The following is a 57,671-nucleotide window of genomic DNA, read 5'->3' as shown; positions in this document are numbered from 1 at the left end:
CCTCCATTTTGGGTGAAAAGAGCCGCTCGGGAATTAGAAGGATCTGATATTCAACTGGTGACCGTAATTGGTTTTCCTTTGGGATACAATCAAACCGAAGTCAAAGAATTCGAGATCAAACGCGCTATTGAGCAAGGTGCCAATGAATTGGATATTGTCATGAACATATCTGCCTTTAAAGAGGGAATGCCCTGGGTAAAGGTAGAACTGGCCAAATGTGCTCATCAGATTCATGAAGCAGGCTGTATGATGAAGGTGATCATCGAGACGGCCTACCTAAGCGATGAGGAAATTGTAAGAGCTACTAAAATCTGTTCTGAAGCCGGAGCCGACTTTGTTAAAACATCGACAGGGTTTGCCGGGGCCGGGGCCAAAGTGGAGCACGTCAGGTTAATGAGGTCTGCCGCACCATCTAATGTAGGAATAAAGGCTTCGGGAGGTATTAAATCTTTGGCAGATGCTCAGGCCATGATTGAAGCCGGTGCTGATCGACTTGGAACTTCTTCAGGATTAATTATCATGGAAGAATATGCCAAAAGCCACTAAGATTACGGTCAAAGGAAAAGTTCAGGGAGTTTACTACCGGGCCTCAACCAGAGAAAAGGCTACGGAGCTCAAAGTCAATGGTTGGTGTAAGAACCTTCCCAATGGTGATGTGCAAATTCATGCCGAAGGAGATTCTGATTCCATTGAAGAACTGATCCAGTGGTGCCATCAAGGTCCAACCTATGCAGTAGTTACAGAAGTTTTAACGGAAGAGGTTAACTCAGAAGGCTTTGAGACCTTCAGTATTCAATGGGGTTAAGCACTCTTGCTTTTGAAGGTTTGGATGCCCTTGTGCTTGTATACCTTCAGTTCAAAATGATCGAAGATGGCCACTTTCATTCGGTTTTGTGCCAGCTCGATTCTATTCTCCATGGTATGGAATACGGTAAGCTCTAAAGCTGCCAGAATAAAGTTCTTCTTCTGGCATAGTGCCCTGACATAGCCTTGAAAAGTTTCCTTCCAGTCGATAAGGTATTTTTCATAGTGACTGCTCCCGTCAAAGAGTAGTTCCAACTGATTATCTCCAATCTGATACCTGTAAATTCCCGCGAGAATATCATATAGATCGTCAAAGAAGGATAGGTGAACGGGGCGAAAGTTTTCTACCTGCTCGCTTACTTCATCAGGCAGGCGCAGTGGATTGAAGCAGTCAAAATAGGCTGCTTTTACCAGGTCAACTAGCTGTGCTTGTAGTTCCAGTCTGAGATCTGACTGGGCCTGTTTGAGTATATAATTCTTATCGAGTAAAAATAAGCGGTTGTCCACCGTCAGGAAATTTTGACAAAAATAACTAAAAAATACGTCCTATGCCGGGCTTTGATTGATATTATCGCGCAGCATAGCCATTTACAATTCTTCCGAAGAATATAGCGTTCATCATCAGCTTGTTAGTTCCGTACCAGAAAGCCCTGAAGTTAGGGTTGTCTACCAGAGAAACTACGCGACCTCTGCCCAGGCTGTTTACTCTAATGGTAGAAGTACCTTTCATGGCTTCCAGATTTGCATCACTAATCCAGCCTGAAACCAAGGGTTCCTCGGTATAAACGCCAACATTGGCAAACTTACTCTCAGAAGGTTCAATCAGTAAAGTGCCCCTTTTGAAGGTTGGTAGGTTCTCCTTATAAAAACCAAAGGCCATCGGATGAGACAGCTCTAGTTTAGACATGTAAACACCTCCGGGTATGTAAAGAGAACGGGAGTAATTATCGATCTGGTCGTAGGCAATTTCTTCCGTACCCGGGTACTCGACTTCTACACTTTTCAGGTTGGTCAGTTTGTTTCTTGACATCCAGCTTACTGCTGATCCAATACCCACTAAGGTGCCTCCATCGCCAATCCATCTTCTAAGATTTTGCATTCCATTTTCAGAAAGATCCAGGCCTCCGGTGATAATGATCGTGTTATATCGATCAATCGCACTTGAGCCAACTCTGTTCTCTGGTAGTTTGGTTACCTGCATGTGCATGCGGGTATCTAATAAATGCCATACTTCCCCCGCATCATAAGAGCTGCCTGCTTCAACCACAAGGGCTACCTCAGGTTTTTCTAACGCCTCAAAGCTGTTGCTGCCTAAAGCCACCCCCTCAGTGAGACCACTGGTCATAGCATGTATCATCAGACCATCTTCCCGGGCAATATTTTGCATTTCGTAGAACAGCTCATTTTCTGAGAGTGACTGACCTGCAACAGGTACTAAGATCGTTCCCCGATCAAATTCTTTTTCACCCGGACCAATAAACTTGTTCGTAGAAACTTTAATTCTGATACCTTTCTCAAGCAGTTTATTGGCGGCCCTGGGAGCATAATACCCATGCCACTCAAAGATGTAGGCATAGGCACTCTGGCCACCTAATACCTGTCCGGCTGGAAACTCCAACTGATCAATTTTAGCCCCAAGCTGATTTCTACTGTAATCGCGACTACTCATTTCTGCATACTCTAGATTGAATGCCATCGGGTAGGTCCATCCTGAAATGTCATAGAAAAGGCTGTCCTGAAACTCCTTCCTTTTTTCAAACATGGCCTTAATAAGCTTGTAGTTGCGCTGCTTTAGAGGAATGATGAAGCTATTGTCTTCCTGATATCTTTCATCGTTCATTCTAATCTCTCGGGAGGGCCTGTAGAAATCTATTTCCTGAGCATCGAGAATTTCAGCCAAATGATAAGCCCTCGCAGGATCTTTTTCTGCTTTAAAGATGTAGGCTTTAACATTGTCATTGTCAGCTTCACGTAAAACTCTTTTATAAAAGTCTCTCTGATAATCGAGCAGTTCTTCTCTCATTTCTACCGCAGCCTTCCAGGTAGAAAGCGCTGTATTGAACTGGTTTTTAATGGTGAATGGAAATTCCAGTACCCCATTGATGCTTTCCTGAGCATGGCCTCTTGAGCTGGCCTGCTCGAAAAGAATACCTATACCTCCATTAATGTCGGGGAAGGTTGAGCCTTTACCATAATAAAAGTCATCATAACCCTCTTCTGTAAAATAGAGTGAGCCTATGCTGTCAAGTGCTGCTGCATGGTAGGTGCCTATCTTTTTGGTGAGTTCCTGATTCAATTCAGGAGTCAAGGGGTGAGTTCGTTGGGGCACTCCGGGCTGGAAAAAGAAAGTGGAGTTGGTACCCATTTCATGATGATCAGTCAGAACGTTGGGTTTCCATTGGTGATATTGAGCTACTCTGTTTTTTGACTCCGGCTGTTGTACAGGGAGCCAGTCTCTGTTCAGATCGAACCAGTAGTGATTGGTCCTTCCTCCCGGCCAAACCTCGCTATACTCTCTGTCTGCAGGGTCTGGGTTAATATATTTGCTCTTGTGGTTATTAGCCCATGTTGAAAAGCGGGTTAGTCCGTCAGGGTTGAAAGAAGGATCAAGTAATACCACAGAGTTTCTGAGCATGTTTTCAATCTCCGGTCCCTGGGCAGCTGCAAGATAATAGGCCACGAGCATGGAAGCATTAGATCCACTGGGCTCATTACCATGAATACTGAAGCCCATATAGGTCACAACAGGCATTTTCTTGATGTCGAATTTGTCGGCTTCGTTCGGGTAGGTCAGCCAGACATGATCACTTCTGATTTTATCTATTCCGGCCAGATTGCTGGGGTGGGTAATGGTCAGTAATAACTGAGGTCTGTCTTCGTGTGTTCTGCCAATTTCTTCGATGCTAATGCGGTCCGAAACCCTTGCCAGTTCACGCATATAATAAACCAGCTTGTCGTGTGTGATGTGCCACTCGCCCACTTCGTGTCCAATGATTGAAGCAGGAGTTGGGATGGCCGGGTTAAACGACACATTCTGAGGCAGATAGTAATTTAAATTAAGCTGACCAAAAGCGAAATGACTAACACACAGAGTTACTGTGAAAATCAGTCCCACCAATCTCTTTCTCATAGTATAGGAGTTCTCGTCAGGCAATATACTGATAACCTTCACTTAATAAAACAGTCATGTTAGTTGTTGAGTCAAGCAAGGTTGACAAAAAAATAAATGAAAGAGTGGTTCGAAAATGATTTCTGGTTAATTTCGCTACTCGAAAGCGAACCGTATAAGGATTGTACAAAATGCCACCCTGAAGGCTCTTTCCAAGTACATCGGAATTTCGCTTCACTCACCAATGGAAAAGCCAAATATGATGAAGTTAACCAATGTTAAGAATAGGTTAATGCATAAGTAGAATCGTAGCGAAATCATAACATTTGTCAAACAGTCGTGACTGAAGACAATGTTAATTTTGCCACCAATAAACGTTGAATATCTGTCTAAATTAACAACTATGAAGCAATTTTTACTCTGTTTGGTGCTGGCATTGGCATCACAAGTATCATTCGCACAAATTACCGGTAAGGTGGTTGATGCGGAAACGAAAGACCCGCTGCCAGGAGCAACGGTTGTGCTGAAAGGAACTACTACAGGAGCCATTACCGGTTTCGATGGTTCTTTCAGAATCCAAGGAGTTTCAGAAGGTCAAACTCTACAAGTATCATTCATCGGTTTTGAAGCTAAAGATGTAGCTGCAAAAGATGGAATGGTAATCGAATTGGTTCCTCAAGCTAATCAACTAGGCGAGATCGTTATTTCTTCTAGTGTAATTGATGTAGCTAAGGAAAGAGAAACACCAGTAGCAATTTCAACTATTGCTCCGGCTGAGATTTCTCTGAAGGTTGGTAACCTCGAGTTCCCTGAAATTATGAACAGAACTCCAGGTGTTTACGCTACTAAGCAAGGTGGTGGTTATGGTGACTCAAGACTTTCATTGAGAGGTTTTGATCAGAGTAACACTTCTTTCCTTATTAACGGTCAGCCTGTTAACGATATGGAAAATGGTTGGGTATACTGGAGTAACTGGCAAGGTTTGACTGACGTTGCTTCTGGTATCCAGATTCAAAGAGGTCTTGGAGCTTCAAGACTGGCTGTACCTTCAGTAGGTGGTACAGTTTCTATCTTCACTAAAGCTGCTGAAATCGATAAGGGTGGAACTTTCACTCAAGGTATTGGTAACGATGGTTATGTGAAAACTGGTGTTTCTTTCAACACTGGTAAAAACGACAAAGGCTGGGCATTCTCTGGCCTGGTTAGCAGATGGTCTGGTAACGGTTATGTCAATGGTACTTCTGGTGAAGGCTGGACATACTTTGCTGCTGTTGGTTATTCTCCGGAAGACTCAAAACACAGCCTGAACCTGTCACTACTTGGTGCTGGTCAGTGGCACCACCAAAGAAGCACATGGGTATCTATCCGTGACTACATCAACTTCGGTGAGTCTGGTGTTGACAGAAGATGGAATACTGATGCTGGTGAGTTGAACGGTGAGGAGTTCAACATGAGAAGAAACTTCTACAACAAGCCTTTGGCTACTTTCAACTGGGATTGGGAGATCAATGAAAACATGAAATTGGCTACTTCACTTTACGGTTCTGCCGGTAGAGGTGGAGGAACAGGTCCAAGAGGTAACAACTTCAGAAATGCCGATATCGACCTTTATCCTTTCAACATTGACTTAACTGAGCATTTGTTGAACAGAGGAAGAGGTGCTGCTTCAAGAAACGCTGATGGTTCTATCAACTTCGACAACGTAGTAGCTGTAAACAGATCAACTACTTCTCCTTATACAGGTTCCATCTCTGGTTTCCAGGGGCAATTGATCGGTTCTAATGGTTTCAGAAATGACGGTGTGAACAGAGCTGTATTGGTAAGAAGAGCTTCTATGAACTCTCACAACTGGGTAGGTGGTATCTCTACTCTTGACATTACCAAAAACAACTGGAGATACTCAGTAGGTATCGATTTGAGAAGCTACACTGGCTTCCACTACAGATCATTGGAGAACCTAATGGGTCTTGATGGTTACTTCTCAACTGGTAACAGAAACTCTGCAGGTCAGATTCAAAATGTTACTATCAATGCTTCTCCATTCAGAAACACTGGTTTGGAAAGAGAGAAAATTGACTACTTCAACACTGGTATTGTTGGATGGCAAGGTTTCAACGGTCTGATTGAGTACAATGACGAAGTAAACTTCACTGCTGTACTTCAGGCTGGTATCTCTAACCAATCATTCACAAGAGAGGATTTCTTCGATCAACCTGCTAACCCAATTTCTGAGAAGAAAAGCATTACAGGTGGATATGTAAAAGGTGGTGCTAACTACAACATCGATGCTAAGTCTAACGTGTTCTTCAACGCTGGATACATCTCAAGACAACCATTGTTCGATGCTGTATTCCCTAATTTCGCAAATAATGTGAACCCTGATCTTCAAAACGAAGAAATTACTTCAATTGAAGTAGGTTACGGTTACGTAAGCAATAACCTGAAAGTAAACTTGAACGCTTACTCTACTAACTGGGGTAACAGATTCATCTCCAGAGGTGTAACTCTTCCAGGTGGTATCAATGGTACTGCTCAGTTCAACGATGTTGATGTACGTCACATGGGTGTTGAAATCGAAGCAGAATACAGATACAACAGCCAATTGAAATTCAGAGGTATGATCTCTGCCGGTGATTGGAAATACACTAAGGATTTCGAAGCTCAGGTATTTGATGATCAAAACCAGCCTGTAGGTACTGCTACCCTTTACGTGGAAGATGCTAAAGTAGGTGATGCTGCTCAGTTCACTTCTTATATCGAAGCTGACTATAGAATCGGTAAATTCAACTTCGATCTATCTTATCGTTTTGTAGACGGTCTTTATGCTGATTACTCAATCAACAACTCTGACTTCTTACAACCAGATAACGATGGCGCATTGAAGCTTCCTTCTTACGGATTGGTTGACCTTGGTGCAACTGTAAGATTCGACCTGATTGGTAACACTTCTTCTTTCAGAGTGAACGTGAACAACCTGTTGAACACATTGTACATTGCTGAGTCTGAGACTAACATCCACAGAGCTGATGAGTCTGCTCCTGCCTGGAATGGTATCGACTACCAAAACTCAGTATGGTTCGGTTTCGGAACTACTTGGAATGCTACATTGAGAATTAACTTCTAAGAAGGAAGTCAGTTTCTGACTAAACCTTTTCAAGAATATAAAGTCTAAAAAAGTCCCGGGTGCTATCCCGGGACTTTTTTTGTGTCACATTAACACTAAGACTTCTACAAACGGTAAAACTTATTCATGTTCCTACAGTTACTTTTGCAGTAATTTCCAATGCTTTATCACAAAACATATAGACACAGTCATTCTAAGGAATGGGTCACCTTCGTCCATGGTGCCGGGGGGAGTTCATCAATATGGTTCAAGCAGATCAAATCTTTTAAGGCAGAGTACAACGTGCTCCTGCTCGATCTGAGAGGACATGGTAAGTCTCAGGAGATGTTTAAGAGATACTTCACTGATGAGTACAACTTTGAAAATATTGTCAAAGACATCATTGAGGTGATGGATCACCTGGAGATTGAAAAGTCGCACTTTGTAGGTATCTCATTGGGAACTATCCTGATGAGACAATTGGGAGAAATGGCTCCCGAAAGAGTGAGCAGTATGATTATGGGTGGAGCAGTGACCCGTCTGAATGTGAGGTCAAGATTCCTGGTGGCGGTAGGAAATGCCACCAAGAGATTCATTCCATATATGTGGTTATATAAACTATTTGCCTGGATTATCATGCCGAGAAAGAGAAATCAGGAATCTCGGGTACTTTTTGCCAACCAGGCTAAAAAGCTGTGTCAGAAGGAGTTTATACGCTGGTTTAACCTTACACATAAGCTAAACCCGCTTTTAAAATATTTCAATGAAAGAGAGATTGGGCTTCCCGTACTCTACTTAATGGGAGACCAGGATTATATGTTTTTGCCCCAGGTTATGGAACTGGCAAGGAAGCATTCTAATTCTACCTTGAGAATAATACCCGATTGCGGTCATGTTTGCAATGTTGAACAAGCCGATACATTCAACACATTCGCAGTCGACTTTATAAAAACTAACTCGGAATACACCTTAAACTAATGAGTAAAACATCCAGATTAATAGTTATAGTAATCATTATACTAGCTGTTGCAGCGTGGGTAATTTATCCTCGCATGGACGAGATTTTCGGAACCGAAAGCCAGGGAGTGGGAGCAGGTCCTGCTGCTGCGAGAGGTCCAAGTACCGTGCCTGTCAGTGGCATTGTGGTTACACCTAAAAGGCTAGAGAATAAGATTAAAGTCACAGGTTCCATTCTACCCAACGAATCGCTGGAACTGAAAAGTGAGGTTTCAGGACTGATTACAAAGATTCACTTCAATGAAGGTGAGACAGTAAAGAAAGGTACCTTGCTGGTGAGCCTGAAAAACGATCAGTTGCAGGCTCAGTTGGAGAAGTTGAAATATAGCAGACAACTCGCTCAGGAAACTGAAAGACGTCAAAAACTACTACTCAACAAAGAAGCTATTAGCCAGGAAGAATACGACATTTCCCTTACTTCCCTCAATACAGTAGAAGCCGATATCAAAGTAGTGGAGGCACAAATTGCCCAAACATCCATTGTGGCACCCTTTGATGGAATTCTTGGTTTGAGAGAAATCAGTGAAGGAGCATATATCACCAACAGTACAGTCATTACTAACCTTTACAGCATCGATCCGGTAAAGCTTGATTTTGCCATTCCGGGTAAGTATGCCGCTGAAGTGAAAAAAGGTGACATTATTTATTTCCAGACCGAAAGTTTGTCGGAGCAGTTTGAAGGGGAGGTTTATGCCATCGAGCCTCAAATTGATCAGACCACAAGAACTCTCAGATTAAGAGCTATTTGCAGCAATGAAGACGGAAAATTATTGCCAGGTCAGTTTGCCAGAATTGAATTGGTAATGTCTGCTATTGATGATGCCCTGATGGTGCCAACCGTTTCAGTAATTCCTGAACTCAACGGACATAAGGTTTTCATAGCACGAGGAGGCAAAGTGTCGTCTAAAGTCGTGCAGATTGGTATGCGTACAGAAGATGCTGTTCAGATTGTTGAAGGCATCAGCCCGCAGGATACGGTAATTACTTCAGGATTACTTGAGATTAGAGAAGGTTCATCCATTTCCATTTCAAACTTAACCAGATAATATGGCTAGTTTATCTACCATCAGTATAAGACGCCCCGTGCTGGCATTGGTGATGAATATCATCATTGTCATCTTCGGTATCATTGGGTTTACTTTCCTGGGAGTAAGGGAATTCCCAAGTGTCGATCCGCCAGTAATTTCTGTTTCTACCAGTTATACCGGTGCTAATGCCGAGATTATTGAGGCTCAGATAACCGAGCCTATTGAAGAAGCCCTTAACAGTATTGCAGGTATTAAAACCCTGACCTCTTCCAGCCGAGATGGAGGTAGCTCCATTAGTGCTGAGTTCGATTTGGGTGTTGATCTTGAAGCCGCTGCGAACGATGTGCGTGATAAAGTATCGGGCGTAGTGAGAAGGCTTCCTCCGGATGTGGAAGCACCGACAGTAAGAAAGGCAGATTCTGATGCCAGTCCGATTATCTTCCTCAATGTATCGAGTAAACAGAGAAGTTTGCTGGAACTGAGTCAGATCACGGAAACTATTCTGAAAGAAAGAGTACAAACCATTCAGGGCGTGAGCTCAGTTCAGGTATGGGGTGAAAAGAGATACTCTATGAGGCTCTGGATGGACCCTGATAAGCTGGCTGCCTATGAATTAACACCGCTCGATGTTCAAAATGCGGTGAATCGCGATAACGTAGAATTGCCATCAGGCTCAGTTGAAGGTTCCAGTACGGAGCTTACAGTGAGAACAGTAGGAAGGATTAACTCTCCGGAGCAATTCAATAACCTGATCGTCAAAGAAGATAACGGAATCATTGTCCGGTTCAGAGATATTGGTAGGGCCGAACTCGCTCCGGAAAACCAAAGAACGGTACTGAAGAGAGACGGAGTACCTATGGTGGGTATTGCCGTAATTAACCAGCCGGGTGCTAACCAGATTGAAATTGCAGATGCTTTCTACAAGCGTATAGAGCAAGTGAAAAAAGACCTTCCTGAAGATATTGAATTGGGAATGGGCTTTGACAATACTGAGTATATCAGAGAGTCAATTACTGAGGTGCAGCAAACCATTATGATTGCCTTCGCCCTGGTGGTGGTGATTATTTTTGCTTTCCTCAGAGACTGGAGAACAACTGTAATTCCGGTAATGACCATTCCTATTTCATTGATAGGAACCTTCTTCATTATGTATGTCTTTGGGTTCTCCATTAACGTATTGACCCTGCTTGGAGTGGTGTTGGCCATTGGTTTGGTGGTGGATGATACGATTGTAGTACTCGAGAATATCTATTCAAAGATTGAAGGTGGCATGAAGCCGATTGATGCAGGTATTACCGGGACGAATGAGATATTCTTTGCCGTTATTTCAACCACCGTTGCCCTGGTGGCGGTATTTATGCCGGTGATCTTCCTTCAGGGATTGACAGGAAGGCTCTTTAGAGAGTTTGGAATTGTAGTGGCAGGAGCCGTAGTTATTTCCTCTTTCGTAGCCTTGACGCTCACACCAATGATGAGCTCCAAGCTTCTGAAGAAGCGCGAGAAGCACAATTGGATCTATAATAAAACAGAGCCATTCTTTGTCATGCTTAACAGAGGTTATAACAATACCCTCGATGCATTTATGAACATCAGATGGATGGCTTTTGTGGTCGTACTTGTTTCCGGAGGTTTAATTGCCCTCTTATTATCCAATAATAACATCACCGAAGAGATTGCTCCGTTAGAAGACAGAAGCTCATTGAGTGGAATGGCAACTGGTCCGGAAGGAGCTACTTTCGAATATATGGATGCCTACGTGGATACCATTATTGGAGCGGTGAGAAAACATATACCGGAAACCGAAGCATTAATTACCGTAACCTCTCCTGGCTTTGGTGCAAGTGCAACTAACTCCGCCAGGATTAATATCAAACTGGTTGACCCGGAATTGAGAGAAAGAAGTCAGCAAGACATTCTGAATGACTTTGGTCCGATACTTTCCAAGTACACAAACGCCAGGGCATTCCTTTCTCAACCACCTACAATCGGTGGTAGAAGTGCCAGAGGTTTCCCTGTTCAGTATGTAATTCAGGCACAAAACCTTGACAAACTGAAGGAGGTACTTCCTGAGTTTATGAGAAGAGCCAAAGAAGCTCCCGAATTTTCATTCGTAGACCTGAACCTGAAATTTACCAAGCCTGAGATCACTATTGAGATTGACAGAGAAAAAGCCAGAACGCTAGGTATCTCTGTAAGAGATGTGGCACAAACCCTTCAATTGGGTCTGGCAGGTCAGCGTTTTGGTTACTTCATCATGGCAGGTAAGCAGTATCAGATCATTGGTCAGGTAGACAGAGAGAACAGGAACGATCCACTCGATTTGAAGACACTTTATGTAAGATCAGCAGATGGTCGATTGATACAGTTAGATAACCTGGTAACCCTGGAAGAGAGAAGTTCTCCACCGCAATTGTATCGATTCAACCGCTTCGCTTCAGCAACAATCTCAGCCAACCTGGCGGGTAAGACTACCACAGGTCAGGGAATTGAGGCGATGGATAAAATAGCTAAGGATGTACTGGACGATACGTTTACCACTGATTTGGCAGGACAGTCGAGAGAATTCAGAGACAGTACCAATAGCTTGTACTTCGCCTTCGCTTTTGCACTCATTCTGATTTACCTCGTACTTTCAGCACAGTTCGAAAGCTTTGTAGATCCGCTCATTATCATGTTCACCGTGCCTTTGGCACTAGCCGGAGCCTTCCTGGTGCTTTGGAGATATGAAGAAACTCTGAATATTTTCAGTCAGATTGGTATCATCATGTTGGTGGGATTGGTGACGAAGAACGGTATCCTTATCGTGGAATTCGCTAACCAGAGAAAAGCACAAGGCTTAACGGTAAGAGAAGCCGCACTGGACGCTGCCAAGTCAAGATTCAGACCTATTCTGATGACATCCCTGTCTACTATTCTCGGTATTCTCCCAATCGCCCTGGCGCTGGGAGCCGGATCCGAAAGTAGAGTTTCTATGGGGGTAGCTATTATTGGAGGTTTGATATTCTCGACCATTCTCACCCTTTATGTCATTCCAGCTATCTATACTTATTTCACCAGTAAAAAGGCCAGATTAGCCAGAACTACAGTTTAGTATGAAAAGAATTATTTCAAGCATATTAATGGTATGCCTTTCGGCAGGTCTGATAGCCCAGGAAGGTCTAACATTAGAGCAGGCTATAACCACAGGTTTAGATAAAAATCTAAACATTAAAATTGTTGAGAAAACAGTAGACCAGACTACGAATGACTACGATAGGAGTATTGGAGCACTATTGCCGCAGGTAACAGTTACCGCTGGCAAAAGCTTTTCAAATACCAACGTAAGTCAGCAGTTCCTCAATGATGATGCCCCCAGAGAAATCAATGGAGCAAAGTCCAATACCTTGGATATTAGCCCTAGTTTGCGCTGGACAATTTTCGATGGTTTGGGTATGTTTTATACCAGAGACAGACTGGCTGAGCAAATGGGTTTGGCTGAAGATGATCTCAAGGTTCAGATTGAAAATACCATAGCTCAAATCTCCACTGCCTATTACGTAATTGTATTGGAGCAGGAAAGACTTAGGGTATTGGAAGATGCCTTAGAACTGTCTGCAGCCCGTGTGGAACTGGCTAAAACGCGCTATGAAGTAGGTAAAACTTCAAAGCTCGAATACCTCCAGGCCCAGGTAGACTACAATACAGACCAGTCCAATGTACTTCAGCAAAAAGAAGTAGTATACAATGCTTTTGTAGACCTGAACAGGCTGATGGGCACCGAGCTGGATACACGTTATCACGTGGAGTCTAACTTTGCTGTATTGGGAAGCCTTGAACTACCGGGCCTGTTGCAAAGTGCCAACCTCAATAATCCAAGCCTGTTAAGAGCACAAAGGAACAGAGAGATTGCCTATTTGCAGACCAAGGAAGTAAAGGCAGAGTTCTTACCACAGATTTCTCTGAACCTCGGGTACAATTACAACAACAGAAACTCCGATGCGGGATTCCTGATTAGCAACCAATCCAGAGGTTTCAATTATGGAGTGAGTGCTTCATGGACTATTCTGAATGGTTTCGATATCAAAAGACGCCAGCAGAATGCCAAGATTCAGGTAGAAAGCAGGGAGCTGGAAGTACAAAACCTGAAGCAACAGCTTGAAGCAGATATTCGAAAGGCCTTTATCAATTATGAGAATAGTATCGCCCTCAGAGAGCTGGAAGAACGTAATTTCGAGATAGCTCAGGAGAACTACGATATCGCTCAGGAAAGATATAATATCGGTAATGCTACTGCCCTTGAAATCCGGGAAGCACAGGTGAGTTTTGTGCAGGCTGAGTTAAGAAAAGTACAGGCCGCATTCAGTGTTCAGGTGCAGGAAATTGAGCTGAACCGACTGGCCGGAAATAATCTTAGATAGTCTACAGGGTTGAATTTTTCAGCCCTGTTTCATATCTTCTGAAATTATCCATTTGAACCTTAAGGCTTTAAATGGGTTTTTAAGGAAGATGATGCTTCAAATCGTTTCAAAACTAAAGCTGCATACTCTCTTTGCTTTCACCCTGTTAGCAATCCTTTCCTGTTCGTCTTCCACCAATGAAGACAAGGGAAAGACAGAGAATTCTAAGGCCATATCCGAACCCATAGATTTCGACATTGATCAAATCATGGAACGCGGTAGCTTAACTGCAGTGGTAGATAACAGCACTACCGGATATTTCATCTATAGAGGTCGCCCGATGGGCTATGAGTACGAACTGCTCAACAGACTGACCAAATCAATGGGGGTAGATCTCAAAGTAGTACTTACTGATAATATTGAAGAGGCTTTTGAGATGCTTAACTCTGGTGAAGCAGATATCATGGCCTACCATCTAACCATCACCAGAGAGAGAAGCCAAAGAGTAGCCTTTTCTGAGCCTCATAATTATGTGCGTCAGGTACTGATACAAAGAAAGCCAGATAACTGGAGAGATTTGAAGCGCCACCAGATTGATGCTTCTCTCATCAGAAACCCAATCGATCTTGGAGGTGAAAAGGTTTATACCCGGAGAGGATCTTCTTTTTCAGAACGACTGCATAATCTTTCCAATGAAATAGGTCAGGATATTGATATTGTTGAACTGGATGCGGATACGGAAACACTCATCAGGCAGGTAGCCAGTGGGGAAATTGATTACACTATTGCCGATGAAGATGTGGCCATGATCAATGCTACCTATTCCCCGATTCTGGATGTCAACACTGATATCAGCTTTCCTCAACAAATTGCCTGGGCCATGAGAAAGAATGCCGATGGCCTGAAAAGTACTGTGGATGAGTGGATTGATGAAATGAAGAAGAAGCCGGACTTTTTCGTCATCTATAATAAGTACTTCAAGAACAGCAAGACCCAAAGAATCAGAGCCCAAAGTGACTATTCATCGATTAGCCAGGGAAAAATTTCTCCTTATGATGACCTCATTTCAGAAGCTGCAGCAGAGCTGGATATTGACTGGCTATTGCTGGCATCAATCATTTTTCAGGAGTCTAAGTTCGATCCGGAAGTAGAATCATGGGCTGGAGCGAAAGGGCTGATGCAATTGACCAGCAATGTGATTAATGAGTATTCGGTAGAAGATGTTTATAATCCCCAGGAAAATATCTGGGCAGGGGTAAAACACCTCAAGTGGCTAATAGACTATTGGCAAGATGATCTGGAAAACCCTGATGAGCTTATGAAATTTACGCTTGGGTCATACAACGTGGGTCAGGGTCATGTAAGGGATGCTATGAGATTGGCTGAAAAGTATGACGAAGACCCTAATAGTTGGGAAGTGGTTTCAAAGTACCTTTTGCTCAAGTCAAAGTCCGAATATTATACAGATCCCGTTGTCAATTTTGGTTATTGTCGAGGGTCTGAACCTGTAAACTATGTGAAGCAGATTATGAATCGGTATGAGCAATACCAATTGTTCTTTTCTAATGAACGCCCGGTTCAGGACTCAACAGTAATTATCGAAGCCTCACTGATTCATTAATTCATCTACCAGTTTAGCAGAAGACAGGCATAGCGGAATGCCACCGCCAGGGTGAACACTGCCTCCACAGAAATACAGTTGCTTGATTCTTTTAGAGAAGTTCGGATGACGCAGAAAGGCTGCGTACTTATTGTTGGAACTGTTGCCATACAGAGCTCCGGCAACGCTACTGGTTTTCTGCTCTATTAATCGAGGGTCCAGAATTTCTTCTACTTCTATCAGCGACTCAATGTTTTCACCCAGGTGCTGAGAGAGCTTTTTGATGATCGCTTTTCTGGCATACTGAATCAGATAATCCCAATCTTGACCCTGATTGTTAGGTACATTAATCATGGTGAACCAGTTCTGGCAGCCCTCGGGAGCATCTGCCGGGTTTTTAACGGATGTGATATTGATATAGACCGTAGGATCTTTGTAAATACTTCCCTTATTGAAAATGTGCTCAAACTCCGTTTTATAATCTTCGCTGAAGAAGATGTTGTGCAGTCCCAGTTGACTAAACTCTTTTTTAATTCCCCAGTAAAATATGAGAGCTGAGCTGGACTTAGGTTGATTGAGCAGCTTCTTGGGTTGATGTTGATCTTTCAGTAATGTCTTGTAGGCCGCTACCATGTCCATGTTGCAGACCACTGTGTCTGCTTTATGAAAGCCCATTTTGGTGTCAATCCCTTTGGCCTTATTATCATGAACCACAATTTTCTCTACAGGAGTGTTGAAGTAGAAATTAACTCCAATGCTTTGAGCCAGTTCATAGAGAGTCTGGGTAATAGAATGCATTCCGCCCTGAGGGAAAAATGCCCCTATTCCGAATTCAAGATGGGGGATGATATTCAGTGTAGCAGGTGTCTGATAAGGGTCGGAGCCATTGTAAGTTGCGTACCTATTGAAAAGCTGTGCAGTCTCAGGTTGCTTGAATCGCTTCTTATTGACTTCATTCATGGTTTTATTGAAGTCAAACCGATTGAGTTTAGAATAGGCCGATACTGCCTTGCCACTCAACCAGGTTTCAGCTTTGTGTAAGCTCTTCTCAATAAAAAGTGGAGCGAGGTGCTCATATAACATAGCACTGTTTTTCAGTGCCTTCGAAATATTCGCTTTCGGTTCACCTAATTGCTTTTCAAATTCACTGGCCAATTTTTCATGATCAGACCAGGCCACCATTTCTTTGCCATCAGGGAAGAAGTATCGGCAGGTTTCATCTAACTGATCGTAATTGAAATACTTTCGTGGATCAATATCGCAGAGCTCGAAAAGTTCATCTACCAGAGAAGGCAAAGTGAATAGAGAGGGACCGGCATCGAATCGATATCCGCCTTTAGTGATTTCGGTGAGTTTACCCCCGGGGTAACTGTTCGTCTCAAAAACAGAGACAGTATATCCTCGTCTGGCCAGGCGAATAGAGGATGCAATACCTGCTATGCCCGAGCCAATTACAATTGCAATTTTGCCCATAAGTAGTCTGTTTGTCTAACGGGTCGAGGGAACGGATTAAAAATGTCAAGTATTAGCGATTAATCCAACTTTTTCAGTGTAATCGCGACCTTTTTTGGTTTGAAAGGTATGGGTAACGACCTGACTGAATGTACAGTTTATGCGTATCGGTCGACACTGATTAATGGCGAGTCGATAGACATCTTTTTTGAAGTAATCTTTTCAGCGATTAATAAACCGGTAGCAGGTCCCAAAGTCCAGCCTAGCATGGCATGTCCCGTACCTACGTAGAGATTTCTGGCCGCTTTGGTATTGCCAATATATGGTAGTCCATCGGGTGTGCAAGGTCTTAAGCCAGCCCAGGGCTTTATGTCAGAAAAGTCTACTTCTCTGAAATCTGGCATGAATTCCCGAATACTCTTGATAATGCCATTCAGTCGGTTTTGATTAATGTCGTGGTTAATGCCTGAAAGCTCCATGGTTCCGGCAAAGCGAAGACCATCAACCATAGGGGTGGTGGCTAATCTTCCTTCAACCAATATGGAAGGGAGCCGGGTCATTTTTGGTGGGTTGGTGAGCATGAAACTATAGCCCTTGCCTCCCTGCAATGGAATTCTCAGACCGATTTGCCTGGCAAGTAATGGAGACCAGGCTCCGGCAGTAATGACAAAATGATCGGCCTGATGTTTACCTTTGGATGTGACTATTTCGGTGATTTGACCTTCTGACTTGATCAGTTCTTCCAGCCTTTCTCCATAACTGATTTTCACACCCACTTCCTGAAGTCTGTTTTGAAATTGCCTCATAAAGATGTGTGGTGTCATCCAGGCATCACAGCCAAAATAGACGGAGCCTTCCATCTCGTACCTGACATGAGGTTCAAGTTGCTCTGTTTCCTCTCGGGTCAGTATTTCTGCATCCAGTCCAAAGCTTTTGGCCATGTTCACCAATTCCTTTTCATGATGAAGCGACTCCTTGGTTTTGCAGATCATCAGGAGCCCGGAGTGGTCATAGCCAGCCTGAATGTTTTCATCACGAATGATCTCTTCGTATAAAGTCTGTGATTTGACCATCAGGTCTTTGAGCACAGGAGCTGCGGCATTGACTCTTGCCGATGTGGAGGCTTTTTTGAAGAGCCAACCCCATCGGATAAGGTCAGCATTTAACCTGGGCTTGATATAGAAGGGGCTTTCAGGATTGAGCATCCAGCGTAGACCCTGACTAATAATTCCGGGAGATGCCAGAGGAATCAGATGACTTGGCGAAATATATCCCGCATTGCCAAATGAGCAATTATTGTTGCCATCACCAGCATCGATGATTTCAACATCTACACCTCTTTGGTGTAGGTAGTAAGCTGTGCTTAGTCCTACTATACCTGCTCCTATAATTATAGCCTTTTCTTTACCCATTTATATGACTGAAAAACCAAATGCATATGGATCAGAATCGTCAATCAGAATGGTGTTGTAACCGGTGATTTTAGCCCATCCTTCAATGCTTGGAATAATTGCCTGTTGATCACCTAAAATAACTTCATCTTCAACACATCCCACAAACTGACTTCCGATAATGCTTTCATGAACAAACTTATCGCCTTTTTTGAGAAGACCTTTCGCATGTAATTGGGCCATTCTTGCCGAAGTGCCGGTGCCACAAGGGGAGCGATCTATGGCTTTTTCTCCATAGAACACGGCATTCCTTGCGTCAGAGTCCTCTTTCACCGGCTTTCCGGTCCACATAACATGTGAAAGCCCACCAATAGTTGGGTCAGTCGGGTGGCTGAATTGATAGTCTTCATTCATTCTGAATCTGATTTCACGACTCCAGCCAATAATATCAAGTGCTGAGTAATCGGCCAAATCAGTATAATTTTCCTGTGGTTCTACTATGGCATAGTAGTTACCTCCATAAGCAACATCTACTTTTAGTTTACCTAAGCCAGCGCACCCCACTTCTAGAGAATTGGCAGCAAGATAAGCCGGTACATTGGTCAATTTCACTGATTTTACCTCCTGGCCTTCCTGCGTGTAGTCTATTTTAACCAGGCCTGCGGGAGTTTCAAGTCTCAATTGGCCTGGGATTTTAGGCGTAACCAGTCCCTCTTCAATCATTATGGTAACGGTGCCAATGGTCCCATGTCCGCACATAGGAAGACATCCACTGGTTTCTATATACAAGACAGCGATGTCATTTTCAGGATTGGAAGGAGGATAAAGTATGGAGCCGGACATCATGTCGTGACCACGGGGTTCAAACATCAGTCCTTTGCGAATCCAGTCGAATTCACGCATAAAGTGCTGGCGCTTTTCGCTCATATTGGCCCCATTGAGCTGTGGTCCACCACCTGCCACCAGTCGCACCGGGTTACCACAAGTATGGGCATCGATGCAGAAAAACCTTTTTTTCAAAGACGTTCAATTAAGGTTGAAAATATACGCAAACCCTTACAAATTAAGGTAATCAGGTAGTTTAGGACGGTTTCTTATTCCTTCCTCGATGATCTCCAGAACTCTGGTTCTTTCTTCACCATACAATGGAAGCCTTGGTGCCCTTACATTTTCTGTACCGATACCCGTGGCCACTTCTGCCAGTTTAATGTTCTGAACCAGTTTGGCATTAATATCCAGTTCCAATAGAGGAAGGAACCAGCGGTATATGGCGCGAGCTTCTTCAATTCTTCCGGCTTTCTGTAGTCTGTATATGGCTACCGTCTCTTCAGGGAAAGCGCAAACCAATCCTGCCACCCAACCATCAGCCCCCATTAACAAGCTTTCAAGCGCTAATGTGTCTACACCGGAAAGTATGTTGAAGCGGTTGCCAAAACGATTTCTCATTCTGGTGGTATTGGAGATATCCCGGGTCGATTCTTTTACTGCCTGAATATTCTCACACTCACTGAGCGACTCGAACATGTCTAGTGTTACTTCGATTTTGTAATCTACCGGATTGTTATAAATCATAATCGGCAGATCAGTGGAGTTGGCTACTGCTTTGAAATAAGTGACAGTCTCCAGGTCATCAGCCTTGTAGCGCATGGGAGGCAGCATCATTAGTCCATTGGCGCCATTGGCTTTGGCTTTTTCAGCAGCTCTGATAGCACCTTTGGTCGTTTGCTCGGCAATGTTCATGACTACCGGAACCTGTCCATTGGCTAATTCGACAGTATATTTAACCAGCTCATCTTTTTCATCTTCCATGAGAGAACTGGCTTCGCCAAGAGTCCCTCCGAGAATAATTCCATCGACCCCAGCCTGAAGCTGGGCTTTGATGTTTTTAGCAAACATTTCATGATCCAGTCGATCGTCTACAGTAAACTTGGTTGTTACTGCCGGGTATACACCTTCCCAATTCACTTTCATAGCAATAAATTTTCACGAAGCTACAGCCGCTTGTCCGGTTGTACTTCTGGGAAATTGATTATTTATGATGAAATATTTGCAGTTTGATTTGTTTAAATGGACACTCTGAGACAATATGTCTTACTTTTCTTGAGTAATGAATTTAAGTGAGGTGTTAGGGTCAAAGGATTCTTTTGCCACTACTCTCTTCGATTCTAGATGGATCAACTGGGGATATATTGAATATACTTCTTGGTGCATGAATAGGTCTGAAGAGTCTATTAATACTTGTCTATTCTGAATAAACTCCTGTCCAACTTGATTTTTAAAAAGCTTATAATCCTTAATACCAGTAAATATTATTGATGTGTTTCTTTCTATCATTCCTGTTATGTTATCCTGAATAAACTGTGTTGCTCCACTGATACATCCGCCACAGCCCTCATTAGGGATGATAATGACGAAGTCGTTTTGTAGTAAGTCTGGATTGATAGTTTTTAGTCTTCTTTCGTAGGATGTGTAGCTACTTGTACAACTCCATAAGGTAATTGGAAGGAGTAAGAGGATGAATTGCTTATTCATTAGGAAGTACTTTAAGGGTGAACAGGTCAAACTTCAAGAAACCTTCATTCTTGTAGTAATAATTCAAATCAGCTAAATAAACCCCCTTGGAAGAAGTAAAAAATAGAGAAGTCATGTATTGTTCTGGTACCAGGTATTCACCGGTTTGATTGAGGTTTTTGTCAGAAATGATAAATGATTTTCTAAGATTGTTGATGCCTGCCTGAATATCTTCTTCCTTTCTTGGAAGAAAGGTTTCTCTTAGGAAGTATTCGTTGTCTTGATTAGAAAAGTGAAGCAGTTTGTAATACTTTGGATTGAGCATACTATGATTCATCCTCTTCTCATAGGAAGACATATTCATATAGTCTTTTACATTACTTGAGTATGGCTCAATCGAACCGAAGAATTTAGAACCGTTATTAACTCTGTCCTTTTCTCTTCCGGTTGAATCATATACATACAAGTCTGACTCTACACCATAACTCATGATGAATTGTTTTCTCTCAGCATGGTAGGTACTGAATACATTAGTTGAATAGTTTACTCCCCAACAATAATCCGAGTATGAGTTTGGTGGTATTATAATGCCTTGGAGTTCTGCGGTTTTCAAATTGAGTGCTAACAGAACAGGTTTTTTACCAAACTGGCGAGCAGGAACTGACTGACAGTTGAAGTAAATTTTATTTCCAATTCGATAAGGACGATTGTCATTTGTTATTGAAATCACAAAAGGGCCTTCAGATTCAAAAATACTTGAGCTTGCAAAATCAAAGGTTTTGAGTTTGCTGCCTAGTCCGTCAAATAAATACCCTCTTAAATCCCAGCCGTTGTAGATAAATACCGAGTCCATTCCTATAGGAAGGTGTGTTATTTGTTCGGCATGGGCTCCAATACCATTTGGGCCTTCCATTTCATATTGAGTGATTTTTACTGTAGCACCAGTTTTTAAGTTGTAATAATAAAGCTTACCAGTCATCTGATTAAACAGGGTAATGAATTGATTTCCTTCGATTTCTAACTGGTTTATATTGTTGCTGTAAAAACCTTGAGTTGAATCAAGTTCGAACAGGACTGAGTCTTGTGAATGCAATGTTGCAATTTGATTGTAACTGGGTTTATTAGAGTTGACATTTTCGGGAGAACTGCATGAGTAGATTAGCATTACCATTAGCAGTGGAGTGATTTGTTGTAAAAACATACTAATTGAGTTTGAACCAGAGCCCTTCAGGCTCTGGTGTCTTGATTCAAAATGATGAGTTGCTGCTATTTTCTTTCAATAACCCAGATAAACTCGTTTCCAGTACATCCATATCCAGGAGGGATAGACAAGCACTGTCTGCCATTTCCATCTTCACGGAGACTACAATAACCTGGGCCGCCACCTTCAGCATGACGCTGTAAGCAAAACCACATTCCTCCATCTGCAACACCTACAGATGAGAAGGACAAGGTCATAATGACCATTAAAACTAAAGCTCTCTTTTTCATATTGATATTTTAATTGATGCCTACTCACTTAATGGCTTTTCGGCTTACTCCAATTAGAAATCAAGATTGACCCATCTGTTTGGCACAGCCTGTAGCGAATAGCTTAAAGTAGATGCTTAGTTGGCTCCTGCAGAATTGCAGTGTTGAAGAAGTGATTTGAAATAGCTTAATATTTAAATTAAAAACAAGATTAATTTTATATTAAGGAAAGATTTTTCAGATATATACAATTTTATAGGAAGCATGCATCTTAGCCTAGTATTGGCCTCGTGCGGTCAACTTACTACCATTTCTTAAAGTCTGACCGATAAATTCCCTGTTGAGATTCGTTGATTCTGAGTTTGAAGTAAAGAGTTGAATCCTTAATGGCCAGGATATTTAAAAAGGGTAGATTTTCAAAGGGTAATTTTTTCCAGCTTTTGGTAAGATTATCCCATTTAAAAAGCATCCCGTTTGACTTAGTGTTTGTGAAGGTTCCTATATACAGGTAACTGGAATGAGTGTATGGGTCATAAATAATTCTGGAGAAGTAGTCATATTGACCAGCAAAATATCCTCTAATGAGTTCAGAATTATGATCAGAAGCCAATTGTTTTAAGTCTAGCTCATCAATGAGTTTACCCGACTCATTGATTACCAATATGATACCTTGCTTGAAGTTTTGTATAGCATAGCAATTATAATTTTCCATCATGGAGATTTCATAATTGCTACTCTTGTATGGGTTAAGGAAAGTGGTTTCGTTGGTTTTCTTGATTACTGAAATAGTATCCGGTGCTTCATTTGTCTTTTTAAAGAGAACAGCCGCTTCAATGTTATTTCCATCAGAGTCAATGCCATAGGAGTCAAAGTGTATGAGTTGGTTGCCATTGGGGGAAATTATCTCTTTTTGATAGTATATTTTTTTCGAGCCATTCAGCTGTAATTTGTTTTTGCTTATCTGCACTTTGCCTCGCTTCAACTCAAAGGTATACAACAGACTGTTTTCGGGACGTGTAGCCAGAAAAGCCCTATGACCCACCTGATAAAGACCAGCCACGGCACCCTTACCTTTGCCTTTCAATACTATTTTATCCTGTAACAAATTGTTCTGGTCGTAGACGAAGATCTGTCCTGGAAATTTGATAGAAGTGATTAGCTTATAATTATCTAAAAAGACCAGCTCATCTATGGTTGCAAGTTCTTCGCCAGACAGATATAATTCCCCGTTTTGTTTGAAAACAAGAAGTGAATCTTTCTCATCTAGAAATGGAAGCTGCTCCTGAGCTATAGAAAAGTTGCCCACCAGGCATATAATGATCAATATAAGTTGTGCTTTCATTCTGTATCCATGATGGCTTTTACTATCCGAACTTTATCAATGAAGGCGCTGCTCAGAAAAAACTCCAGTGTATCACTTTTTATAATTCCTGACAGCTTAGGATTAAACGGTCCTCTTAAGGTTTTGGAAAGATTTACCTCATGAGCCTGGTTATTGTCGAGGTTAATCCGCATAAGGTACACATCATTGTTGCCATGTGTCTCCAATAATCTCTGATAACCTATATAGTAGATGTTTCGGTCTTCAACCTTTACAAAAAAGTGATTGAGGTCGTTAGTGGGACTGGTAAGCCTTTCTTCGGAATAAAATGGTATGTGAGAGGGCTTAAAGATATATGACCTGTGGGAGGCCCTCACGTTAATAAATTCCATTTGTCCATCTTCCTTATAGACCCTTAACCGGTCTTCATGATCGAATAGAAAATGATGCTTCCCCTCAATTTGACTGTACCTGAAGAACTGGAAGGGTGTCTGACTGAACTTACCTGCGTCTGCTATATCTTGAGGGAATTTCCCTATAGTTTTCACCAGTTTGCCTTCGAGATTAAAGCCTGCAATAAGTGGAGATTTTTGAAAAAATGCTTTGGGATTCTCAATACCTACCGCATTTCCAACTGAGATATAGACCAACTGCTCATGTTCAGAATACTCTAAGTGGGGTATTTGAAGGAACCATAAATCTTCTGGGAATTCAAGGTTGATTCGTTTGTCAATTTTGCCCCGCTCATCTACTAGAAATAAGGTTGGATCTCCCGCAAACAGTAACAAAACTCTGTTTTCTTTAGGAATGTATTCATAAGCAATGGGAAGGGAATTGGGGTATTCGTAGTGATTTTCAAGGCTTTTTTTGTCGTAAAGAAACTCAATGGTTCCTGACTGATTGTAGACTCGTATAACACCTCCCCGACTTACGAAACAGTAAAAGTCATCTTCTTTCTCGTAAGTTAAGTTGGCTGAGGAAGGGTCGAAAAAATCGTTTTCTCCCAACACCAATGTATCGATAATCCGAAGATGGGTATCGTGATATTCAAAGCCACTCATTGGAGGGATTTGACCTAGCTTTTCTTTCTTCTTTTCACAAGATAACAGAAGCATCAATAGACAAACCAGAGCAAGAGACACACTTGTAGTAGAAGCGTAACCATCATGGTTATGATCCATTATTATCTCTCAGCCATTAATAGCATATTAACACAACTTGAACTGGTTGCATCAAAAACTGCTCGGGTTTCTCCATATTCACAGCCATCAAAAGACAAAAATCGTCTGTCACAATATTGGTGAGTAATTTCGCAACCTGCTACAACCTCTGTAAAACTATCCTTCCATTTAGTTGCTTTTGCACTAGTACTGATGAAAATCACTCCCATCGCCACAAAGGCTACACTTAGTATTTTTTTCATAATGAGTTATTTGTTGATTAATTACCTACTCACTTAATGGCTTTTCGGCTTACTCCAATTAGAATCAAGATTGACTCATCTGTTTGGCGCAGCCTGTAGCGAATAGCTTAAAATAGATGGTTTGTTGGCTCCTGCAGAATTGCAGTTTTGAAGAAGTGGATTATAAAATAGCTTAATATTTAAATTAAAAACAAGATTAGTTTTAATTGTAGAAATTATCGACTGAGATAGTCAGTTGTTCTGATAGAAATTTTGCCTTTTTTAACCTTTAATAGAGTCTTATATGCTTACATTTCATGCATGAGGTCTCTTCCTTTTAAGATTCCAAAAATTGAAAACAGCTCTCTTTATCTTCAGGTCGATGATGAAGCCTATTTCTATGATCAATTACACCAGCATCCGGAACTGCAGCTGACCTGGATAGTAAAAGGAGAGGGGACTTTAATTTATGGTGACTACCTGGGGCAATTTAAGGCTGGTGATATTTATCTTTTCGGCAGCAATATGCCCCATGTATTCAGAAGTAGTAGTGTATATTATCAGCCAGGTTCTTCTGGTGTACTCTCAAGAACCATATTTTTCAGACCCGAGTTTATAAAGGATGGAGCTCTGGTTTTTCCTGAACTGGAGAGTTTGACAGACTTTCTTCAACAATCAGATCGTGGCCTGAAAATCTCTTCAACTACTTCAGAAGTAATTACTGACTGGTTTCAGGAAGTTTTCCAGTCCACTTCAATTGCTCGTTTGGGAAAATTCTTCGGGTTGTTAAATCAACTGATGGATACTCATTATGAATGGCTGAGCTTTCAACCTCAGAAGTCAATTAATGAAAGTCAGGGAAGGAGGTTAGACGATGTATTCCAGTTTACCCTTGATCATTATCAGAAACCTATTCGCCTGGATGAAGTAGCTGACATAGTACATATGAATAAGGCAGCCTTTTGCCGCTATTTCAAACAACATACGAGAAAGACCTACCTGAATTTTTTGAATGAGATCAGAATGCAGAAGGCTGTTGAACTCCTTAGAAATTCAGAATTGAGCATTGCTCAGGTAGCCTATGAGGTGGGCTTTAATAACCTGTCTAACTTCAATAGAACCTACAAACTGCTCAGGGCTAAAACACCAATGCAGGAGCGAATGAGTTTTAGAGTTGAGCTACAATAGAAGCAAAGTCCAGGTTCTCCCAACGGCTTTCGACTTCAGGATCAGCCAATACCTTGTCCATAATGGACTGCTGCTTTCTTCCGATAGCCAGGGCCTCTGAATATCTTAAGTCACTAAAAGTAACCATTGGGTAAAGCGGCAACCACTGATCAGGATACAGCTCGTTGAGTCTCTTTTCTATTTTTTTCTGTAGAATGAATTGGGGGTCTGCTACTTTGTCGCGCATTTCGATGAAGTTGTACAAAGCCAAATCGGCAATGGCTTCGCCATCAGGCTTGCGCAGTTCCTGATACCTGGCCAGCAGGTCTTGGTTCAGTTCTCCATGCTGTTCGAGTAGTTGATCCAGTACAAAGCAATCTTCAAAGCCTGCATTCATGCCTTGTCCATAGAAGGGTACTATGGCATGTGCTGCATCGCCAATCAGGGCGCAATTTTCTTTCACCCAGGGATAACACCTGACTGTCACCAAACTTGAAGTGGGGTTGGTGAAGAAATCATGAAGTAAATCAGGCATCAGTGGGACTGCATCAGCAAACTCTTCCTGAAAGAATTGCCTGACAGAGTTCTCATCCTGAAGCTTCTCGAATGACTTTTCCCCTTCGAATGGAAGAAAAAGGGTTACGGTAAAGCTTTTGTCCAGATTGGGAAGGGCTATGAGCATGAACTTGCCTCTGGGCCAGATATGCAATGCATTTGGATCGATAGCGAATTCGCCACTGTCAGTTGGCGGAATATGTAGCTCCTTATAGCCAGCTGTGATATAATGCTGCTGGTAATTGAATCGATCGGTGCGCATGAAGGCATTACGCATAGCGCTGAAAGCACCATCGGCACCAAAGATAAAATCCGCACTTATGGTCAGTTCCTGTCCATCATGGAGAAAGCGCGATTGTGTGAGTTGGTAGTCTACTTCAATGCATTTATAGTCGAAGTAGATTTTGGCTCCGGCTTCTTCGGCTTTATCCAGAAGCAATTCATTCAATCCGCTTCTTGAAACAGAGTTAATATACTGCCCTTCTTTTCCATAAGGCTGAAAATTCAGGTCTCCGGCTAAATCATGAATCATACGTCCCGGCATGGGGATGCATCGCTCCTTAACCTCGTTGGCTAGTCCAACAGCATGTAGTCCCTTCAAACCTCTATGACTGAGCGCCAAGTTAATAGAGCGGCCGGCAGAAAGATCTGCTTTTCTCGGATCGGGTCGGCTTTCATAGGTGTTTACCTGATACCCCCTTTTTGAGAGGAATATTGAAAGCAGTGAACCTACCAGCCCTGCTCCGAGAATAGTGATCTTTTTGTCCATAGTTTAAAAAGTTGTCATAACTAAAAAGCTATATGTCGAATGATATTACCCATGGGCATATTTGGCAATGGCCTCTTTTAACAGTCTTCCAAAGTGATAGACATCTTCGAAAGAATTGTATAGGGGGGCAGGCGCAATACGAATGACATTGGGTTCACGCCAGTCGCCAATAACACCTTGCTCTACCAGGTAGTCGAATAACTGCTTTCCATTCTTATGAAAGAAAATAGAAAGCTGAGCGCCTCTTTCCTCCGGATTCCTTGGTGTGATGATCTCGAACAGCTTCTCTTCACCACTTAACTGGTCAATAATAAATTCGAGATAACCGGTCAATTGAAGGCTCTTCTTGCGGAGTGCTTCCATACCCACTTCTTCGAAAATCTCCAGAGATGCCAGGTGAGCTGCAGTGCCAATTACATTCACATTACTCAGTTGCCAGCCATCGGCACCGGGCATCGGTTGAAATCCTTTTTGCATGAGAAACCTCTCGTTTTCATTATGTCCCCACCAGCCTGCAAAACGCGGAATGCTATTATCTTCCGCGAATCTTTCGTGAACAAAGATTCCACTGACATTACCAGGGCCTGAATTCAGGTATTTATAAGAGCACCATGTAGCGAAGTCAACATCCCAGTCATGCAGATGAAGCGGAACGTTTCCGGCAGCATGAGCTAAATCAAAACCTACAAATGCTCCTGCCTGATGTCCGGCAGCAGTGATACTTTTCATATCGAACAGCTGGCCGGAATAGTATTGCAAGCCACCAAAGATCACAAGGGCCAATTCATTTTTATGCTCTTCAATGGCAGAAATAATATCTTCAGTTTTTAATGTGTTTTCACCGGGCCTGGGAGCTAGTTCAATCAGTGCCTTATCAACATCCTGACCATGAAATTTCAACTGACTTTCGAACATGTACTGATCTGAAGGAAAGGCGCCTGCTTCACAAATGATTTTGAAACGCTCAGCAGTAGGTCGGTAAAAGGAGACCATCAGTAAATGTAGATTCACTGAAAGGTTGTTCATAGAAACAACCTCCAATGGTTTAGCTCCGACTATTTTGGCGAGCGCTTTTTTACTAGCCTCATGGAACTTCATCCATGGTCTTTCCTTGGGAACAAAATGACCTTCAACACCATAGGTTTCCCATTTCTTCATTTCCTCTTCAATGAAGCCACGGGTTCTCTTAGGTTGAAGCCCTAAAGAGTTGCCGGTAAAATAATAGGCATCGCGACCATTGATTTGAGGGAAATGAAATTCAGATCTCCACTTTCTTAGTGGATCGGCCTGATCGGCATTTTGTGCAAAGGTGATGGTATTCTCGTATGTCATCCAAATAGATTGAGTTGATTAAAACCAGGAATAGACTGTTCATGTTTTAAGAGCCATTCCTTTCGATGTAGTCCTCCCGCATAGCCTGTCAGACTGCCATCGCTGCCAATAATCCTGTGACAGGGAATAATGATGGCGATTGGGTTTTTGCCATTGGCTGTTCCAACCGCTCTGATTTTCTTTAGGTTACCAAGCTTTATGGCTTGCTTGGCATAGGTTGATGTTTTACCGAAAGGGACATTCAGGAGTTCATCCCACACTTCCTTTTGAAATTCGGTTCCATCTGGATCAACCGGAACATCGAATGTCTTACGTTTCCCTTCAAAGTATTCCTTTAGCTGGAACTTACAGTTCCTGACCACAATAGGAACTTTGCCATCGGTTGAACGCTCTTCATCATCAGTGAACGAAACCAGTTTGATAGCCAGTTCATCACCAATAATCTTCAGTTTCCCGATGGGGGTGTCCAGAAAGGAAATCGCTGTGTGTTTCATGATTCGAATTGTGATCTGTCGAGGTTCAACCACTCTAGTGTGGCATTGCAAAAAATATCGTCTACTACTTCGGGGTTAAGCCCCATCTTTTCGATGTAGGCTCCGATTTCCAGGTCACCTAATGGAAAAGGGTAATCTGAACCCAATGTGACTTTTTTCGAACCCTGCATTTTCAGAACATAGTCCATTAAAACAGGATCATGCGTAATGGAGTCTACCCAGAACTTACCAATATAATCTCTTGGGTTGACAGGGTTATCAATGGCTACCAGGTCAGGTCGGCAATTGAAGCCGTGCTCAATGCGGCCCAGGGTAGGCAGAAAGGAACCACCAGCATGAGAAAAGTTGATACGCAAGTCAGGTAAACGTTCCATTACTCCACCAAAAATCAGAGAACAGGCAGCACGGGAAGTTTCTGCTGGCATACCCACCAGCCATGGGAGCCAGTATTTTTCAATACTATTGAAGCCCATCATGTTCCAGGGATGGATCATGATGCTCATGCCCATTTCCTCGCAGGCTTTGAAAATAGGGAAGAAGCGAGGAGAGCTTAGGTTCTTGTCATTGATATTGGACCCGATCTGAATTCCAGGTAAGCCCAGCTCATTCTTGCATCTTTCTAATTCCTGAATAGCAAGGTCCTCATCTTGCATAGGAATGGTGGCCAGGCCGATATAGTTTTTTGGATATCGATTGCAGATATCTGCAATATGATCATTAAGAAAACGTGATACCTCAAATCCATCTTCCGGCTTAGCATCATAAGAGAACATAACCGGAATGGTTGAGATCACCTGCACCTGAGTACCGAATTCGGCATACTCCTCAATACGAATTTCCGGATCCCAGCAATTAGCCTGAATTTCCCTGAAAAACTTTGTTCCCTTCATCATCATGGCTGCGCCTTCTTTATGATGGTGCAGGTGGATGAAATCACCATAACCGAACTTGTCTGTCCACTTAGGCAGATGCTCAGGGATGATGTGGGTATGCATATCGATCTTTAGCATAGGCAAATAGGGAATTGGGTAATTGGTAAATTAGTCTTTTTGAATTTTGCTCTGATCCGTAATGTATTTTATATATCCATTGAGTGATTTATGAAGATCCTCCAGTTCTTTAATCATCGAGAAATAAAAATCGCTCTTTATGAGATTTCTTCTGTATGCCTTACCTAGCCAATTCTTGGTTTCCAGCAATGAACCTCTGGAATAATAGCAAAAATTTCGATTTTCCTTAAAAAAGTATCTTCCGTATCCTTCAGCAATATTGGCACTAATAGAATCAGCAGCTCTGACTAGTTGCTTGCCCAGAGTGTCTTTTCTGTAGTAATCCCACTCTTCTACGATTCCCCAGATTTTGTCAGATATCATATCTGCGCTTTTGTAAATATTTAACTCTTCAAGCTTCATGTGTTTACTTTTTAGTTCACCAGTTTCCTGATTACCTAATTCACTGGTTCCCCAATTACCCTACAAAGCGTGGATCGGTTTCCATCACATGACCACAGCTCTTACAGGTTCTGAGTTCTTCGGAGTTATAAAATTCCTTGAATCTTGGAAGAAAGTCTTTTTCAATATTCGTTAATGGGAAATAAGTGTCATGAAGTTTCTCATTGCAATTATCGCAAAACCACATCAGACCATCTTTGTGCTCAGGTTGTCTTACCCGTTCAATCACCAAACCCAGGGAGCCCTCACTTCGCATAGGTGAGTGCGGTACTTTAGGCGGATGGAGGTACATGTCTCCCGGACCAAGAGGAATATCTACAGCCTGACCATCTTCCTGAATCCGCACGGTAATATTACCCTCCAGCTGATAAAATAACTCCTCCGTTTCATTGTAATGGTAGTCTTTACGGGCATTAGGTCCGGCAACAATCATCACAATGTAATCTGTGCCTTCCGGATAGAGGTTTTTGTTACCTACTGGTGGTTTGAGTAAGTCACGGTTGTCTTCTATCCACTGTGTCAGGTTAAATGGTCTGCGTATCGACATGTGATTTCCATTTGGTGTGCCCGAATTTACCAAATTTCATCTGAAGCCTAAATGTGATTTTCATAACTTTACCTGAACCCCAAAACCTATGGATTTAAACTTAAAAGGAAAGTCGGCACTGGTTTGCGGCAGTACACAAGGAATCGGTAAAGCCATTGCTGAAGAGCTGGCCAACCTCGGATGTAGTATTACGCTCTGTTCCAGGAATGAAGAAAAGTTGAATAAGGTAAAAGAGCAGCTTTTTCATGCTTCAGGTCAGCAGCATCAGGTCTTAGTCGCTGACTTTGCCAAACCTAATGAAGTCAAGTCAATCATCGATGCGCATATTGCTGCAGGTAACCAATATCAGATACTGATCAACAACACCGGAGGCCCTCCTGGTGGCCAGGCGATTGATGCTGAATTAGAGGCTTTTAGAATTGCTTTCAATCAGCACCTTATTTGTAATCAGATCCTTGCTCAGGCATGTGTGCCGGCAATGAAAGAATCTGGCTATGGGAGAATTATCAATGTCATTTCTACCTCGGTGAAAATGCCAATTCCTGGACTAGGCGTTTCGAATACCATCAGAGGAGCAGTGGCGAATTGGTCTAAAACATTGGCGAATGAACTGGGGCCTTTTGGGATTACCGTGAATAATGTGCTTCCCGGTGCTACCTCCACACAAAGGCTCAGCTCCATAATTGAGAATAAAGCCAATAAGAGTGGAAAAACAATTGCTGAAATGGAGGAAGAAATGAAGTCAGAGATTCCTGCCAGACGCTTTGCTGATGCCAGTGAGGTGGCCGCTGCCGCGGCATTTTTAGCTTCACCATCGGCAGGCTATATCAATGGAGTCAATATTCCTGTAGATGGTGGCAGAACAGGTTGTCTTTAGTCTATGGAAAGGATTTTAAATTATATAGGTGGAGAACTCATAGCACCACAATCAGGTAAATACCTGGAAAATGTTGAGCCGGCTACGGGAAAAGTATATGGGGAGATTCCTGATTCAGAAGCTGCTGATGTCGATTTAGCAGTGAAGGCTGCTCAGGCAGCATTTCCCGTTTGGTCGAAGACATCGAGGGCTGAGAGATCTAAACTGATGCTCAAAGTGGCTGACCTAATCGACCAGAACCTGGAAGAGTTGGCAATGGCTGAGTCAAAAGACAATGGAAAGCCGATCAAGTTGGCCAGAGCAGTAGATATTCCCAGAGCCTCGGCTAATATGAGGTTTTTTGCTACGGCCATTCTTCATGAGTCTTCTGAGGCCCATCAAACGGATGATGAAGCGATCAATGTTACGGTCAAGTCTCCACTTGGTGTGGTGGGATGTATTTCGCCATGGAATTTACCCTTGTATTTGTTCACCTGGAAAATTGCTCCGGCTTTAGCTTCCGGAAATACAGTGGTGGCTAAGCCATCTGAAATTACTCCAATGACGGCCTACCTCTTTTCAAAGCTTTGTATTGAGGCCGGTTTACCAAAAGGAGTTCTGAATATTGTTCATGGATTAGGCCCGAAAGTGGGGCAGGCCGTTGTTGAGCATAATGATACGCAGGCCATTTCATTTACTGGAGGAACCAAGACAGGGAAGCAGATTGCAGCCACAGCAGCACCCATGTTTAAGAAACTGTCTCTCGAACTGGGTGGAAAGAATCCGAATATCATTTTTGCTGATTGTGATTTTGATAAGGCATTAAAAACCTCGTTACAATCCAGCTTTGCTAATCAAGGCCAAATCTGTTTATGTGGATCCAGAATATTTATTGAACGACCTATCTATGAGCAATTCAGAGATGCATTTGTTGAAAAGGCCTCGAAACTAAAGATAGGTTCTCCCTATGATGACAGTACTCAGGTAGGAGCATTGGTTTCTGCTCAGCATCTGGAAAAGGTCATGTCCTATGTTAAAATAGCTCAAGAAGAAGGAGGAAGATTATTATGTGGAGGCCAAATAGTAGAAGTGGAAGGCGAATGCTCACAAGGGTTCTATTTGCAGCCAGCTGTTTTTGAAGGACTGGCATATGATTGCAGAACCAATCAGGAAGAAATTTTCGGTCCTGTTGTTACACTTACTCCCTTCGACACAGAAGACGATGTCTTAGAAATGGCCAATTCTACAGATTATGGTCTCTCTGCTACGGTTTGGACATCTAACCTGAACCGAGCCAACAGAATTTCCCGCGATTTGCATAGTGGTATTGTATGGGTGAATTGTTGGTTATTCAGGGATTTGAGAACTCCTTTCGGGGGAGTGAAAAACAGTGGTGCCGGTAGAGAAGGAGGATGGGATGCGCTGGACTTTTTCACAGAAAAAAAGAATATCTGCATTAAATACTAAATTGTTGTAAACAACAAAAAAATGTATGTGAAGCAAATTTTGCTTGTGAATAGTGTCCACTATAACTTTTTGCAATTATTAGTTTGTTAAATTTTATTTAATAAAAAATCCTACTAACTTTGATTTCATCTGAGGCCAAAAGCCTCTTACATTAAGACAATTCGCGAAAGCATTAAAGATAAGTCTGGGTGTAGGAACCGAAAGGTTCACTATGAGTAGTTAGTTACCCAGGTGTTTAGGTGAAAGGGAGTCGCTCCAACGGGAGTGACTCTTTTATTTTATAGCCTTCTGTGTTTTCCTTCCTTCTTAAAGTTCAATTCCAGAATACCCAGGCATCTGAAAAAGGAATGGTGCTGAGTGCAACCTTTTTCGATTATGTCGGTCACTAGTGTAAGTTTTTGCGAATCGTTTCGTCTTAGCTTCAGTATATACAGAAATCAGGTTAACTAACTCAAATCACCATGGTCAAAAACTATTTAAAAGTAGCATTCCGCTCGCTACAGAAAAATCGTGCATTTTCTTTGATTAATATCACCGGTCTTGCACTGGGTATTGCTGCAAGTTTGCTCATTATGCAATACGTCAATTATGAGCTCAGCTATGAAGACTTTAATCCCAAAAAAGATAGGGTTTACAGGCTCAAAACGAATCGCTATGAAAAAGGAGAGCTTAGCACAGAGTGGGCGGCAGGAGTAGTCTCAATTGGTCATTTAACCAAAGAGCATCTGGCCGATGTTGAGGCTTATGCTAGACTGAATCAGACAGGGGGAGTGTTCTCCAAAGGAGACATAGAGTTCCGGGAGAACAAAGTTTATTTTGCTAACCCTTCAGTATTCGATCTCTTCCACACTCAAATATTATACGGTGACAAGGAAACGGCCCTTACAGAGCCAGGCTCAGTGGCGTTATCGAGAAGTACCGCTAAAAAGTATTTCGGGCGGGAAGATGTGGTAGGTGAAGACCTTTACTTCAACCGGGATAGATTGATTAAAGTGACGGCCGTTTTTGAGGATGTTCCTCAGAACACCCATTTCAAATATGACATACTAGCTTCCTGGAGTACAATTGCTCAGGGAGAGTTTGCCCAGGATGCGAACAGGGTTTGGTACTGGGATGGATATTTCAATTACATCATGTTGAAAGAAGGTGTAGATGCAAAGGCCTTTGCCAAGAAGGTAGATGATCTGGTTGAGCAACAATGGGGGGAAGAAATGAGAGAGAACGAATCCTGGATGGATTTTGAACTCCAGCCTCTGGGTGATATTCACCTCTACTCCAATTTTATGGGAGAGGCGGAAGTCAATGGCGATGGTGATGCCGTTTATGCACTGCTGGGAATTTCATTTTTCATTATAGTCATTGCCTGGGTTAACTATATCAACCTGGCGACTGCCAAATCTATGGAGAGGGCCAGAGAGGTTGGTCTCAGAAAAGTGCTGGGCTCACTTCGTGGACAATTGATCAGGCAGTTTCTGACAGAGAGCCTTATTATCAATTTCTTTGCTGTATTACTGGCCTTCTGTATAGTTATGTTAGTGATGCCGGCTTTCGCTCAACTAGCAGATCAGCCTATGACCATGGCGCTGTTTACGGAGCAGGGTTTTTGGATTGGGCTCGCAACATTGTTTCTGGCTGGTACTTTTCTTTCCGGACTTTACCCGGCTCTGGTACTATCTTCTTTCAAGCCAATAGATTCATTGAAAGGCAGCAAATTGTCTAATACCGGTGGAACCTGGTTGCGGAAAGGATTGGTGGTATTCCAGTTTATGGCTTCTGTTGGGTTAATTATTGGGACCTATACGGTATATGAGCAAATCACTTTTATGCGAAATCAGGATCTCGGAGTAGATATCAACCAGACCCTCGTGATCAACGGTCCCAACGTGCTCGATTCTACCTATCAGGAAAAGTTGACCGCTTTTGGAGATATGATGAAGTCCAATGCCAATGTTGAAAATGTAGTAGTGAGTACAGGAGTACCGGGAAGGAATGTGTTCTGGAATGCCGGAGGAATTAGAAAGGAAGGGGAGCCAGATACCGAAGGCAAGCAGTACAGGGTTATTGGTATCGGATATGATTTTGTGGAAACCTATGACCTTGAGTTAATCGCAGGTAGAAGCTTTGATAGAAGTTTCGGAGATGAAGAGTCTAAGATTTTATTCACGAGATCAGCCGTTGAACAGATGGGCTTTAGAGATCCTGAAGAAGCTTTGAATACAAGAGTCAATTTCTGGGGACAGATATATACCATTGTTGGTGTCTTGGAAGACTACCACCATACTTCTCTTAAAGAAGATTATGATCAATTGATATTCAGAATGATCCCTGATGCGACCGGCTATTATTCTATTAAGTATAATTCAGCCAATACGCAACAGGTGGTGAGTCTGGCGCAAGAACAGTGGGCTCGGTTCTTTCCGGGAAATCCATTTGAGTATTTCTTCCTCGATGATCGTTTCAATGAGCAATATAAAGCAGATCAGCAATTCGGAGCGGTGTTTAGTATTTTCTCAGGTCTCGCGATTTTTGTGGCTTGCTTAGGCTTATTTGGTCTGGCTGCATTCATGACCACCACCAGAATTAAGGAGATTGGAATTCGTAAGGTGCTAGGAGCTTCTATCGCCAGTATTTTACAGCTACTGTCTACAGATTTCCTGAAGCTGATTCTGATTGCCGTCATTCTGGCCATTCCTGTGGCCTATTATGGAATGGATCAATGGCTGAATGGTTTTGCCTTCAGAATTAATTTGGCCTGGTATATCTTCCTGATTCCTGCAGTTTTGGTTCTGCTGATAGCCTTATTCACGGTAAGCTTCCAGACTTTAAGAGCGGCAAGAGCCAACCCTGTTGATAGCCTGAGATACGAATAAGATATTCAGGAAGTATGCTTCTCAAAATTAGGAGCATACTTCTCACTTTCCGTTTTCATTAACTTATCCCAGAAAGTAAAATACAGTCCAAAATTATACCTGTACTGTGTATGGTGGAGGCTGTGATGTGTCGCCCCTATCAACCAACGGCCTAGCCAGTGTTTGTGAAAACCCTTAGGGTAAATCTCAACATTGGAGTGGTTAATCGCACTGGTGATAGTCATAAAAGTGAGCAGGGCGACAATGGTCCAATAGTGCATTGGAAGAAAGAGTATAATGACCGGGATAATCAAAGACTGCAAAACGCCTTCACCCGGGTGAAAAGAGAAACTGGTCCATGGAGAAGTTATATGGCTGTCGTGATGCGTTTTATGGATGAGGCGATAGACACTGGGTCGGTGCATCCAGCGATGAAGCCAATAGTAATAAGTCTCATGAATAAAGGCCGCAATGAGAAAGCTCACCGGTACCCACCACCAGCTGAATTGATCCATGTCGTCATAAATGGCCGTGTAGCCTTTCTGCCACATCACTACCATGCCGGCACCTGCCAGAGCAAAGAGCATTGATGTGAATGTAGACCAGAAGATTTCCTTTCGGAATTGCTCTTTGGATGAACCAGAACTGAAAATTTTTCTACTGCGTGTTGATTCAGGATCTATCACATAAAACACCACATAGAATATGCCTGCCACCAGTGTATAACGGAAAACCACTATCAGGAACATGAGTCCCGTTAGGGCCAGGAAACTTAAAGGCTCAGTAAAGTCGTATTGATGCATATGGCTAGAGACTGATCACTTGCAGTTAGGAACAATTAAAAGGATGAAGCTGTTTTTCATTTGATTAATTTAAGGGTATGAAAGGAAAATTCGATGCTTTAGTAGATCAGGAAACACCAGTGCTGGTAGATTTTTATGCTGATTGGTGTGGACCTTGTCAAATGATGGCACCCGTTTTAAAAGAAGTAGCTCAGGAAACAGATGGCAGGGTGAAAATTATTAAAGTGGATGTTGATAAAAACCAGCCTATAGCTCAAAGGTTCGGGGTGAGAAGTATTCCTACGTTAATTCTCTTTAAGAGTGGAAAAATTGTCTGGCAGAAAGCAGGGGTTGTAACCAAAAGAGAATTGTCTCATGTCTTAAGTCAGAACTAGTCAAAGCCTCTCATCCCAAAAGAAAGTTTCTAAGGCTGCAATTTTCAATTGATTAAAATGAGAGTGCTTAACATTGATGACGTAGTTGTATTCCTGCGCGACTAATACAGAAGGGACTTTCAAAATAAGGCTACTCTGTTTATGATACCAATGTGAGCCTATTCGTTGAAGAGCAGGATATGACTTAATGGATTTCCAATTGGAGGGGAGTGCATCCATGCTAACCTCCTCGATCGTAGGCTCGGAAATATCAATAACCATTACCTTATAATTGCCTTGAGGGGTAACTCCATTGGTATGAGCCAATAGTTCAAGGGCACAAAGTGCTCGCGATTCAGCAGCATAAATCACAAATTCACCTTCCTTGTTCCAGCGATTGATCCTACCAGAAGCTTTTAATTCAGTTGAGTACTCTTCCTTACAGATTCTGTAGGCCAGCATATTTAGATAGTATCTCCGGATTCAATAGCGCTCAGTTTGTGGTCTATAAACTGAATACCCGATATAGTTTTGAGAAAATCTAAAGGGGGGCGGTTGTCAAAAAAGAAATTGGGTTTTTCTAACCATTCGGTGAGCTTTTCTTTATTGCCAAAAACTCTAATACCATGTTGCAATACCGATAGTATGGCCAGGGTATGTTCTTGTTGAATTGGCTTGAGTTCTACCGTTTTGTCTCTGTAACTGCGGTAGGTTTTAACGTTAATGTTCAGACAGTCTGAGATAACCTCATCACTGAGGGTAGTAAAGTTCTTAATTAAGGGCACGAAATTGGAATCTATGGTGGTGCTTACTAAATAAGCTACAAAGGCTTCTTCAGCTACTGATTGGGGTATGTCTGGTATGGTATATTCACTGCCCATACCATAAGTTACAAAATCATTTTAGGTTTAGGAAATTTTACCTAAATAATTCTCCAAAATTACCTGAAATTGATTTCTGTCCTCGAACATGCCCATATGACCAATACCCTGTAATATATATCCGTCAACAGTTTCCCTGCCATAAATATGTTCTTCGGAAATCTCTGGCCCGATTCGGATGTCCTCTGTTCCACCCACAAAAAGGCAATGAGCCATGATGTTTTTCCAGACGTTGAACCTGTCTGGCCTGTCGCGCATAGCTTTTGTGTAAGCCAATATTGACTCCTGAGAAGTATTTAGGCCCATTTGTCTGATGGCTTCAACAGCTTCTTGACAATGATTCAGATTATCCCTGGCAAATAAACTGGGAGCGAAGGTCTCTATCCATTTTTGGTGACCATGTTTGAGGATAAACTCCATCACCCTGTTACGGTTCTCCTTTCCTTCGATAGTGTCTGCAAATGCTGTTGAGTGAATGAGTCCAAAGCCCTTGATGGTTTCAGGGAATAGGTCGGCTAGTGCCAGCCCAACATATCCCCCCAGAGAATGCCCTATCCAAACGGCTTCATCAATACCCTGAGCAATAGCCCAATCTTTGAGTATCTCAGCCACCAGCTCGAGGGAGATGTTGTTTGTTGGCAATTCAGATTTGCCAAACCCCGGGAGGTCAATGGAATAGATTTGATAATGTTCTGATAGTGGAGCAGCGATATTATTCCACATAGTCAGGTTTTCACAAAACCCGTGAATGAGAATAACAGGTATTCCCTGACCCTGAACTCTGAAATTAATTGCTGGCATAAGGGGAAGACACTTTTACCCCTAACATTTGTTTTGCAGTGTTGGCAATGCCAGCCGGATCGAAACCACATTCAGCATGCAGTTCCAGCTGTGTACCATGCTCCACGATTTTGTCAGGAATACCCAGAATCTTCACCTGTGCAGAATAATTATTAGCTGCCATGAATTCCAGTACAGCACTTCCGAAACCACCAGTAACACAGCCATCTTCGACTGTAATTACCTTCTTGAAGTTTCTGAAGATATCATGCAGTAATTCTTCATCTAATGGCTTTACAAAGCGCATGTCGTAATGAGCCGGATTAATACCCGCCTGATTCATTGATTCGCGTGCTTCGATTACATAGTTACCAATGTGGCCTAATGTAAGAATTGCTAAATCCTCGCCATCAGCTATTTTTCTGCCTGTACCAATGGTCACTTTTTCCATCTGTGTACGCCATTCAGGCATTACACCCTGACCACGAGGATAACGAATTGTAAATGCCTGCCCATCTCTTGGTAATTGAGAAGTATACATCAGATTTCTTAATTCAGCTTCATTCATTGGAGCTGCCAGAATCATATTAGGTATACACCGCATGTAGGCCACATCATAGGCGCCATGGTGAGTCGGGCCATCAGCTCCTGCGAAACCTGCACGGTCTAGGCAGAAGTTTACGGCCAGGTCCTGAATACATACGTCATGGATTACCTGGTCATAAGCCCTTTGCATGAATGTACTGTAGATATTACAGAAAGGTATAAGGCCCTGAGTTGCCAGGCCAGCGGAGAAAGTCACAGCATGTTGTTCAGCTATACCCACATCGAATGCTCTTTCCGGCATTGCCTTCATCATAATATTCATAGAAGAACCAGAAGGCATGGCAGGTGTTACCCCCATGATTTTGTCGTTCTTCTCGGCCAGTTCCACTAGGGTATGACCAAATACATCCTGATATTTTGGTGGTTCTGGTTTGTCATTAATCTTCTTGAATACCTCTCCGGTAACCTTGTCAAATTTGCCAGGAGCATGCCATTTAGTAGCATTTCCTTCTTCAGCAGGTTTGTATCCTTTACCTTTTACAGTTACACAATGAAGGATTTTTGGACCGGGTATATTTTTAAGATCATTGAGTACATGGGTCAGGTGATGAACATCATGTCCATCTACCGGGCCAAAATATCTCAAATTCAGAGATTCAAAGAGGTTACTCTGCTTGAGCAGCATGGCCTTGATCGAATGCTCAACCTTTGAAATAACGTCTTGAGCACTTTTTCCAAACTTGGAAAACTTGCTTAATAATTTCCAGACATCATCCTTAACCCTGTTATAAGTTCCTGAAGTAGTGACATCAGTCAGATAATCCTTAAGTGCACCCACGTTCGGGTCAATCGACATGCAGTTATCATTCAAAATGATCAGCAGGTTGGCATTGGTAGCTCCGGCATGGTTCATTCCCTCAAAGGCGAGTCCACCCGTCATTGCACCATCTCCAATTACCGCAATGTGCTGTCTGTCATCTTTTTTATACTGGTTGGCAATGGCCATACCCAAGGCGCCTGAAATAGAAGTAGAAGAGTGGCCGACACCGAAGGTATCGTATTCACTTTCTTTTCTCTTCGGAAAGCCTGAAATGCCTTTATAGAGTCTGTTGGTGTGGAAACTGTCTCTGCGACCGGTCAAGATTTTATGACCATATGCCTGATGCCCTACGTCCCATACCAGTTGATCAGTTGGAGTATTGAAGATGTAGTGAATCGCCACGGTTAGTTCTACTACACCCAGACTTGCTCCAAAATGTCCGCCATAGACCGATACGTTATCAACAATATACTGTCTCAGTTCGTCACAGATTTGTACCAGCTGTGTCTGATCTAATTTCTTTAGATCGTCTGGACAGTTGATTTTAGAGAGTAAAGGTCCGGGCTTGATCAACATTTTTTCATTTGGATGTCTAGTGAACAAACATACGGTTCAAATGTTTGTCACAGATTCTAGTTCGTGGCAAAATTAAAAATAATTTTTGCATGAAAGCCTCAGTTCTTTCAATCTCTATATATTTGATTCAAAACAATTTGTAACCGTGAGCTTCGAAATCAAGCTGCCACTTTTTGAGGGTCCCTTCGATTTGCTGCTGTTCTTCATTCAGCGCGATGAGCTTGATATACACGATATTCCAATTCATACAATCACGAAAGACTTTCTCGACTATCTCCATCATTTAGAGGAAATGAATGTCGAAGTGGCCAGTGAGTTTATTTTGGTAGCTGCTACGTTGATGCGTATTAAGGCGAAAATGCTTTTGCCAAGGCCTGTGCTCGATGAAGAGGGGAATGAAATTGACCCTCGGGAAGAGTTAGTGAAACACCTGCTGGAGTACAAGAAGTACAAGTCGGTGGTTGAAGAGCTGGGTAAAATGGAGTTCAACCGATCGCAGAAGGAATCGCGGGGTAATATTGTGAAGGAATTGAAGAAGCTGGCAGAGGGCAATAATGTCGAGTCAGAGCTTCAGGATATAGACCTGTATAAACTGGTTAAAGTGTTCCAGCGTGTAATGGAACGTTATGAATACGAGCAGAACAAGCCAAAACATGAAGTGGTCCAATATCCATATACCATTTCTAAGCAAAGAGATTTTATTATGAATAAGCTGGAAGACAAGCCGCGCTTGTCTTTCGAACAGCTGATAGAATTCGAACCCAATAAGATTGCCGTCATCTTTAACTTTTTGTCTATCCTCGACTTGCTTCAAATGCGTCTTATTACCATGCATTTGGGTGAGGGCTTCAATAACTTCTGGATCGAAAAAATTGAAGAAGATCTGGTAGAACAACCCTAGCTATGGAAAATAAGAAAGCGCTGAAAGTACTCAATCCTCGAAGCGTTTGGTTGCCTGTTGTCATTGGACTCTCTCTGATTTTTTACATGGCTTATCGCGATGATCAGCTTTCTTTAGAGACACTTCATCTCCTTTCAGACTTTTACCTGCCCTTTCTTCTGATAATATTTTTGGTGGCTGCCATTAAAGATAGTTTGAATGCCTGGCGTGTAAGGAGTATATCCCATAATGAAATGGGTGTAGCTCATGCTTTTAGAATCATCTTACTCTGGGAGTTTGCCATTGCAGTGACTCCACCGATCATCGGAGCAGCGGCCGTATTGGTTTTCATTATATATAAGGAAGGACAACCCTTTGGGAAAGCACTGGCTTATACCCTGCTATTGGCTATACTCGATAATTTGTTTCTGCTTACCTCTTCTCCTTTGGCGATTTGGTGGAGTGGTGGGGCCGTGTTGCCAGAGGTACCTGCCGGGACAAGTATTTTTGAAGAAAGCCTCTCTCATGTGTTCTGGCTTAGTTATTCTTCTATTGTGGTATACACTTCATTTATGCTTTCGGCATTGCTGTTATTTCCCAAAACCATAAGGAAGTTGATGTCGGGGTTGATGGGAATAAAAATGCTTAGCCGTTGGAAAGCTCAGGTCATGAAGCAGAGTGATGAATTGATTCTGGCCTCACAGGTCCTGAAAGGCCAGTCAGCTCTCTACTGGCTTAAATTATTGGCTATTACCTATATGGTCTGGATCTTCAAATTCGCCATGGTCAATATTTGGGTGAATGGCTTTGCTGGAATAGAATCGGGGGATCAACTTTTAATGATTGGCAGGCATATTACCATGTGGGTGGTTATGCTGGTGTCTCCATCACCGGGAAATGCCGGGACCGCAGAGTTCATCTATCCGGTCTTCTATCGTGATTTTGCGGGGAGTTATACTTTCGTATCCAGTATGCTTTGGCGTTTTTCAACTTACTACCCCTATCTATTGATTGGTGTGTTTTTAATTCCACGCTGGTGGAAAAAATAAAAGCGCTCTGACCTAAGTCAAAGCGCTTTTGAATTTCTTATTACTCAATCCTATTTAGAATCTCTCGAATTGGCTGAAGTAGAAATTACCTTCAATCTGAGCATTCTCGTCAGAATCTGAACCGTGTACTGCATTTTCGCCAATTGACTTAGCATACAGTTTACGGATAGTACCTTCTGCAGCATCTGCAGGATTAGTAGCACCGATCAGAGTTCTGAAATCTTCTACTGCATTGTCTTTCTCAAGAATAGCAGCTACGATTGGTCCGGAAGACATATAGTCTACCAACTCACCGTAGAAAGGTCTTTCTTTGTGTACTTCATAGAACTTACCGGCCAATTCAGCAGTAAGTCTGGTGTATTTCATAGAAATGATTTTGAAGCCAGCGTCCTCAATCATTTTCAAAATTGCTCCCATGTTACCATCAGCTACCGCATCAGGTTTAATCATTGTAAATGTTCTGTTTCCCGCCATTTTACTTTATTATCAATAGTTGCGTTTCAAAATTCGGTCGCAAAAATAGAAGATAATTTTGATTTAACCCCTTCAGCCTCATTTCTTTTAAATTCTTAATAATCAGATAATCAAGGGCTAGCATTGTTTAGTAAAACTATTCTTGTCAAATTTGCCCTCCTTTCAAATACCCATTGGGTTATTGATTGCATGCAAGAGATCAGACTACTACAGGAAAAACTCGCAAACCCCTCTCGAATCGTTATCACTACTCACGATAAGCCGGATGCTGATGCGCTTGGCTCATCTTTGGGAATGGCGAATTATCTGGAGAAGCTCGGACACCAGGTAACTGTAATTACTCCCTCAGATTATCCGGAGTTTTTACACTGGATGAAAGGCAATGATCAGGTGAAAATCTTCACCCATGAAAAAGCCGAAGATTGCGAACAGTGGGTCAATGAAGCCGACATTATCTTTGCCCTGGACTTTTCAGTACTCAGTAGAATCAATGAGTTGGGTGAAATGGTTCGAGCTGCCAAAGGCTTTAAGGTGAACGTTGATCACCACCTGAACCCGGAAGACTTTGCAGATTTCAGCTATTGGAGTACAGAAGCAGCGGCTACCTGTGAACTCTGTTATGATCTGATTGTGAATCTCGGTCACGAAGATTTGATTGACCAGGATATTGCCGAATGCCTTTATGCTGGAATCATGACTGATACCGGAGGTTTTCGTCATCCCAATACCACCAAGAATGTACATGAGGTGGTTGCTCAACTTATTGAGAAAGGGGCTGATAACAGCAAGGTTTCCAAAAATATTTACGACAAGAATTCACTGAACCGGCTGAGATTTCTTGGCTATGCGTTGAGTGAAATACTGGAAGTCATTCCGGAATATAGGGTAGCTTTCTTTGCGATTACTGAAGAGGAGCTGGCCCGTTATGAGACAAAGACTGGCGATACAGAAGGCTTGGTTAATTATGCCCTGTCTATAGAAGGTATTACTCTGGCAGGCTTATTTAAAGAATCAGAAGGCAAGGTGAAAATTTCACTAAGATCAATTGGTGATTTTCCTGCCAATGAGATTGCCGCCAGATTTTTCGATGGTGGAGGGCATAAGAACGCTGCCGGTGGCAGAGTCAATCTGAGCCTGGATGAAACCATTAAGTTATTCAAAAGCATCCTTCCTGAGTATGCTGCTCAGCTGGAGGAGGAATCAAAGAAAGTATGAGAAAGTATAGAAATATAATTGGTGCAGGCCTACTTGTGGCTGCCATTGCAGGTTGTAATCAAAGCCCGGAATTCATTGAATTAGAATCTGGTCTGAAGTTCAGAAAACTGGAAGCAGGAGATACTACTGCTGCTCAAATGGGAGATGTGATGAATCTTATCATGACTCACACCTTAGGCGATTCAGATTCTGTTCTTTATGATTCAGGAGACGAATTGGGATACTATATGAATCCTTTCACCGGTTTGCCACCGAACCTTCAGGAAGCCTTCCTTCAATGTAATGAGGGAGACAGTGCACAAATTCAGATGAAGTACTCAGAATATGCTGCTATGACAGGACGTCCTTTTACCCCGGCCGATAGTGCTAAAGTGGTGAATTGGAACATTCGAGTCAGAGAAATCGAGAACGAAAGAGTAGTTGTTGAAAGAATTCAGAACGAGCAACTGGAGAAGGATCAGACAATTATTGAAGACTATCTTGTTAACAATAATTTAGAAGCTCAAACTACAGAAGACGGTATTGCCGTTGTAACTTTGGAAAACGGAAATGGTGAATATCCAAAAGAGGGAGACCTTGTAAAGGTTAACTATGCGGTGAGACTATTAGATGGTACACTGATTGATACCAGCAACGAAGCGCTGGCTAAGGAAAATAACCTCTATAACCCGAATCGTGATTATGCTCCGTATGAGTTTACCTTAGGTAGAGGAGAAGTAATCAGAGGTTGGGATCTGGGTATTCCCCAAGTAGATAAAGGAGGTAAAGCGAAGCTCTTTATCCCTTCAGGCTTAGGGTACGGTGCCAGAAATAATGGAGGTCCAATCCCACCTAATTCCGTGTTGATGTTTGATATTGAAGTTGTTGATTTTTAACCAATGAAGAGAATAAAGTTATTGTTTGTGCTGATGGTTGCCATTCTGGCAAGTTGTGACACGGAAAGCGTATTTGATGAAGCTGAGCAATTGGCCATCGACAGACAATTAATTCTGGATTACATGGCGGATAATAATATTCAGGGCGAAGAAATCGGAGACCTGGGTATTTATTATGTGCTTACTCAGCCTGGATCAGGTCCCAATGCCGAATTTGCCAGCTCAGTTTTTACGCATTACAGAGGCTACCTCCTCGATGGAACCGAGTTCGATACTTCAGTAGGTAGAGGTGTTTTCGATTTTGTGATCGGTGCAGGTGATGTGATTCAGGGATGGGAAATTGCGTTCAAGGAATTGAATAAAGGGGCCAGCGCGACCCTATTCATCCCTTCTAAATATGGTTATGGTACCAGAAGACAAGGCAATATTCCTCCTAACTCTGTTTTATTATTCGATGTCGATGTGACAGACATCCGATAATCTGACTCAAAATGAATATCTGTTTTACCACCAATAATGCTCATAAGCTAAAGGAGGTTAAGGAAATTGTAGGGGATAGCATTGAACTGCTATCCCTTTCTGATATCGGCTTTAGTGGAGATATACCCGAAACGCACGAAACACTGGAAGAAAACTCTCTGGAGAAAGCCCAGTACATTTTCGATCGGTATCATACTCCTGTTTTTTCAGACGATTCAGGACTCGAGGTACTAGCCCTTGACGGCCGCCCCGGAGTACATACAGCCTATTATTCCGGATCGAGAGATGCCGTGGCCAATATGTCTAAGGTGTTGGATGAACTTAAGGGTGAATCGAACCGGAAGGCCCGTTTCAGAGCCGTGATGACTTACATCGACCAGGAAGGTCGAATAAATCAATTCGAAGGAATAGTGGATGGTCAGATTGCTGATGATATGTCTGGTGCCGATGGCTTTGGTTACGACCCTATCTTTATTCCCGATGGTTATGACCAAACCTTTGCAGAACTTTCTTCGGAAATTAAGAATACGATAAGCCATAGAAAAAGAGCACTCGAAAAGCTCGTACAATTCATAAAATCCTCTCTATAATTCATTTGCCTTTCTAAATTTGCAGAATGGAAAAACCGTACGTCATTGGAATTACTGGTGGAAGTGGTTCTGGAAAGACTCTATTCCTCAATCAACTCCGTAAAGAGTTTGATGCCAAATCGGTAACCTGTATTTCTCAGGATGATTACTACATGCCCCGAGAATTCCAGCTGGTCGATAAAAACGGTCAGCATAATTTCGACAGGCCCGAATCCATAGACTACGAACATTTTGCCAGTGACCTGAAGTCACTTAGCGAGGGCAAAGAGATTGAAAAGGAGGAATATACCTTTAACAACCCGAATGTGGTGCCCAAGAAGATCATCAGGAGACCTGCTCCTGTTATTCTGGTAGAGGGTATTTTCATCTTTCATTACAAGAAGATTTCTGAATTGATCGATCTGAAGGTGTTTATCGATGCCAAGGATTATATCAAGTTGCAGAGAAGGCTGAAACGTGACAGAGAAGAGCGAGGCTATGATGCCGATGATGTGCTATACAAGTACGAAAACCACATCATGCCATCCTTCCAAAAATATATTGCACCCTACAAGGAGAACGCAGACCTGATTATTCCGAATAATACCGGTTTTGAAAAAGCATTAGATGTAATGAGAGCGGTTATCCAGTCGAAAATTCCGGTGAAAAGCTGATTTTCTCACATCTATTGCTACATTTGTCACCGCATTATGAAAAACATTGACCATATGAAAAAACTCAAGCAGGGACTCGTGTTCCTCCTGGGGCTTTTTGTGGCCGTTTTCGTAATTGCGCAGGAAGTAATTACCGTTCAGTGCGAGGAGGTTAAAGATCAGCAGGAACAAGCCGATCAGGATTCTTCACAGGAAGATGTTAGCTATGAACTCTCTTATCAGGCATTACTTCCTATTAGTAGCATTTCAATAGAGCCTTTCCAGGCTATCCTATTAGCTGAAATTAACTTTGAATCAGAGGTAGATGAGCAACATCCTGAGGTGGATGTTCCGCTATGTGATTCACCCTACTATAAAACCCTTTTCCGGCAGATAATATCACCTAACGCACCCTAGTTAGGTTTACTGTTTTCGGATTACGGGAGCATATCAGCTCCTTACATGAATTACCCTAATTTTTGCTAACAACACTTTATTGAAATGAAAAATAAGAATACAATTGTTTTCTTGACAGTTATCATCACCGCATTATGCGTGTATTATCTGTCAATTACATTCTTCTCAAGAGGTATTCAAGCGGATGCTATTGAATATGCGAAGGATGATGCTGGTGTAATTGACCAGCAGAAAAAGCAGGCCTATCTGGATTCAATCTGGATGGAGCCGGTGCTCAATATCCTGGGTGCCGAATTTACCTACAAAGACATTAAAGAAATTGAGCTGAATCTTGGACTTGACCTTCAGGGTGGAATGCACGTTACACTTGAAGTTTCTCCTGTAGAAATTATCAAGGGACTTTCGGGTAACAGCCAAAATGCCGACTTCTTACGTGCTTTGGAACTGGCTTCTGAGCGTCAGCGTAACAGCCAGGCTGCCTATACTCAATTGTTTGAGTCAGCCTGGGATGAAGTAAATCCCGGAGGAAAGCTGAGCAGAGTATTTGCCAATGCTGCTAACCGTGGCAGAATCAGCTTCGAATCTACCAATGCAGAAGTGATGTCTGTCATTGAAGGAGAGGTTGATCAGGCAATCGACAGAGCCTTCCAGATTCTAAGAACCAGAGTTGACCGTTTCGGTACTTCTCAGCCTAATATTCAGAGACTTCAGGGTACAGGTAGAATTCAGATTGAATTACCAGGCGTTGATAACCCTGCCAGGGTTAGAAAACTGCTTCAGGGTGTAGCCAAGCTCGAGTTCTGGGAAGTATATGAAGACGGTGAGATCAATTCTACGCTTAGCGCTATGAATGATGAGCTATTGAGAATTGAAAGACAACAAAGAAACAGCAATACCAACCTAAGCACTGAGATTGCTGCCACTACGGGTGAAGAGCAACCTTCAAACTCATTAGAGGCGCAAATGGAGCAAGGTGCTGATACAGCTGCTGCAGATTCAACCAGCCTTGATACCGACTCTGGTGTTTCTCAATTCTTCGCTCTTCAGCAACAAACACAATATAGCGGGTTCTACTATAACCTGGCCGATACTTCATTGATCAACAGAATGTTGAAGAATGAAAGAATACAGAGATTGATTCCTGCCAACCTTGACTTCAAATGGTCAGTTAAGCCAATGCCTGATACTGAGATTCTTCAGCTGTTCCCTATTAAAGTGAGCAGAGGTGAGGCTCCATTGACAGGTGAAGTGGTAACTGATGCCAGACAAACACTAGACGATAGAGCAAGAAATGCAGTGAGCATGCAGATGAACACTGTGGGTGCCAAGAAATGGAAAAACCTTACTGCTCAGAATATTGGTAGAAGAATCGCTATTGTACTTGATAATTATGTATACACTGCTCCGGTAGTAGAAGGTGAAATCCCTAGCGGAAGCTCATCTATTGCCGGTAACTTTACTCAGGAAGAGGCAGAAGATTTAGCCAATATCCTTAAGGCTGGTTCACTTCCTGCTCCTACAAGAATTGTTGAAGAAGCTGTAGTTGGCCCTACTTTGGGTATTGAAGCACAAAGGCAAGGGGTGACTTCTATCGTAGCTGGTCTTTTGATTGTAGTAATCTTTATGATTTTTTACTACGCCAAAGGTGGTTTGGTAGCTAACGTAGCCCTACTGTTCAACATCTTCTTCATTCTCGGTATTCTGGCTAACCTTGGTGCTGCCCTTACGCTACCGGGTATTGCTGGTATTGTACTGACTATTGGTATGTCTATTGATGCCAACGTACTGATCTTTGAAAGAATCAGGGAAGAACTAAGAAACGATGTACCATTGGTACAAGCCATTAGCTCTGGTTATCAGAAAGCTTACAGTTCAATTATAGATGCCAACGTAACTACTTTGTTAACAGGTATTATACTTTATGCCTTGGGTCAGGGTCCTGTTAAAGGATTTGCCGTAACCTTAATGATTGGTATTATCTGTTCATTCTTCTCTGCAGTATTCATTACCAGAGTAATTGTGACCTGGATGACCAAGAAGGGTAATGAGAGCAAAATCTCTTTCGAGACTCCGGTATCTAAAGGTTTGTTGAGCAACATCAATATCGATTTCCTTGGCAAGAGAAGAATGGCCTACATGATTTCTTCTATCGTGATTGTTATCGGTATTGCTGCACTAAGCACTAATGGTTTGAGATTGGGTGTTGACTTTAAAGGAGGTCGCTCTTATGTGGTTGAATTCGATCAGCCAATGGTGGCTTCTGATATTAAGACTGCACTTTCAACTGGTGTATTTACTGAAGATGGTGTTGAAGTGAAAGAGTATGATGCGAGTAACGTACTTAAAATCACTACCTCTTATCTGGTAGATGAAGAGTCTACTGAAGCTGATCAGGAAGTAAAAGATGCTTTGACTTCTGGTTTAGCTCAGGCCACTGGTAAGACCTTCATCGATGGTACAGTTGAGCTGGGTGATGGTCAGTTTACTATTGTAGCTTCATCTAAAGTAGGTGCTACTATTGCCGATGATATCAAGAAGTCTTCTTACGAAGCATTCGGTTTATCTATCCTGGCCATATTTATCTACATCCTTATCAGGTTTAGAAGATGGCAGTTCTCACTTGGTGCTATTGTGGCTCTAGTTCACGATGCATTCATTGTGATGTCGGCTTTTGCCATTGCAGGCTGGTTTGGTATCTCATTCGAAATCGATCAGGTATTTATTGCTGCATTGCTGACCATCATAGGTTACTCCATAAACGATACCGTGGTAGTATTTGACCGTATTCGTGAGACACTCCAAATGAAAGGATCTAAAGACTTGATCGGTACTTTCAACCTTTCAATCAATTCCACAGTGAGCCGTACATTGATTACTTCATTAACCACTCTGATTGTGGTATTGATTCTATTGATCTTTGGTGGTGAAGTATTGAGAGGTTTCTCATTTGCCCTGTTTATTGGTATTATAGTGGGTACCTACTCATCAGTATTCATTGCAACTCCAACAGTAGTTGACTTGACTAAGAAATCACTCGGTGCTGCTGCCGAAAGAGAGCAGGCATCGGCCAGAGCAAAAGCTGCTGCTAAAGCAGAGGCTACTGCTCAACAAGGTTAGGAGATATCAGACGTCAGATATTAGACATTAGAAAAAGCCACTTCGCAAGGAGTGGCTTTTTTCGTTGTGGTTCATTCTCTGTTATGTGAGAATCCAGAATAATGCTTTTAACCGACTTTCTTATCTAAGTTTGGCTACAGAGCCAGATGAAATAGTCCGGGTTAAAAAAAGAAGCCAGTCCGGTGAGGACTGGCTTCTTGAATAACTCAATCAGTTAAATTCTTTTATCTGCTATAGTTTGGAGCCTCTCTGGTGATGAAGATATCATGAGGGTGACTTTCTCTCACACCTGCACCAGTGATTTTCACAAAGCGGGCTTTTTGCATAGCCTCAATATCGGCAGCGCCACAGTAACCCATACCAGCCTGCAGGCCGCCAACAATTTGATACAATACCTCTTGAACCAGGCCTTTGTATGGTACACGACCTACAATACCTTCAGGTACCAGTTTCTTAATATCATCTTCCGCATCCTGGAAGTAACGGTCTTTTGAGCCATCTTCCATGGCCTCAACGGAACCCATACCTCTGTAAGATTTGAATTTTCTTCCTTCATAGAGGATTACCTCTCCCGGAGCCTCTTCTGTTCCTGCTAACAGCGAACCAATCATTACTGTGCTGGCACCGGCAGCAATGGCCTTCACTACATCTCCGGAGTAACGAATACCGCCATCAGCGATTACAGGGACGCCACTACCAACTATAGCCTTGGCCGATTCATATACTGCAGAAAGCTGAGGCATTCCAACACCGGCAATAACACGAGTGGTACAAATACTTCCCGGGCCAACTCCTACTTTAACTGCATCAGCTCCGGCATCTACCAATGCTTTGGCAGCATCTGCGGTGGCAATATTTCCTACGATTACATCAAGATCTCCGTAAGCCTTTTTGATTCTCTTTGCCGTGTCGATTACCCCTTTGGAATGGCCATGAGCGGTGTCGATACTTACAACATCCACACCCGCGTTGACCAATGCCTGAATTCTATCCTCAATATCAGGGGTAACGCCAACCGCTGCGCCTACTCTAAGTCTGCCATAGCCATCTTTACAGGCATTTGGACGGTTTCTGTTTTTAAGAATGTCCTTATAAGTGATCAGACCTGTCAGCTTGCCTTTCTCATCAATGATTGGCAGTTTTTCGATTTTGTATTCCTCTAAAACACCCTCGGCTTCATCGAGACTGATTCCCATTTTGGCGGTGATCAGGTTTTCCTGTGTCATAATCGTTCTTACAGGAGTGGTCATGTCCTTGATAAAACGCATGTCGCGATTGGTAACAATACCCACCAGGTTTTTGTCATTGTCGACCACTGGGATACCACCAATCTTGTTTTCACGCATAATGCTCTCTGCCTCGCGTGCAGTGCTCTCTACGTTCAATGTAATTGGATCGAGGATCATCCCACTTTGTGAACGCTTAACCTTTCTTACCTGAAGGGCCTGCTGTTCTACACTCATGTTTTTGTGAATGAATCCCAAACCTCCTTCAAGCGCCATGGCAATGGCCAGCTTGTATTCGGTGACAGTGTCCATGGCAGCAGAAACCAAAGGAATATTCAATTGAATATTTCTGGTTAGCTGTGTCTTGGTTACTGTATTTCTGGGTAAAACTTCGGAATAATCCGGTAGAAGAAGCACATCGTCATAGGTAAGCGCTTCAAAGAGGAATTTGTCTGTATCGAGTGGCATAGCAAATAAATACTTGATTTTATTTGCCGGACAAAACTACGGAGATTGAATGATTGAAAAAAGTATGTGTCAACAAATAAATTTTGACACTATAAATTACTTGTTCTTTTTGTCTCTCAGGCGATCTAGTGACCACATGTCCCACTCTTGAGGCAAAAGTAAAATTCCTGTTAACAAGATGGACCTGAAAAGGACATCACTCAGGTTCCAAATTGGAGTAGCAAGTCCATGACCGAATGAAACGATGAGTAGAACTGCTGCCAATGCATAAAGTGTATAATTTCTAAATAAGCCTAGTATGAGCAGTAACCCTCCAATGAGTTCGGTATATGATGTAAAGTAAGCCGTTAACTGAACCATGAATTTCGGTAGCTGTTCTTCATAACCTTTGAACATATTGTCATATATGTTGCTGATACCCCAGTTGAATACTTTTCCGTAACCCTGCATTAAAAAAATGATGCCGAGTAAGGTTCTGATAAAAAACAGAGCTACGACTTTATTGAGCATCTTTGACTAGTTCTTAAAGCTATTGAGTAGGCGCTGAAAGTCTTCAGTGCCATTATAAAGATGAGGTGCGATTCTGATAGAGTTACCCCTGATGGAAACAAAGATTTTATTCGACTCGAATTTTAACCTGACTGTTTCCATATCCATATGTTTGGGTAATCGAAGGCCAAATAAATGTTCACCTCTATAGGCTTCATCTTCAATTTGAACTCCCATTTCCATTAATTCTTTCAGATAGGGTGCGGTGAGCTTTTTGCAATAGGCTTGTATATTTTGAGGCCCCCATTCATTGATTTGCCGGATAGCTCTGGTCAACATGGGTGTTTGAATGAAGTTGGCACTTTCACCTACTTCATAGCGAATTGATCCTGGCTGGTACTCATCCTGATAATTGATAAGATTTCGAAAATCCTCACTATGAAGTCTGTTCATCCAGTTGTTTTCTATAGGACTCCCATTTTGGAAATACTCGCCATAGTAAGCAATACCGGAAGCATAAGGGCCCATGAGCCATTTATAACCAGCCGCCACTACTGCATCCGGCTTGAATTCCTTCACATCGAATGGGAGGGCTCCGATGGACTGCGTACCGTCAATCACCAGAATTGCTCCCACTTCATCGGCTCTTTCTCTGATGGCTTTCAGGTCGAATCGGGTACCATCTGTCCAGTGTACATGACCGGTGGCTACCATCTTCGTATTGGAGTCAATGCTTTCCAGTAACAGTTCATTCCAGGCCTTTCCACGACCTTCCTGAATATGAGGAGGAGCGACCAGTTTCAGAGTAATGCCTCTTTCATTCTCTAACTCTTTCCAGGCATACACGTTGCTCGGAAACTGTTCACCAGCGATGACGATATTATCGCCTTTACCCGCTTTCAGGTTTTTGGCCACATTCGCCAACCCATAGGAAACAGAAGGTATAATAGCACAGTCTTGTTCTTTGTCTGCATTAATGAGTCTGGCAAACTCACTTCTCAATGCTGAAGTGTTTTTGAAGAAGTCTTCCGGTTTTACAGAAGTAGGATCGTCCTTTCCGTAAAGACATCTTACACCCACTTCTGCCACGCTTTTTAGCATGGGAGACATGTAGCTGCAATTTAAATAAGTGATGTCGTCAGGAAGGTTAAAGAGGTCTTTTTGGTTCTCTAGCATTATTGATTAAAGATTAGCTCCATGGAGTGTTCGAAAGATATTTCAGGTTCTTCCAATATCCTGCCTATTTCTTCTCCATTGCGTAAAAAAATGATGGTCGGAGTTTTTCTTATATCCCAGCCTTCTTCTGTGTTCAGCCTGCTTTTCTTATTCACATCTACGCCATACAATTCAAGCTTATCATAGATGCCCAGTTCTTCACATACCCTCATCAGTCTTGGGATTTCGCGATTGCTATCGTGACACCAGGTGCCCATAAAGACTTTGATTTCAACTCCTTTTAGATTTTTCTTTCTAATGTTTTTGAGTGTATTGATATCTACAAGGTAGGTTTTGTAATTGGTGTTGAACCATATCTTATAAGGCATTTTTTGCAGGCCTTCTTTGGTGATTGGTCCGTTCAGAATTTTGTCGACATACTCAGAAACACTCTCGGTTTCTACATTGTATTCCTTCTCCTGAGCTGACATAAACATCGGAAAAACCCACATCAAAATGATCAATACTGCTACTGCCTTATACATTTCCATAAAAATTTAATCAACCAACGAAATATACCAATTAATCATATCTTTGGCGCCATGGACCTCAACCAGATTTGGCAAGATATTGTCGCCAATATCCAGGGATTTGATTTCTGGGGGTTAATTGCATTTGTATCGGGAATTCTTGCCGTTGTATTCCTCATTAAGGAAAATATCTGGACATGGCCGTTTGGTATCCTCTACACCGTTATCTCACTTTTCGTTTTTTATGAGTACCGACTTTACGGTGATTTATTGCTTCACATCTTTTTTCTGGTGCTTAATATCTATGGGTGGGTACACTGGATCAAAGGCAAAGACAAAAAGGATGATGAACTTCCGGTTACCCGGCTACGGCTGAAGCCAGCCCTGACTTATTTGGCCATCACCGGAGTTTTTCTCTACTTCTTTGCTCAGTTTTTAATGCAGCTACCCGTATGGTTTGAAGGAATAGATGCTCCGAGTCTGCCTTATTGGGATAGCGCCACTTCAACTTTGAGCGTAACTGCCATGTGGCTCACGGCTCGCAAACGTATTGACAACTGGTACTACTGGTTTGCCATTGACGTATTGGCGACTGGCATATACTTTTATAAAGAACTTTATTTTTATTCGATACTCTATCTCATTTACATCGTTATGGCCATTGCAGGTTACTTAGCCTGGAAAAAAAGCCTGAAACTCAACCAAACATAAATGATAACAGTAGGAATTGTAGGTCCGGAGAGTACTGGTAAGACAACTCTTGCCCAGTCGCTGGCCCAACACTTTAAAACACTTTGGGTGCCCGAATATTCGAGGCAATTTTTGACCCAGCTCGATAGACCATATGTGCAAGAAGATCTCATAGCGATTGCGAGAGGTCAGCTTGAGGCGGAAAGGCAGTACAAAAAAAAGGTAAAGGACCTGCTTCTGCTTGATACCGACCTCTTTGTGGTTAAAATATGGAGTGAATTCAAGTATGGCTCATGTGATCCCTGGATTCTTCAACAGCTCAATATGAATCACGCCAGCTTTTACTTCCTCACCCACCATGACTTGCCTTATGAATATGACCCGCTCAGGGAAAGTCCCGAAGACAGAGAGGAACTCTTTCACCTGTATGAGGCAGCATTGAAGGAGGCCAATGTGCCATACCTGATTATAAGGGGAGATGAGGAGGAAAGGCTGGAGATAGCCATACAAAGAATTAACTCAATCCTGTAAAGGGTTAGTTTTCTAAATTATCATTACTAGATTTGCGCAACAATAAAGGGGTGCCCTTCCTGATATGCTTCAGGATTAAAGACGGGCTGAGATTATACCCATTGAACCTGATGCAGGTAATGCTGTCGCAGGGATATGGTGGTCTAACGTTTTCGGCAGGCTTCCCCTAGCCGCCATTGTTGAACCATTAAATAATTACAATGAGAAAATGGATTGTGTTGTCGGCATATATGCTGATGATCACGCAGATGTTTGCGCAAAGCAACATCAGAGGGAAGGTAGTCGATGATGCTACCGGAGAAACGGTTTATGGTGCCAGCATTATGCTTTCACCAGGTGCGCAGGGAACCACAACTGATGAAGAGGGTAATTTCCTTTTACAGAATGTAGAAAATGGAAACTATACCCTGAGAGTTTCTATGATTGGCTATGCCAATCTGTCCAGAGAGCTTAGAGTGGCAGGTAATGTGAACCTGACGCTCAGATTGGTTCAAAAAGCTGAGCAATTGCAGGATGTAATTGTTACGGGAACCAGAGCCAATGAAAAAACACCTACCACCTTTACCAATGTGAGTTCAGAAGAAATTGAAAAGCAGAACCTGGGACAGGATTTACCTTTTCTCCTGAATTGGACTCCCTCGGTAGTGGTTACTTCAGATGCAGGTGCCGGAGTGGGATACACTGGGATTCGTATTCGGGGGAGTGATCCCACACGAATCAACGTGACTATCAATGGTATTCCGGTTAATGATTCTGAATCTCAGGGAGTATTTTGGGTAAACACGCCAGATTTTGCTTCCTCTACTTCCTCCATACAGGTGCAAAGAGGAGTGGGAACATCGACTAACGGAGCAGGTGCATTTGGCGCTTCAATCAATGTGTTGACCAATGGAGTCAGTACAGTGCCAAAGGCGCAGGTAAATACCAGTGTTGGTTCTTATAACACCCAGAAGTACAATGCCATCTATTCAACAGGCTTGTTGGAAAGCAATTGGGCTTTTGAAGGCAGGCTGTCGAAAATTACTTCTGATGGTTACATAGACAGAGCTTCATCTGATTTAAGTTCATATTACCTTTCAGGGGGCTACTATGGTAAGAAGACAAGCCTTCAATTCATTCATTTCGGTGGAAATGAAGTGACCTACCAAAGCTGGTGGGGTACGCCTGAAGCTCGTTTGGAAAATGATGCAGCGGGCATTGAGGAAGTGATTGCCAATAATGGCTACACCGCAGAACAGGCAGCTAACCTGAGAAATTCAGGAAGAACTTTTAATTACTATCTGTACGATAATCAGGTAGACGATTATGGCCAGGACCATTATCAACTGCACTTCAGTCAGGAGTTGAGCCCATCGTGGAACCTGAATACTGCGCTGCACTACACCAAAGGGTCAGGATTTTTCGAAGAGTATAAAGACGATGAAGACCTGGCTGACTATGGCTTACAGGAGGTGACCATCGGAGGAAGTACTATCACATCGACCGACCTGATCAGAAGGCGTTGGCTGGATAATGACTTCTATGGAATGACCTATGACCTGAATTATGACGGGAGTGATGTCCAATTCACCTTAGGAGGAGCCTACAACGAGTACGATGGATTACATTTTGGAGAAGTGATCTGGGCTCAGTATGCCAGCAACGGAGAAATCCGTCATCGCTTCTATGAAAGCCGATCTGATAAGTCTGACTTCAATACTTATGCTAAAGTTAACTATCAGATTTCTGATCAGCTGAATTTGTTTGGAGATGTTCAGGTGAGAAATATCGTTTACACCGGAGCAGGCACCGATAATGACCTCAGGGTGATTGATTTCGATCAGAATTATACCTTCTTCAATCCCAAAGTAGGTTTGACTTATAACCTTACGAATAACAGCAGTTTATATGGATCGTTCGCCATAGGTAATAAAGAGCCCAATCGCTCTGATATTATCGATGCCGCGCCCGGTACAGAGCCTGAGCATGAAACGCTCAATAACCTGGAAATCGGCTATAGAAAGAGAACCGGCAGAGCTGCTTT

53 protein-coding genes and 1 riboswitch (2 of these 54 cut by a window edge) are annotated in these 57,671 nt (G+C 42.5%); of the genes, 25 read left to right on the top strand and 28 right to left on the bottom strand.

The genetic code is table 11. The features are described from left to right. Together deoC and ACOOEY_RS08250 are read left to right on the top strand one after the other, a co-directional pair. Positions 1-546, top strand: partial view of a deoxyribose-phosphate aldolase gene (gene deoC, locus ACOOEY_RS08255; RefSeq protein WP_420388193.1) — the 3' portion only. It extends 114 nt beyond the left edge of the window; 546 of the gene's 660 nt are visible here — the last part of the coding sequence; its start codon lies off the left edge, out of view; its stop codon occupies positions 544-546. Beyond that, positions 530-805, top strand: coding sequence for an acylphosphatase (locus ACOOEY_RS08250; protein WP_420388192.1), 276 nt, complete (start codon positions 530-532; stop codon positions 803-805). Before deoC ends, ACOOEY_RS08250 begins: the two co-directional genes overlap by 17 nt. Here the strand turns inward: ACOOEY_RS08250 and ACOOEY_RS08245 are convergent. Together ACOOEY_RS08245 and ACOOEY_RS08240 are read right to left on the bottom strand one after the other, a co-directional pair. Further along, the gene (locus tag ACOOEY_RS08245) at positions 802-1,311 is read right to left on the bottom strand and encodes a hypothetical protein (RefSeq protein WP_420388191.1); all 510 of its coding nucleotides are present in this window, start codon (positions 1,309-1,311) and stop codon (positions 802-804) included. The genes ACOOEY_RS08250 and ACOOEY_RS08245 overlap by 4 nt on opposite strands. Positions 1,312-1,372: 61 nt before the next feature. Continuing rightward, a complete protein-coding gene (locus tag ACOOEY_RS08240) occupies positions 1,373-3,934 on the bottom strand; it encodes a M14 family metallopeptidase (protein ID WP_420388190.1) in 2,562 nt (853 codons plus the stop codon). A gap of 382 nt (positions 3,935-4,316) precedes the next feature. On the opposite strand from ACOOEY_RS08240, the gene ACOOEY_RS08235 reads away from it, so the two are divergent. From ACOOEY_RS08235 to ACOOEY_RS08210, 6 genes are all read left to right on the top strand, one after another. Next, positions 4,317-7,037, top strand: coding sequence for a TonB-dependent receptor (locus ACOOEY_RS08235; RefSeq protein WP_420388189.1), 2,721 nt, complete (start codon positions 4,317-4,319; stop codon positions 7,035-7,037). Between the two features lie 159 nt (positions 7,038-7,196). After that, complete coding sequence (locus ACOOEY_RS08230) at positions 7,197-7,994, top strand: alpha/beta fold hydrolase (protein WP_420388188.1); 798 nt, start codon at positions 7,197-7,199, stop codon at positions 7,992-7,994. After that, positions 7,994-9,079 carry an efflux RND transporter periplasmic adaptor subunit gene (locus ACOOEY_RS08225; RefSeq protein ID WP_420388187.1) on the top strand — a complete coding sequence of 362 codons (1,086 nt, stop codon included), beginning with the start codon at positions 7,994-7,996 and terminating at the stop codon, positions 9,077-9,079. Before ACOOEY_RS08230 ends, ACOOEY_RS08225 begins: the two co-directional genes overlap by 1 nt. Position 9,080: 1 nt before the next feature. After that, positions 9,081-12,152 carry an efflux RND transporter permease subunit gene (locus ACOOEY_RS08220; RefSeq protein ID WP_420388186.1) on the top strand — a complete coding sequence of 1,024 codons (3,072 nt, stop codon included), beginning with the start codon at positions 9,081-9,083 and terminating at the stop codon, positions 12,150-12,152. A 1-nt stretch (position 12,153) separates the two neighbouring features. Next, complete coding sequence (locus ACOOEY_RS08215; protein WP_420388185.1) at positions 12,154-13,458, top strand: TolC family protein; 1,305 nt, start codon at positions 12,154-12,156, stop codon at positions 13,456-13,458. An 88-nt stretch (positions 13,459-13,546) separates the two neighbouring features. Next, complete coding sequence (locus tag ACOOEY_RS08210; protein ID WP_420388184.1) at positions 13,547-15,058, top strand: transporter substrate-binding domain-containing protein; 1,512 nt, start codon at positions 13,547-13,549, stop codon at positions 15,056-15,058. Here the strand turns inward: ACOOEY_RS08210 and crtD are convergent. From crtD to ACOOEY_RS08160, 10 genes are all read right to left on the bottom strand, one after another. Then, a complete protein-coding gene (gene crtD / locus ACOOEY_RS08205; protein ID WP_420388183.1) occupies positions 15,044-16,510 on the bottom strand; it encodes a 1-hydroxycarotenoid 3,4-desaturase CrtD in 1,467 nt (488 codons plus the stop codon). The two genes, ACOOEY_RS08210 and crtD, sit on opposite strands and share 15 nt — an antisense overlap. A 137-nt stretch (positions 16,511-16,647) precedes the next feature. After that, positions 16,648-17,901: an NAD(P)/FAD-dependent oxidoreductase gene (locus ACOOEY_RS08200; RefSeq protein ID WP_420388182.1), complete on the bottom strand. Its 1,254-nt coding sequence runs from the start codon at positions 17,899-17,901 to the stop codon at positions 16,648-16,650. Then, entirely contained in the window at positions 17,902-18,900 is a 999-nt protein-coding gene (locus tag ACOOEY_RS08195) for a 4-hydroxyproline epimerase (RefSeq protein ID WP_420388181.1), read from the bottom strand. A gap of 36 nt (positions 18,901-18,936) precedes the next feature. Continuing rightward, positions 18,937-19,845: a dihydrodipicolinate synthase family protein gene (locus tag ACOOEY_RS08190; RefSeq protein ID WP_420388646.1), complete on the bottom strand. Its 909-nt coding sequence runs from the start codon at positions 19,843-19,845 to the stop codon at positions 18,937-18,939. 126 nt (positions 19,846-19,971) lie between these two features. Continuing rightward, positions 19,972-20,412, bottom strand: coding sequence for a hypothetical protein (locus ACOOEY_RS08185; protein WP_420388180.1), 441 nt, complete (start codon positions 20,410-20,412; stop codon positions 19,972-19,974). Further along, positions 20,405-21,592 (bottom strand): DUF4221 family protein, encoded by a 1,188-nt coding sequence (locus ACOOEY_RS08180; RefSeq protein WP_420388179.1) that lies wholly within the window; start codon positions 21,590-21,592, stop codon positions 20,405-20,407. Before ACOOEY_RS08180 ends, ACOOEY_RS08185 begins: the two co-directional genes overlap by 8 nt. A 65-nt stretch (positions 21,593-21,657) precedes the next feature. Beyond that, entirely contained in the window at positions 21,658-21,882 is a 225-nt protein-coding gene (locus ACOOEY_RS08175; protein WP_420388178.1) for a hypothetical protein, read from the bottom strand. Positions 21,883-22,165: 283 nt separating this feature from the next. Then, on the bottom strand, positions 22,166-23,203 hold the full coding sequence (locus ACOOEY_RS08170) for a hypothetical protein (RefSeq protein ID WP_420388177.1): 1,038 nt from the start codon (positions 23,201-23,203) through the stop codon (positions 22,166-22,168). Continuing rightward, the gene (locus ACOOEY_RS08165) at positions 23,200-24,363 is read right to left on the bottom strand and encodes a hypothetical protein (protein ID WP_420388176.1); all 1,164 of its coding nucleotides are present in this window, start codon (positions 24,361-24,363) and stop codon (positions 23,200-23,202) included. Before ACOOEY_RS08165 ends, ACOOEY_RS08170 begins: the two co-directional genes overlap by 4 nt. Before the next feature lie 2 nt (positions 24,364-24,365). Further along, positions 24,366-24,605: a hypothetical protein gene (locus ACOOEY_RS08160; RefSeq protein ID WP_420388175.1), complete on the bottom strand. Its 240-nt coding sequence runs from the start codon at positions 24,603-24,605 to the stop codon at positions 24,366-24,368. A 300-nt stretch (positions 24,606-24,905) separates the two neighbouring features. On the opposite strand from ACOOEY_RS08160, the gene ACOOEY_RS08155 reads away from it, so the two are divergent. Then, positions 24,906-25,772, top strand: a complete 867-nt coding sequence (locus tag ACOOEY_RS08155) for an AraC family transcriptional regulator (protein WP_420388174.1) — start codon at positions 24,906-24,908, stop codon at positions 25,770-25,772. Here ACOOEY_RS08155 and ACOOEY_RS08150 read toward each other — a convergent pair. Genes ACOOEY_RS08150 through ACOOEY_RS08125 form a run of 6 tightly spaced genes read right to left on the bottom strand, consistent with a single transcriptional unit; the run spans position 25,753 to position 30,899 of the window. Continuing rightward, positions 25,753-27,075, bottom strand: a complete 1,323-nt coding sequence (locus tag ACOOEY_RS08150; protein ID WP_420388173.1) for an FAD-dependent oxidoreductase — start codon at positions 27,073-27,075, stop codon at positions 25,753-25,755. The genes ACOOEY_RS08155 and ACOOEY_RS08150 overlap by 20 nt on opposite strands. A 45-nt stretch (positions 27,076-27,120) precedes the next feature. Continuing rightward, positions 27,121-28,407, bottom strand: coding sequence for a kynureninase (gene kynU, locus ACOOEY_RS08145; RefSeq protein ID WP_420388172.1), 1,287 nt, complete (start codon positions 28,405-28,407; stop codon positions 27,121-27,123). Continuing rightward, positions 28,404-28,901 (bottom strand): methylated-DNA--[protein]-cysteine S-methyltransferase, encoded by a 498-nt coding sequence (locus ACOOEY_RS08140; RefSeq protein ID WP_420388171.1) that lies wholly within the window; start codon positions 28,899-28,901, stop codon positions 28,404-28,406. The genes kynU and ACOOEY_RS08140 overlap by 4 nt, the downstream gene beginning before the upstream one ends. Then, positions 28,898-29,911: an amidohydrolase family protein gene (locus tag ACOOEY_RS08135; RefSeq protein ID WP_420388170.1), complete on the bottom strand. Its 1,014-nt coding sequence runs from the start codon at positions 29,909-29,911 to the stop codon at positions 28,898-28,900. The genes ACOOEY_RS08140 and ACOOEY_RS08135 overlap by 4 nt, the downstream gene beginning before the upstream one ends. Before the next feature lie 30 nt (positions 29,912-29,941). Then, entirely contained in the window at positions 29,942-30,313 is a 372-nt protein-coding gene (locus tag ACOOEY_RS08130) for a four helix bundle protein (RefSeq protein ID WP_420388169.1), read from the bottom strand. A gap of 55 nt (positions 30,314-30,368) precedes the next feature. Then, the gene (locus ACOOEY_RS08125; RefSeq protein WP_420388168.1) at positions 30,369-30,899 is read right to left on the bottom strand and encodes a 3-hydroxyanthranilate 3,4-dioxygenase; all 531 of its coding nucleotides are present in this window, start codon (positions 30,897-30,899) and stop codon (positions 30,369-30,371) included. Positions 30,900-30,987: 88 nt separating this feature from the next. On the opposite strand from ACOOEY_RS08125, the gene ACOOEY_RS08120 reads away from it, so the two are divergent. From ACOOEY_RS08120 to ACOOEY_RS08110, 3 genes are all read left to right on the top strand, one after another. Then, positions 30,988-31,776 carry an SDR family oxidoreductase gene (locus ACOOEY_RS08120; RefSeq protein WP_420388167.1) on the top strand — a complete coding sequence of 263 codons (789 nt, stop codon included), beginning with the start codon at positions 30,988-30,990 and terminating at the stop codon, positions 31,774-31,776. 3 nt (positions 31,777-31,779) lie between these two features. After that, the gene (locus ACOOEY_RS08115) at positions 31,780-33,222 is read left to right on the top strand and encodes an aldehyde dehydrogenase (RefSeq protein WP_420388166.1); all 1,443 of its coding nucleotides are present in this window, start codon (positions 31,780-31,782) and stop codon (positions 33,220-33,222) included. A 461-nt stretch (positions 33,223-33,683) separates the two neighbouring features. Continuing rightward, complete coding sequence (locus tag ACOOEY_RS08110; RefSeq protein WP_420388165.1) at positions 33,684-36,092, top strand: ABC transporter permease; 2,409 nt, start codon at positions 33,684-33,686, stop codon at positions 36,090-36,092. 5 nt (positions 36,093-36,097) lie between these two features. On the opposite strand, the gene ACOOEY_RS08105 is transcribed toward ACOOEY_RS08110, so the two are convergent. Then, positions 36,098-36,874, bottom strand: a complete 777-nt coding sequence (locus tag ACOOEY_RS08105; protein ID WP_420388164.1) for a sterol desaturase family protein — start codon at positions 36,872-36,874, stop codon at positions 36,098-36,100. A gap of 77 nt (positions 36,875-36,951) precedes the next feature. Between ACOOEY_RS08105 and trxA the strand changes: the two genes are divergently transcribed. Then, positions 36,952-37,248, top strand: a complete 297-nt coding sequence (gene trxA / locus ACOOEY_RS08100; protein ID WP_420388163.1) for a thioredoxin — start codon at positions 36,952-36,954, stop codon at positions 37,246-37,248. Here trxA and ACOOEY_RS08095 read toward each other — a convergent pair whose 3' ends face one another. From ACOOEY_RS08095 to dxs, 4 genes are read right to left on the bottom strand one after another with little or no spacing between them, the layout of a single operon-like run. Beyond that, positions 37,249-37,689, bottom strand: coding sequence for an RES family NAD+ phosphorylase (locus tag ACOOEY_RS08095; RefSeq protein ID WP_420388162.1), 441 nt, complete (start codon positions 37,687-37,689; stop codon positions 37,249-37,251). A 2-nt stretch (positions 37,690-37,691) separates the two neighbouring features. Next, the gene (locus ACOOEY_RS08090; protein ID WP_420388161.1) at positions 37,692-38,108 is read right to left on the bottom strand and encodes an antitoxin Xre/MbcA/ParS toxin-binding domain-containing protein; all 417 of its coding nucleotides are present in this window, start codon (positions 38,106-38,108) and stop codon (positions 37,692-37,694) included. A gap of 27 nt (positions 38,109-38,135) precedes the next feature. Beyond that, the gene (locus ACOOEY_RS08085) at positions 38,136-38,909 is read right to left on the bottom strand and encodes an alpha/beta fold hydrolase (RefSeq protein ID WP_420388160.1); all 774 of its coding nucleotides are present in this window, start codon (positions 38,907-38,909) and stop codon (positions 38,136-38,138) included. Next, positions 38,896-40,830: a 1-deoxy-D-xylulose-5-phosphate synthase gene (gene dxs / locus ACOOEY_RS08080; protein WP_420388159.1), complete on the bottom strand. Its 1,935-nt coding sequence runs from the start codon at positions 40,828-40,830 to the stop codon at positions 38,896-38,898. The genes ACOOEY_RS08085 and dxs overlap by 14 nt, the downstream gene beginning before the upstream one ends. Positions 40,831-40,975: 145 nt before the next feature. Here dxs and ACOOEY_RS08075 point away from each other — a divergent pair, with 145 nt between their 5' ends. Together ACOOEY_RS08075 and ACOOEY_RS08070 are read left to right on the top strand one after the other, a co-directional pair. Beyond that, complete coding sequence (locus ACOOEY_RS08075; RefSeq protein WP_420388158.1) at positions 40,976-41,731, top strand: segregation and condensation protein A; 756 nt, start codon at positions 40,976-40,978, stop codon at positions 41,729-41,731. A gap of 2 nt (positions 41,732-41,733) precedes the next feature. Further along, positions 41,734-42,759, top strand: a complete 1,026-nt coding sequence (locus tag ACOOEY_RS08070; protein WP_420388157.1) for a lysylphosphatidylglycerol synthase transmembrane domain-containing protein — start codon at positions 41,734-41,736, stop codon at positions 42,757-42,759. Positions 42,760-42,813: 54 nt separating this feature from the next. Here the strand turns inward: ACOOEY_RS08070 and ACOOEY_RS08065 are convergent, their stop codons facing one another. Further along, positions 42,814-43,233 (bottom strand): nucleoside-diphosphate kinase, encoded by a 420-nt coding sequence (locus tag ACOOEY_RS08065; protein ID WP_420388156.1) that lies wholly within the window; start codon positions 43,231-43,233, stop codon positions 42,814-42,816. 189 nt (positions 43,234-43,422) lie between these two features. Here ACOOEY_RS08065 and ACOOEY_RS08060 point away from each other — a divergent pair, with 189 nt between their 5' ends. From ACOOEY_RS08060 to secDF, 7 genes are all read left to right on the top strand, one after another. After that, positions 43,423-44,448 carry a DHH family phosphoesterase gene (locus ACOOEY_RS08060; RefSeq protein WP_420388155.1) on the top strand — a complete coding sequence of 342 codons (1,026 nt, stop codon included), beginning with the start codon at positions 43,423-43,425 and terminating at the stop codon, positions 44,446-44,448. Then, positions 44,445-45,323, top strand: coding sequence for an FKBP-type peptidyl-prolyl cis-trans isomerase (locus ACOOEY_RS08055; RefSeq protein WP_420388154.1), 879 nt, complete (start codon positions 44,445-44,447; stop codon positions 45,321-45,323). Before ACOOEY_RS08060 ends, ACOOEY_RS08055 begins: the two co-directional genes overlap by 4 nt. A gap of 3 nt (positions 45,324-45,326) precedes the next feature. Further along, positions 45,327-45,803, top strand: a complete 477-nt coding sequence (locus tag ACOOEY_RS08050; RefSeq protein ID WP_420388153.1) for an FKBP-type peptidyl-prolyl cis-trans isomerase — start codon at positions 45,327-45,329, stop codon at positions 45,801-45,803. Positions 45,804-45,814: 11 nt separating this feature from the next. Next, positions 45,815-46,393, top strand: coding sequence for an RdgB/HAM1 family non-canonical purine NTP pyrophosphatase (gene rdgB / locus ACOOEY_RS08045; RefSeq protein ID WP_420388152.1), 579 nt, complete (start codon positions 45,815-45,817; stop codon positions 46,391-46,393). Between the two features lie 26 nt (positions 46,394-46,419). Next, entirely contained in the window at positions 46,420-47,046 is a 627-nt protein-coding gene (udk, locus tag ACOOEY_RS08040) for a uridine kinase (RefSeq protein WP_420388151.1), read from the top strand. A gap of 54 nt (positions 47,047-47,100) precedes the next feature. Then, positions 47,101-47,442 (top strand): hypothetical protein, encoded by a 342-nt coding sequence (locus tag ACOOEY_RS08035; protein WP_420388150.1) that lies wholly within the window; start codon positions 47,101-47,103, stop codon positions 47,440-47,442. 84 nt (positions 47,443-47,526) lie between these two features. Further along, a complete protein-coding gene (gene secDF / locus ACOOEY_RS08030; RefSeq protein WP_420388149.1) occupies positions 47,527-50,559 on the top strand; it encodes a protein translocase subunit SecDF in 3,033 nt (1,010 codons plus the stop codon). A gap of 224 nt (positions 50,560-50,783) precedes the next feature. Here the strand turns inward: secDF and guaB are convergent, their stop codons facing one another. The 4 genes from guaB to ACOOEY_RS08010 all read right to left on the bottom strand — a co-directional run bounded on the left by guaB (position 50,784) and on the right by ACOOEY_RS08010 (position 54,442). Continuing rightward, positions 50,784-52,253: an IMP dehydrogenase gene (guaB, locus tag ACOOEY_RS08025; protein WP_420388148.1), complete on the bottom strand. Its 1,470-nt coding sequence runs from the start codon at positions 52,251-52,253 to the stop codon at positions 50,784-50,786. Between the two features lie 96 nt (positions 52,254-52,349). Further along, positions 52,350-52,763: a DoxX family membrane protein gene (locus ACOOEY_RS08020; protein ID WP_420388147.1), complete on the bottom strand. Its 414-nt coding sequence runs from the start codon at positions 52,761-52,763 to the stop codon at positions 52,350-52,352. A gap of 6 nt (positions 52,764-52,769) precedes the next feature. Beyond that, positions 52,770-53,918: an aminotransferase class V-fold PLP-dependent enzyme gene (locus ACOOEY_RS08015; protein ID WP_420388146.1), complete on the bottom strand. Its 1,149-nt coding sequence runs from the start codon at positions 53,916-53,918 to the stop codon at positions 52,770-52,772. Then, entirely contained in the window at positions 53,918-54,442 is a 525-nt protein-coding gene (locus ACOOEY_RS08010; RefSeq protein ID WP_420388145.1) for a thioredoxin family protein, read from the bottom strand. Before ACOOEY_RS08010 ends, ACOOEY_RS08015 begins: the two co-directional genes overlap by 1 nt. A gap of 57 nt (positions 54,443-54,499) precedes the next feature. Here ACOOEY_RS08010 and pnuC point away from each other — a divergent pair, with 57 nt between their 5' ends. From pnuC to ACOOEY_RS07995, 3 genes are all read left to right on the top strand, one after another. Further along, the gene (gene pnuC / locus ACOOEY_RS08005) at positions 54,500-55,138 is read left to right on the top strand and encodes a nicotinamide riboside transporter PnuC (protein ID WP_420388144.1); all 639 of its coding nucleotides are present in this window, start codon (positions 54,500-54,502) and stop codon (positions 55,136-55,138) included. Continuing rightward, the gene (locus ACOOEY_RS08000) at positions 55,139-55,648 is read left to right on the top strand and encodes an AAA family ATPase (protein WP_420388143.1); all 510 of its coding nucleotides are present in this window, start codon (positions 55,139-55,141) and stop codon (positions 55,646-55,648) included. Between the two features lie 35 nt (positions 55,649-55,683). Further along, a riboswitch (TPP riboswitch) is annotated at positions 55,684-55,799 on the top strand. A gap of 49 nt (positions 55,800-55,848) precedes the next feature. Further along, on the top strand, positions 55,849-57,671 hold the 5' portion of the coding sequence (locus ACOOEY_RS07995) for a TonB-dependent receptor (RefSeq protein ID WP_420388142.1). Its footprint extends 634 nt past the window's final position; 1,823 of the gene's 2,457 nt are visible here — the first part of the coding sequence; the start codon lies at positions 55,849-55,851; its stop codon lies off the right edge, out of view.

The organism is Roseivirga sp., from assembly GCF_965216855.1.
GTDB lineage: Bacteria > Bacteroidota > Bacteroidia > Cytophagales > Cyclobacteriaceae > Roseivirga.
The sequence above is the reverse complement of the archived record's forward strand: the minus strand, read 5'-3'. Positions and strand labels throughout refer to the sequence as shown.

What these genes read in the sequence shown, in the direction of transcription:
- ACOOEY_RS08250 (WP_420388192.1), top strand. Translation starts at nt 530, where the DNA reads ATGCCAAAAGCCACTAAGATTACGGTCAAAGGAAAAGTTCAGGGAGTT.
- ACOOEY_RS08240 (WP_420388190.1), bottom strand. Translation starts at nt 3,934, where the DNA reads ATGAGAAAGAGATTGGTGGGACTGATTTTCACAGTAACTCTGTGTGTT.
- ACOOEY_RS08235 (WP_420388189.1), top strand. Translation starts at nt 4,317, where the DNA reads ATGAAGCAATTTTTACTCTGTTTGGTGCTGGCATTGGCATCACAAGTA.
- ACOOEY_RS08230 (WP_420388188.1), top strand. Translation starts at nt 7,197, where the DNA reads ATGCTTTATCACAAAACATATAGACACAGTCATTCTAAGGAATGGGTC.
- ACOOEY_RS08225 (WP_420388187.1), top strand. Translation starts at nt 7,994, where the DNA reads ATGAGTAAAACATCCAGATTAATAGTTATAGTAATCATTATACTAGCT.
- ACOOEY_RS08220 (WP_420388186.1), top strand. Translation starts at nt 9,081, where the DNA reads ATGGCTAGTTTATCTACCATCAGTATAAGACGCCCCGTGCTGGCATTG.
- ACOOEY_RS08215 (WP_420388185.1), top strand. Translation starts at nt 12,154, where the DNA reads ATGAAAAGAATTATTTCAAGCATATTAATGGTATGCCTTTCGGCAGGT.
- ACOOEY_RS08210 (WP_420388184.1), top strand. Translation starts at nt 13,547, where the DNA reads ATGATGCTTCAAATCGTTTCAAAACTAAAGCTGCATACTCTCTTTGCT.
- crtD (WP_420388183.1), bottom strand. Translation starts at nt 16,510, where the DNA reads ATGGGCAAAATTGCAATTGTAATTGGCTCGGGCATAGCAGGTATTGCA.
- ACOOEY_RS08200 (WP_420388182.1), bottom strand. Translation starts at nt 17,901, where the DNA reads ATGGGTAAAGAAAAGGCTATAATTATAGGAGCAGGTATAGTAGGACTA.
- ACOOEY_RS08185 (WP_420388180.1), bottom strand. Translation starts at nt 20,412, where the DNA reads ATGAATAAGCAATTCATCCTCTTACTCCTTCCAATTACCTTATGGAGT.
- ACOOEY_RS08180 (WP_420388179.1), bottom strand. Translation starts at nt 21,592, where the DNA reads ATGTTTTTACAACAAATCACTCCACTGCTAATGGTAATGCTAATCTAC.
- ACOOEY_RS08175 (WP_420388178.1), bottom strand. Translation starts at nt 21,882, where the DNA reads ATGAAAAAGAGAGCTTTAGTTTTAATGGTCATTATGACCTTGTCCTTC.
- ACOOEY_RS08170 (WP_420388177.1), bottom strand. Translation starts at nt 23,203, where the DNA reads ATGAAAGCACAACTTATATTGATCATTATATGCCTGGTGGGCAACTTT.
- ACOOEY_RS08165 (WP_420388176.1), bottom strand. Translation starts at nt 24,363, where the DNA reads ATGGATCATAACCATGATGGTTACGCTTCTACTACAAGTGTGTCTCTT.
- ACOOEY_RS08160 (WP_420388175.1), bottom strand. Translation starts at nt 24,605, where the DNA reads ATGAAAAAAATACTAAGTGTAGCCTTTGTGGCGATGGGAGTGATTTTC.
- ACOOEY_RS08155 (WP_420388174.1), top strand. Translation starts at nt 24,906, where the DNA reads ATGAGGTCTCTTCCTTTTAAGATTCCAAAAATTGAAAACAGCTCTCTT.
- ACOOEY_RS08150 (WP_420388173.1), bottom strand. Translation starts at nt 27,075, where the DNA reads ATGGACAAAAAGATCACTATTCTCGGAGCAGGGCTGGTAGGTTCACTG.
- kynU (WP_420388172.1), bottom strand. Translation starts at nt 28,407, where the DNA reads ATGACATACGAGAATACCATCACCTTTGCACAAAATGCCGATCAGGCC.
- ACOOEY_RS08140 (WP_420388171.1), bottom strand. Translation starts at nt 28,901, where the DNA reads ATGAAACACACAGCGATTTCCTTTCTGGACACCCCCATCGGGAAACTG.
- ACOOEY_RS08135 (WP_420388170.1), bottom strand. Translation starts at nt 29,911, where the DNA reads ATGCTAAAGATCGATATGCATACCCACATCATCCCTGAGCATCTGCCT.
- ACOOEY_RS08130 (WP_420388169.1), bottom strand. Translation starts at nt 30,313, where the DNA reads ATGAAGCTTGAAGAGTTAAATATTTACAAAAGCGCAGATATGATATCT.
- ACOOEY_RS08125 (WP_420388168.1), bottom strand. Translation starts at nt 30,899, where the DNA reads ATGTCGATACGCAGACCATTTAACCTGACACAGTGGATAGAAGACAAC.
- ACOOEY_RS08120 (WP_420388167.1), top strand. Translation starts at nt 30,988, where the DNA reads ATGGATTTAAACTTAAAAGGAAAGTCGGCACTGGTTTGCGGCAGTACA.
- ACOOEY_RS08115 (WP_420388166.1), top strand. Translation starts at nt 31,780, where the DNA reads ATGGAAAGGATTTTAAATTATATAGGTGGAGAACTCATAGCACCACAA.
- ACOOEY_RS08110 (WP_420388165.1), top strand. Translation starts at nt 33,684, where the DNA reads ATGGTCAAAAACTATTTAAAAGTAGCATTCCGCTCGCTACAGAAAAAT.
- ACOOEY_RS08105 (WP_420388164.1), bottom strand. Translation starts at nt 36,874, where the DNA reads ATGCATCAATACGACTTTACTGAGCCTTTAAGTTTCCTGGCCCTAACG.
- trxA (WP_420388163.1), top strand. Translation starts at nt 36,952, where the DNA reads ATGAAAGGAAAATTCGATGCTTTAGTAGATCAGGAAACACCAGTGCTG.
- ACOOEY_RS08095 (WP_420388162.1), bottom strand. Translation starts at nt 37,689, where the DNA reads ATGCTGGCCTACAGAATCTGTAAGGAAGAGTACTCAACTGAATTAAAA.
- ACOOEY_RS08090 (WP_420388161.1), bottom strand. Translation starts at nt 38,108, where the DNA reads ATGGGCAGTGAATATACCATACCAGACATACCCCAATCAGTAGCTGAA.
- ACOOEY_RS08085 (WP_420388160.1), bottom strand. Translation starts at nt 38,909, where the DNA reads ATGCCAGCAATTAATTTCAGAGTTCAGGGTCAGGGAATACCTGTTATT.
- dxs (WP_420388159.1), bottom strand. Translation starts at nt 40,830, where the DNA reads ATGTTGATCAAGCCCGGACCTTTACTCTCTAAAATCAACTGTCCAGAC.
- ACOOEY_RS08070 (WP_420388157.1), top strand. Translation starts at nt 41,734, where the DNA reads ATGGAAAATAAGAAAGCGCTGAAAGTACTCAATCCTCGAAGCGTTTGG.
- ACOOEY_RS08065 (WP_420388156.1), bottom strand. Translation starts at nt 43,233, where the DNA reads ATGGCGGGAAACAGAACATTTACAATGATTAAACCTGATGCGGTAGCT.
- ACOOEY_RS08060 (WP_420388155.1), top strand. Translation starts at nt 43,423, where the DNA reads ATGCAAGAGATCAGACTACTACAGGAAAAACTCGCAAACCCCTCTCGA.
- ACOOEY_RS08055 (WP_420388154.1), top strand. Translation starts at nt 44,445, where the DNA reads ATGAGAAAGTATAGAAATATAATTGGTGCAGGCCTACTTGTGGCTGCC.
- ACOOEY_RS08050 (WP_420388153.1), top strand. Translation starts at nt 45,327, where the DNA reads ATGAAGAGAATAAAGTTATTGTTTGTGCTGATGGTTGCCATTCTGGCA.
- rdgB (WP_420388152.1), top strand. Translation starts at nt 45,815, where the DNA reads ATGAATATCTGTTTTACCACCAATAATGCTCATAAGCTAAAGGAGGTT.
- udk (WP_420388151.1), top strand. Translation starts at nt 46,420, where the DNA reads ATGGAAAAACCGTACGTCATTGGAATTACTGGTGGAAGTGGTTCTGGA.
- ACOOEY_RS08035 (WP_420388150.1), top strand. Translation starts at nt 47,101, where the DNA reads ATGAAAAAACTCAAGCAGGGACTCGTGTTCCTCCTGGGGCTTTTTGTG.
- secDF (WP_420388149.1), top strand. Translation starts at nt 47,527, where the DNA reads ATGAAAAATAAGAATACAATTGTTTTCTTGACAGTTATCATCACCGCA.
- guaB (WP_420388148.1), bottom strand. Translation starts at nt 52,253, where the DNA reads ATGCCACTCGATACAGACAAATTCCTCTTTGAAGCGCTTACCTATGAC.
- ACOOEY_RS08020 (WP_420388147.1), bottom strand. Translation starts at nt 52,763, where the DNA reads ATGCTCAATAAAGTCGTAGCTCTGTTTTTTATCAGAACCTTACTCGGC.
- ACOOEY_RS08015 (WP_420388146.1), bottom strand. Translation starts at nt 53,918, where the DNA reads ATGCTAGAGAACCAAAAAGACCTCTTTAACCTTCCTGACGACATCACT.
- ACOOEY_RS08010 (WP_420388145.1), bottom strand. Translation starts at nt 54,442, where the DNA reads ATGTATAAGGCAGTAGCAGTATTGATCATTTTGATGTGGGTTTTTCCG.
- pnuC (WP_420388144.1), top strand. Translation starts at nt 54,500, where the DNA reads ATGGACCTCAACCAGATTTGGCAAGATATTGTCGCCAATATCCAGGGA.
- ACOOEY_RS08000 (WP_420388143.1), top strand. Translation starts at nt 55,139, where the DNA reads ATGATAACAGTAGGAATTGTAGGTCCGGAGAGTACTGGTAAGACAACT.